Here is a 56350-nt window from a genome sequence, read left to right on the forward strand (position 1 = left end):
CTCGCTGGTCCGCGCATGGGCGGGCGGCACCGTTCAAGTGCAACGACGAAATGCTCGACGACAAGTTCGCGGCGACGGGGGTTGTCCTCTTCGGCGGCAATGGGGTCGCGCTGAACCTCGGGCAGAAGGCGGAAGCGAAAGGTCTGACGGTCATGCGGGTTGCTGGCCCGGCTAAGAGGACTGCGCAGGATTGAAGAGAGGGGGTCGCGCTTGGCGCGGCCCTTTCGTCATGTCTTATGGCGCGTGCGCTCGGTTACGCAAGATCGACAGGCTGCGACGTCCAGCACCGTCATCCCTCTACCCGGTCCACCAGAGTGCGGCCCATCCGCATCGGTACGGGCTGGGGATGGTGCGCACCTCACGCACATCGTCAGCAGCGCAAGACCCGAGGGGTCGAGACGTCGCACATGAGGCTGAAGACCTGCACGTCCCTCGGGGCGTGTTTCGGAACATCGCATCCACGCGGGCGGGCTCCGTCAGCACCCCTGCCAGGCTCGGCGGGACGCGGACGCGGATGGTGGCGGCTACGTGATGGCAAGGGTCATCCGGATCACTCCTTTTTGCTCATAGATGTGGATCGCACGGGGTCGGCCCGTTCGTGCCCTTCGCTGACGCTTCGGCAAGCACAAATACGGCTTCCACGGCGGAGCCGCGGACCCTCCGCATTTGCCCTTGCGACCGGGCCTCTTGCCCCCGTGCCGGGTGATCCCCATCGCAACAAGAGTAACCCAAATGACCAACCACTACGTCGCCACCGTCCCCGTCAAGTTCACCGATACCGATGGCCAGGAGCGCACCCGTTTTCAGCGCGTGGGTGCGATGTTCCGCAACACCCGCAACGGGGGTGGATCGGAGTTCTTCAGCCTCAAGCTCGACTTCTCGGTCGCGGTCTCGGAGCTGGTGATGTTCCCGCCGAGCGCAAAGGACCCCCAGGACTAAATCCTGTGACGAGGATGGGCCGCCCCAGGACGATCTTGGGGCGGCCCGATCCCTGTTCCAGGGATGCCGGTCCCTACGCGTTCAACGGACGCACTCCGCCCGGAATGATCAGGCCGCGACAGACCGTCCAGCCAGCCTCAAGGGGCCATCCCCAAAAACCTATCGGCCAAGGCCTCCCGGTTTTTGCGGCAGAGATTTGGCAAGCCAAATTTGGCCCTGCTTGACCCTGCCTGTCCGCCCTGTCGGTGGGGTTTGCGCCCGCCCGTGTTTCCGTCCGAACACATGCGTGTTCGGCCAGACCCTCGGGCGGTGCTGGTGGACGGGACCCATTGGACAGGTTGGGGCGCCCGGTGGTGAGGGCGGCAGAGCCGCGTCCCTGCGGGCAGCGGGGGAAGCGGACACCAAGGCTGCCTGAGCCTGAATGCGACGTAAGTATATAATTGACAGCTTGGTATATTATTGTAAGGTAGAGGCAGCCTTGGTGGAAGGTGGCAGGAAATAGGGGGTCTTTCTTCCGCATGTCCCGAACAAAACGCCTGACAGAGATCGAGAAGATGCAGATCGTCCGCGAGGCCGCGGAGGGTGTGTCGACGTCCGAGCTGGCTGAGCGTTTCGAGGTCACATCGCGGGCCGTGCGCTACGTCCTGAAAGCTGATGCCGAGCGCCAGGCCGATGCCGCGATCCCGGTCTCAGCAGTCAGTGTGAAGGTCACGGCTGCGGAGCTGGCGGCGCTCGACGAGGTGTTGGCGAAGGCGGGGATCGAGAGCCGGGCCGAGGGGTTGCGGCGGCTCATTCAGGCGGCGGGTGGCGTGTTTGTCCCGGACGCGCAGATGGCGGCTGAGATGGCGCGCTATCGCGCCTCGCTGCACGAGGTCGGCAATGGGGTCGCGCAGATCGCCAAGCAGATGACGCAGGCCAACCGGCGGGGGCAGGGGGCAGGGGGCAGCACGAGTGCCGAGTTCACTGAATTGCGCCTTGCACAGATGCGCGGGCTGGCGCGGTTCATTCTGGATTCCGCTGACGAGATCGACCTGCTGCTGCGGCGTCGGCGCGACGTCATGCAGCTGGAGGCCACGGCCGCGCTGAGGGAGTTTGCCCATGCGGCTGAATGATGCTGTCCATGCCGTCACGGGCGAGGTCTTTCGGGATGGCTGGAGCCGCGTCCGGGGCTCGATGCAAGGGCTGCACGTGGCCAAGCAGACCCAGCTTGTGCGCGCGGCAGCAGGGCATCGGCCGGCGGTCTTCAAGGCAATCCGAAGCGGGGGCACGCACACGAAATCGCAGCTCGCAAACCAGCTCGATTACCTCACGACCAAGTCCACCCATATCGTGGACAGTAGCGGGTTCCTGGATGGCAAAGCGAAGCTCGAGGCGGGTGACATCAAGGACCTGACCGAGCGCTTTGCCAAGCGGTGGGATGCGGGCTTCAAACCCAAGCTCGGGCAGACCACCCACATGCTCATGTCCTTCCCCATCGGCACGCGTGGGGAGGATGTGCGCGACATCGCGACCGATGTGGCCGAGCGGTTCTTCCAGACCGATGCGGGGCATTTCGACTACATCATCGCGGTGCATGAGGACCGCGATCACCCGCATGCGCATCTGGTGCTGAACCGCCGCTCGCAGGAAGGCGAGTTCTTCTTTCTGGGGCGCAACCATCGCTTCAACTATGACGATTTCCGCCTCGCCATGGTCGAGGAGGCGGAAAAGTATGGTGTGCGTCTCGAAGCCACGCGGCGGGTGGATCGCGGGGTTGTGCATTACCCAGCCCGGACCAGCGAGGTCTATGCGGCGAAAGACGAGGGTCGCGCGCCCCGCGAGCGGGAGCGTGTGGGGGCTGACCTGACCCGGACGCTGGCGGAGATCGCCAATACCAGAACTGTCTACCACTCACTTGCCGCGGAAGCTTCGCGCGAGGCCCGCGAGGATATTGCCGCGGCCCTCTTCCGCGCGGGCGAGGTGCTCGCGCATGGCGGACAGGTGGACCGAACAGGAGATGTGTATATGGCCGAGGATCAAAGCTTCGAGGATCTGAGAAGCCTCTATGCGGAAAAGCTCGCGCGGGTGCAGGGCATGATCGCCGAGAAGTCTGACGCGGAACGTCCCGTGCTGGAAGAACGCCTCATCGAGATCCAGACGCAGGTCCAGCACATGCAGCCGCTCGGATTGCGTTCGAGCACGCTGTCAGAGACCCCCTCGGAGGGCGGGATTTATTCCGAAGCCAATATCGACGCCAGCCAGTGCGAGCGACTGGCCGAGCCCGACCTGAGATCGCGCATTGACGCGGCACTACGGGGCACGGGGATCAGCACATCGGAAGTGGTGGCCCGGATCGAGACGGGTGCCTCAAATGCAGCGCTCGAGCATCAATGGATCGCCAATGATCTCTCCAAAGTGGCTGAGGCGCGCGAACTGAACCTTGAACGCCGCGCCGATCTGGAACAGGCGCGTGACATTCTCAACGATGTGCATGTTGCGCTTGGCACGCTCTTGGAACGGGAAAACGTGCTGCGGCGGGATGGGGTCATGGAAGCGGAAGCGGTCAGCGAGCGGTTCCATTATCATGAGGGCGCGGTGCGGGCGATGGAAGGGACACCCCGTCAGGAGATGCGTGCAGAGGGCCTGACCGCGCAGCAGATCGAGGACCGGGACTGGGAGGTGGTCTCGCGGGCGGAGCGTCGGATCGAGACGGAGCAGCGTGCGTATCTCGAGGCACACCCGGACTTGCTCGCACGTCCCGGCGATGTGATCGACCGGTCTGAGCCCTACAGGGAGACCATCACCGATGCGGCCCGCGCCAGCCAGATCGCCCGCGATGTCGACCGGATCATGGAGGGACGCGACCTCCGCACGCCTGTTGCAGATGCTGTCGCCGATGACTTGCGCGCGCGCTATCCGGACATGCCGTCCCACCTCGCCCGTGGGCTCGGGGCGACCTATGCCGCCGTCGCCCGGATACGCGACACGGAGGCCATCAAGCAGGTCCGCCGGGAAACCGAGATGCGCGACGGGCTCGGGTCTGGCACGCGTGACGAACGTCTAGCGACCCGCGATGAAACTGCGCCGCAGTCTGACCGTGCCGACCGCCTTGCAGACGAGATTGCGCGTGTCCTAGACCATGAGCGGGCGGGGGAGTTGTCCGCGCCCTTCGAGACCGAGGCGGAGCGGGACGCCTTCCGCGACGAGATCGCGCGGGTGCTGGATGACCGTCAACTTGAGAGGCTCACATCCGGCGATGCCGATGCGCTGGAGAAGGTTCTCGAGGACCGTCTCGACCGGCTCTATGTCGCCAAGGTCTACCTGCAATCGAATGCAGCGACGGCCAATTCCGAGGCTCTGCGCCAGGTGGTCGATGATCTTGCAGACACTGAGTATGAAAAACACCGCGCGACAGACGTGGATGGAGAGACTGAGCGGGGTCAGGTCCATTGAGCGCGCCCATGGGAAAGGCACGAATCACGACCGGTGTCTTGTTGGTAACGCTGGTGACCGCCGCCATGGGCTATACCATCGCCTCGGCGGTGCTGATCTACCAGGATCTCGGCTTTGGGGCCGAGATCGACTTTGCCTATATCGCGCAGAACTATCTTGCGATCCTGGACCGCCGCCCGGAGGACGCGCAACTTATTCACCTGATCATCGGCAGCTTCGCCGCCGCCGGCCTGATGCTGAGCCTCGCCCTCTCGGGGTCCGCGCTTACACGGTTTGGCCAGACCCATTGGCAGACCGCGCGCGAGATGAAGGCCAATGGCTTCTTCGGGGCGCCGGGCACCGGGTTCATCCTCGGCAAGCTGGGGCCGCCGGGCTCCCGCGCCAACTACATCTGCTCCAAGGTCTTCCCGCATGCGCTGATCGTGGCCCCCACGGGCCGCGGCAAGACCACGGGCTTCGTCATTCCGAACCTGCTGACCTGGCAAGGCTCCGCCGTGACGCTCGATGTGAAGGGCGAGTGCTTCGAGGCCACGGCCCGGCACCGCGCGGCCCAGGGCGACAAGGTCTATCGCTTCGCCCCCACCGATTGGGAGGGCAAGCGCACGCATCGCTACAACCCGCTCCTGCGCATCTTTGAGCTGAAAGATCCCGCGCGCCAGCAGATGGAACTGCAGCTCCTGGCGACGCTGTTCCTGCAGAGCGACAATGACCGGGTCCAGGGCCTCCTCAAGGGCGGGATCGATCTCTTCGTGGCGGCAGGCCTGTTGGCCTCCCAGCGCAAGCGCCCGACCTTGGGCGAGATCTACCGCATCGCGGCCTCGGGCGGGAACAAGCAGAAGGAGTATTTCGCGCGCGGCCACGAGGTAGACAACAGGGCCGCCAAGCTTATCTTCACCCGGCTGGCGTCCACCAACAATGACACGCTGACCTCTTATGTTTCGCTCCTGATGACCTCGGGGCTCGACCAATGGCAGAACCCGGCCATCGATGAGGCGACGTCCGTGTCGGATTTTGATTTCCGCACGATCCGCAAGAAGCCCTTCTCGGTCTATCTCGTCGTCCAGCCGCTGATGGTAAAGCCACTCGCACCGCTAATCCGGCTGTTCTTCTCCGATCTCCTCTCCGCCATGCAGGAAAAGGATCCCGGGCCAGACGAGCCGTGGCCAGTGATGATCATGCTCGACGAGTTCAATCGCCTAGGAAAAATGCCCATCGTGGTCGAGAGCATCGAGACCCTGCGCACCTATCGCGGTCACCTTGCCGTTGTCACCCAAACCATCCCCGCCCTCGATGAAATCTACGGCGAGAACACCCGCCGCGCCCTGCAGGGCAACGCGGGCGTGAAACTCTATCTCACGCCTTCGGATGAGAAGACCGTTGAGGAGCTGAGTAAGGCGGTTGGCAAGACCACGAAGACCGTCGTCACGCGCTCTCAGTCCATCGGCAAAAACCCCTTTGAAGGCCGCAGCCAATCCACACGGACTGAAGAAAGCTCCTTGCTCCCTGAAGACGAGGCGCGCCGCCTACCGCTCGACGAGATCGTCATGGTCATCGATGCCCAGATGCCGGTCCGCGCGAAGCGGATCCAATATTTTGACGATCGGCTGTTCAAGGCGATCCACGCGGCACAGACGGGCGAGTTGCCGTTTCCGGAGCCGGGGGGAGGTGGATCGCAGGGCAATCTGCCGCTGAGTGTGCGCGCCATGCCGATGACGCCGCCTTCGGACGGAGCAGGCGGACCCGACGCCGACGTTGAGGCCGCACGCCAGGCTGCTGATGGCCAATCGTCAGGGCAAACCGATGTCACCCCAAAGAAGACTGCGCCTGTCGTTCAAGCCGTAATCGCCGAGGAACAGCGACAGATGGAAATGGATTTTGGGGGCCAGGTTGCGGATGCCGAGACAGTGGGCGTGGATGATGAGGCGCAGATGCGCTCTGCAGTCGATGGCTTGAACGACATGGAAGCGATGCTGCAGGAGGAGGGTGGCAAAAAGCCAATTCACCGGTAGGGCGGTGGGCATGGTCTGACGGTCATAGAGGGCGGAAAGCGGTCTTCCGCTGTGCCGCATCGGAGGCCTAATACGTCAACTGAAACTGGACTTAGATGATCTTGCTCGGTTTTCTCTACAAATGTGTCCGTCGTCATATAAAGTTGGACATCAGAAAATTCGTTTATAATGTCAAAGTCGATGCCGACATAGTACAAACTGCTGAGAACACGGTTGAGGTGTTCTTTCAGGGAGCCAAGCACTCCTATGAGAAAATAGTAACCAGCGAGAACTAGAGCTATTCTGCGGTCAGAAAATTTGTAAGTTCCTGTACAATCAACTCCCGATCATTATCCAGAGTAGCCACGTGATAAGAATTTTCGAGCCAGCAAAAGGTGATGGAACGAGAGGCAACTGCACCTTCGATCCGTTTGCCGTTCTCAGGACTGACGACATGATCCGTACGCGATTGTAGGATCAACAAAGGTTTGTCGAGCAGTGGCAACATTTGCCCTGTTGCAGTCACCAAAACATACCGCTCTTGGGTAACGGCATTTGGAATGCGGTCATAGCAGGTCTCTTTGTAGCCGGGGTTTTTAATGTCCGAACCAATACCGGGTTGAAAATCGCCGGTGCAGCCATCAAAAAACGCCTTCATCTGCTGCGGTGAATAAAGGCCCGTTGACCCATTGATTGTGGCAACTCTATCAACAAGATCACCGCGCCGGATCGACAGGTTCAACGCGATCGTCCCGCCCAACGACAACCCTGCGACGCAAACGGTCGTGCACCGTGCGCTCAGCGCCTCCAACGCGTCCTCTGCAGATTTCAACCAATCGCGAAAACCGGTTTGGGCAAAATCCTCTGGCGTCGTCCCATGCCCGGCAAGCAAGGGGGCCATCACCGTGGCACCGGACCGCGCGTGCAAACGGTGGCCCACATAGCGCACACTTTGCGGCGTGCTGGTAAAGCCATGCAGCAACAAGACACCGCAACTGGATCCTTCAAGAAGAAAAGGTGCTGTGCTGTCGTTTTCCATATGGCTTTCAATCCTGTCATTCGTCCGTTTGGTTCGAAATCAAGTTTTGCAGGCCGAAAAACAAATAGAGATATACGATCAGCCGATCACGGTTGGCGATCAGTCACGCGTGCCGGCGATGCATATTGCGCGCGAAACATACGCAATAGGGACGTATCTGCCGCAGCGCTCCAGGCGATCGCAATCGAAAGTTCGGCATCGAGCTCCTCAAGCGGCATAATCCGCAGTGCACGAGGCATCGACGACTCTGCTGTGATCGGATGGAAAGTATATCCACGCCCATCCGCGACGCGTTGCAGGATCACGTGAATATCCCATGCCTCGTCCTCGATGACTGGCGTGAACCCCGTTTTTTCAAATGCATCATCCAATAGCGCGCGATACGCCCGCCAATTTTCGCGAACCCCCATGATAAACGGCGCGGTGCGCAGTGCGTCCAGTGTCTTGTCAGCGGTGTCATGCGGCGCGACCAACCCGATGGGCGAGGTCCAGGCAACACGCTGCGAAATGACCGGATCACGCACAGTGTCATGCGCCATCAAAAAACCCAGATCAATGGCACCGGTCTTGATGTTGCGCATCATGGTGTCGGTCGACATGACGTGCATTTCCACTTGAACGCCGGGATAAAGCGCCTGAAATGTTTCAAGCCCATCTGACAACTGAGTGGACGTGGCCAAGGCCGAGTAGCCAACAATGATATGCCCCCTATCGCCCACCCCATTGCGCCGCGACCCGCGAATTGTGCGTTCAAACTGGGCCACAATCTGACGCGCATCATCTAAGAACCGCTTGCCGTTTTCACTGATCTCAACGGTTTTGGTGCCTCGAACAAAGATCTCAAACCCCAGGTCTTCTTCGGTATCGCGCACGGTTTTCGAAATAGCGGGCTGGGCGATGTTGAGCATTTCCGCCGCGGCCCGAAAGCCCCCCGCATCCGCAACGGCCAGCGCATAGCGCAGATGCCGGATTCCAAGGCTTGATGGTTTGTTCTGCATGAATTGCCCCTCTCTGGCAGGAACCGATAACGAAATGCGATCAACCGATCAAGCAATGGTATTTGCCTGTAGCTGCTGGGCAAGAAAAGAAAGAAGCCGGAGACATGTGCATGCAATTCGCGTGGCATGAAGGGGGGAAAGATGGAAACGGCATTTCGACGCTTTACGCAAACACTGATGTACATAGGCGGCGCGGGTCTGCTTTTTATGATGCTGCATGTGACGCTGGATGTCGTATTAAAGGTCGCGTTCAATGCCCCCATCCAGGGCACGGTCGAGATTTCATCCTATTACTACATGGTTGGTATCGTCATGCTTCCCATGGCGCTTGTCGAATTAGAGGATGACCAAATCAGCGTTGATTTGTTGTTCAACCTCTTCCCGGCACCGCTTCAGAAAGTTTGTCTGCTGCTTACGCTGATGGCGACAGCCGCCGTTCTGGCTGTGATTGCATGGCGCACAGGGCAGGACGCCATCCGCGCCTTTCGTGTGGGCGAGGTGGTAATGGGCAGCCGAGAGATCATCGTCTGGCCCGCCCGTTGTATGCTGCCCCTTGGTTTCACGCTGGCTGCGATAGCCGCTTTACTGCGCGTGATCATGGTAATTCAAGGAAAAACCGTGACGCGAAACACCACTGACGAGGCCGCGGGATGAGTGCACTTATGATTGGTTGGGCCGGTGTTGCCGCCCTGTTCGCGCTGCTTTCGATCCGCACGCCGATTGGTGTGGCACTGATGATTGTCTCAATTATTGGCATCACCGTAATGACAAATCTGACGGCGGCTTTTGGTATTATCAGCGCGTTGCCCTTCAGCTTTATCGGGGATTGGTCGCTGACGGCCATTCCGATGTTTCTCTTGATGGGTTTTATCGCCGCCAGTACCGGCCTGACGGCGGGCGCTTTTGATCTGTTGCGGATGCTGTTAGCGCGGGTGCCAGGTGGGTTGGCCTCGGCCAGTGTCGGGGCATGCGGTCTTTTCGCTGCTGCCTCGGGCTCGAGCATCGCCACGACCGCTGCCATGTCGCGCATCGCTGTGCCCGAAATGCTGCGGGCAAACTATCACCCTTCATTGGCTACAGGAGTGGTGGCCGCATCCGGCACATTGGGCTCACTCATCCCGCCGTCCATCCTTATGGTGCTCTACGGGATTTTTACTGAGCAATCTATAGGCCAGCTTTTTATTGCGGGACTGATCCCAGGTGTTCTTTCCGCGCTGGTCTATATGGGTATGATCACGATGCGCTGCACGCTGAAACCATCGCTTGCACCGCCGGTAAAAAACCCTTTCGCATGGCCGAAATTCTGGACGCTTCTGCTATCCGTCTGGCCATTCCCGGTGCTGATCTTTGGTGTATTGGGGGGCATATTCGGCGGCTTTTTCACACCGACCGAAGCAGGCAGTGTCGGGGCGTTTTTGGCCCTGTCCATCGCCGCCTTCCGCCGCAGCCTGACACGCCAAGCCCTGGGCACAGCCATCCGCCAAACAGTGATCGCCACGTCGTCGATCTTCTTTCTTTCGATCGGTGCCATCATGTTCACCCGTTTCATGGGCCTGTCGGGTGTGCCGCGTGCGTTGGCTGACGGCATGCTGGCGGTGTCGGACAACCAGATCATCATCATCGTGATGATCGCGGTGCTGTTCGTCATCCTTGGCATGGTGATCGATTCAATCGGTTTGATGCTGCTGACCCTGCCCGTGCTGCTGCCGGTACTGGAAGCAGCGGATGTAAACCTGATCTGGTTCGGCATCATCACCATCAAACTGCTGGAGATCGGTCTGGTTACACCACCCGTGGGTCTGAACCTTTATGTCCTGCATGGCGCGCTGGCCGGGCGGGTAAAGCTTAGGGACATCATGTCCGGCACAACATGGTTCATCGCCATGGATCTATTGACCCTAATTCTGCTGATCGCTTTTCCCGCGATCAGCCTGTTCCTGCCGTCATTCATGACCAACTGACAAAATTTCAACTGGAGGAGACGACCATGAAAATATTTAAAACTCTCAGCGCGACGTTGCTTGGGCTGGCCATTGCCGCGCCTGCGGCAGCCGAAGAGTATAACGCAAACCATTTCTTCGCCGAGCGGCATTCGATGGTGCGCGGCCCCTATGTGGACTTTGCCAAACGTGTGGCCGAACGCACCAATGGCGAGGTGACGTTCCGTGTGTTTTCCGCAGGCTCCTTGCTGCCGCCGGCTTCGTCCTTGCAGGGGGTGCGTGACGGTGTGGCACAGGTCAGCTATCATGCTGGCACCTACACCCCGGCCGAGTTGCCGATTGCCAACCTGATCGGCAACATGGCGTTCTACAATACCGATCCGATGGTCATGGCCTTTGCATCGACCGAATTCGGCCTGACAAATCCTGCCGCCCTCGCAGAATGGGCTGACAATGGCGTAGTGTTCGGCGGTGGCTATTCAACGTCGCAGTATTTCATGATGTGCAACACAGACGTTGAAACCCTAGCAGATGTAAAAGGCAAGCGGATGCGCATGGCCGGTGGCGCTTGGTCCCGCTTTGCCGAATTTGTCGGTGCCGTTCCGGTTTCGATCCCGTCAAGCGAGATGTACACTGGGCTTGACACAGGGTCGCTGGATTGCGCGGTTGCGGCTGCGGATGCCCTCGACAGCTTTAGTCTCAAGGACGTCGTCACCTCGATGAATACTCTCGCCATCGGCAACTACTACGCAGGGTTTGAATGGGGCTATAACGCAGGGTTTTGGCAGGGGCTGACCGCCGAACAGCGCCGCGTTCTGTTCGATGAAATGGCTTATGAGCTGGCGCAGCACCGCGTCGCGTTTGACGCCGATGTTGCCACAGCCGTCGCTTCGGCAAAAGACGCCGGCATGACTGTTCTGGACCCTGACGCGGCCTTGCAGCAAGCGCTGGCCGATTTTGTCATCGCCGACGAAGCTGCGCTGATTGAAAACGCAACATCGCGCGGTGTGGAAAATCCCGATCAAGTTCTGACAGCCTTCAAAGCGGTCATCGACCGCTGGGAAGCGTTGCTGAAAGATGTTGATCGCACCGACACTGAAACACTCGCCGCTTTGGCGCGCAGCGAAATCTATGATCGGCTCGATGCTGATACCTACGGCGTCAACTAATCGCCAAATTACTAAGGGGGCCATCGGCCCCCTTTTCAATATTACGGAAGGGAGGGACAGAACATGAAAACGAACTGGCGATTATTCGCTTTGGGTCTGGTGTTGTTATTTGTCGGATCAATCGCGGCTCACTTGGTGCAAACGACAAACGGGGTCACCATTAAGGACGTCCGTTTTGTCGGTGCCAATGGCAATCTGCAAAGCGGACTACTCTACGTGCCCGAAGGCGTCACAGCCGAAGCAAAAGCGCCGGCCATCTTGGCGGTACATGGCTATATCAACACGCGCGAGGTCCAATCCGGCTTTGCCATTGAATATTCGCGTCGCGGTTATGTAGTTCTGTCTATCGACCAAACTGGTCATGGCTACTCCGAGGGGGCCGCATTTTCGGCCGGTTTTGGAGGACCCGCAGCGCTGCAATATCTGCGCAGTCTCGATATTGTTGATGTCGATAACATCGGCATGGAAGGCCACTCAATGGGCGGCTGGACGGTGTTGGCGGCGGCAGCCACCTATCCCGATGATTACAAATCCATCGTCCTCGAAGGATCCAGCGTCGGCGCGCCCTTTGCAGCCGAAGGCACCGCAGACTGGCCACGCAACGTGTCGGTCGTGTTTTCTGCATACGACGAATTTTCAAGCCTCATGTGGGGCGTGGATAAGGCCGATGATGTAGAAAAAAGCCCAAAATTGATGGCGTTTTTCAGTTCTGAAACGCCCGTCGAGGAAGGCAAGATCTATGGCGACCTAGCCACGGGCAACGCGCGCATCCTGTGGCAGCCACCTGTGACACACCCCGGTGATCACCTGTCACGAGCGGCTATTGGGCATTCGGTGGATTGGTTTGCGCAAACACTGAACGGCGCACGCCCGTTGCCTGCCGACAACCAAATCTGGTTCTACAAAGAGTTTGCCACGCTAATCGGATTGTTAGGCTTCGTGGTGCTGATCTTGGGCACGTTGAACGGATTACTGTCCCTGCCCTGGCTGCGCGACCTGAAAGCGACACCAGTAGATGCTGCGCATACGACGCGCGGTGCAAAGTGGTGGGGAATATTTCTGTTCAGCGCGCTGTTCCCGGTGGCGAATTATTATCCGCTCTTCAACTTCGCTGAAACTTTGTTTCCGGCCTCAGCATTGCTACCGCAGACCATCACGTCACAGGCTGCGTTTTGGGCCGTCATCAACGGTGCCGTCGCAGGGCTTGTCGGGCTCGTGATCCGCACGCAGCCGGTCGTCTTCCCGATCAACATCGCCCGGTCACTGGTGCTGGCGGGGGCTGCGGTATTTGTGGGCTACCTTTCGGCTGTAATTGTCGATTTCTTCCTCAAGGTTGATTTTCGCTTCTGGTTCGTTGGTGTCAAATTGCTGACCGCTGAACGATTTGTGACTGCGCTGGTCTATCTCGTGCCCTTTACAATCTACTTCGTTCTGGCGATGCGCGCTTTGCATGGGGGTCTGTCTGTTGCGGGGCAAAGCCTGCGCGCAACCTACACCTTGAATGCGCTGGCGCTGATGGGTGGGTTTCTAGTGTTCTTAATCTTGCAATACGCCGCGCTGTTTTCCAACGGCATACTGCTGACACCATCCGAGCCATTGAACACCATCGTCATGTTTCAGTTTGTGCCACTGCTGCTGACCGCGGCGATTATCAGCACGTTCCTCTATCAAAGAACCGCAAGCTATCTGCCCGGTGCCTTCGTGAACGCGCTGCTGGTCACATGGTTCGTGGTTGCAGGGCAAGCCACACAATACGCTGCTGGATAACGACCAGTGAGCCCGTCGCACAAGCTTTGCCGCGCGACGGGCTCAATTAAAGCGCCTCAAGGCCTACGCCAGTATTGTTTCTCGGGCCAGTTCCGATGGCATCCCCCACTAGGTTCCTCGCACCATTCAGTTACGCCTAAAAGAGATTGAGATTCTTCGGAAAGACGCAGATCAATTTGACAAGATTACGATTGGTAGCCACTAGAAAGTTCGTAGTCATGGTCGTATTATTGCCAACGCAATGGTACGCAACTCTCTGCAACACCTGCAAGGAACTCGTTAATGGAATACTGGAATATTACTATCAAAGCGCCAACGGCAGACACAACCGCCCCCAGGCTATCCGAGCAATCGATCGCGGAAGTTCAAAAGGCGTTGGCAGGGCAACAACTTCTCAATAATGAGGTGTGCGTCATTCTGTACGGTCAATCTCAGAGAAGCATTAGTGGCCTCCAACCGAGATAAGCGGGTTACGGCAGGGTTGGACTACGCGAGAAGACCGATACGGATCTCGCCCCCCTAGTCAGCGCGACATACAGGTGCTCTTTCGACATCGCGTTACCTGGTCGATCCGCATCCAAGATTACAACGTGATCAGCCTCCAGTCCTTTCAGGAGAAGAGTTGAGCCTACAGCTTTTGGCGGAATTACCCTACCTGCGTGACGGCGTTGTTCGCGAAGACCGGCGATAGCTGCTGAAAGACTACCGCCCGGGGCCGTCATTGCGATTTGGAGTGCCTGGACCATTATGTTGAAGGCACTTTGTCGATAGACTCGTCTGTCACGGTCGCCTGCCATCGCTTTCAGAAATTGCACGGCCTCGAGGTATCCGCCCCCTTGAACCAGTGAGATGGCAGCAACCTCAGGGGCGTTTGGAGGTGTGCGATTACGATTTCCTAGGATCGACTGAACGCGCCCATTGAGTTTATCGCCATACACGTTCGTCATGACCTTGATAAGGAATCCAATGCAGGCATCCAGGAGTTCTTGACCTGATTTTCCGTCCATTTGGTTTGCATCGCCTACGACATCACGGAGATCTACTGGCTCGACAACTCCAACTCCCTTTGCGCGGCTCGCGAAATTGTGTCGCGAGGCCGCTTGCATGGAGTCGCCAATTATCAGGATCGTCTCATGAGGGTTGGTTTTGGCTACATCGTATTGCAAAGCTATCTGGGCTGCTGCGTTGGCGTTTTGATCCGCGCCGAGAGGATGCCACGCGACGCGCGAGGGAAGAGTGCGAAGATCAATCGTGTGTCCAGCTTCCAATGCCCCGCGACTGGCAAGAAGCCATGCTCCAAGATCGTTGGCGCCAGCGTTGTTCCAGCGCCAGGGGATGTCCAACCGCCCGAGTTCAGGAAAGGTTGGGACCACTTGTGTCGTCCAGTCCGGAAGCGGGTCGCCACCAAACCCAAAGATTGCTTGCATCGGATCACCGAACACAACCGTTGGAATTGCGTTCGCGAGGCCAGAAGTGATCAGGTGTTGGCTCACCGAACAGTCTTGGTACTCATCGACCAAGACCCGCGAATACGTTGCGGCAATCTCTGAATTGATGGCCCCAGATGCACATAACCCACCAACCGCGTTTTGCACTGCGGTGTAGTTGGGCGCATTTTCCGGATCATGCAGGTATCCTGCTCGCTCCGGAAACATGGAGATAATTGTCAGTGCCCAGCCCGCAATCGTATTGAGCCTGTAGTTGGACGCTGGCACGCCATCTCGATGCAACCTCTGCCTTAGCGCGGCAACGCCAGCGGTGGTGTGGGTAAGGACCAGGACCGGCTTACCTTCTGCCTGAACAATGGTCTTTGCGATCAACTCGGTCTTGCCGCATCCTGCGGGAGCTATGACATGCCCGCGTTGCGCCTGAAGTATGTCGGGTACGCCAACCACCTGAGTTTACACACCGACAGGGGAATTCGCTGGCTGCGCTGTCGGCGATGTGCTGATCCATTGCCAAAGCGAATTCAGGGGTGCCGCGAAAATTGCATCTGTATTTTGCCAAGCCGGGGCAATGACTTCCCTCAACGCCCGTTCAGCAGGCTCAATGTCTTTGAACCATTTGCCATCGCCAGCGCATTGCCCCAACACAGGTCGCATTACATCGACAAAGTGATCTCGGCATTGCTGTAGATTGTATTGACCGTTGCTCGCGTGACGGATTTTTCCATCAATGGAGTCTTCAGATCGCCATGCGCAGGCAATTGAAAGAAGCCCTGGTATCTGCGCCGCGGGCACTGATGCGAAGATTGCAGCTTCGGTGGAATACCCATCTTGCCACCGGAACACAGAAATGCCGTAGGCTGCCAATTCCGCATATCTCGCGGCATCGTAGGCGACATCGGAGTCCATGAACAAAGCGGTTCGATAACCCATACGCGCAAAGATTTTAGCACGTTCCGTCATAGTTGAGCCGCCACCATCGGCCCAGTGGCAACCGTTTGCTAGCAAACTCCTCTGATCAAGGCTTTGCCGCCACAAATCCAACCCTCGGATTACGCCAATCTCTGTCTTCCCCTCACAAACAATGACACTCGGTGCGAGAAAGGCGTCTGCGCACGCCCTCAGCGTCTTCTGAGCGTCTTCAGATTCCCCAAGTGGGAACACAGCATTGGAAGTCGTCTTTGTTGCAGGCTGAATGAGTTCACCGTTATTAACCACGGCGGGTGTAGTGGTGCGCGTCGCCCGCACTGCATGTAACTGAATTGACGATAGCTCACGCAATACAACTGGCGAGTGTGTTGTCAAAAAGACTTGCTGCGAAGCATCGTTTGATTTTGCACCGAGCGAATCAAGCAAGCGTATAATCCGGTAGGGTTCCAAGCCAAACTCTGCTTCGTCAATGATCGAGATACTTGATTGACCTGCGACCTTTTGAAGTCCTGCGACGAGCAAGCGCATGGAACCGGAACCAAGATTCTTGAGCGGAACCTGATCTTCGTCGTGAAGGGCAATTGCACCCCCTGAAAACGTTACCCCTTTTACGTCCAATAGGGCATTCACCTGCTCAACGGGGATTCCCATGTTGTTGGCGATGGTTCTGGAGGTCGCAAGCACTTCATCGACGCCATCACATCCCTGCTCTGCAAAAGCCTGCCGGGCTTGTCTGGATGCAGCCGCCAAAGCGGCTGACGCCTGTGTCTTGTCGGAAGAGAGCTTCCCGAGCACGGATCGCGGGCCCAGAGCCATATGGTGTGATGCCACGGTGCCGAGCCGTGTTGGCGCAACTAGCTGCCGATGCTTCCATTGAAGGTTCCGCTCACGGCCCTCGGCTGATGGGACTTCAGAAAACAGCAACCATTGCGGCTCCAAATCGTTCCTTACAATCAACCGAACAGTCAACACCGTTTCCAGCGCTGCGGATGTCTCGTTGTGAATAGCCCCGGTCTGCGGGTCCCAACCTCGCAGAAAGTGGCCGTATGCCTCTAGGTTTAGCAACTCATCGGGAAGAGCTCCCAGTGTCACATCGATCACAATTGGCTCACCAACCAGGCATCTGTGGAAGTCAGCATCGGTAAAGACAATGCTCTGTCTAGTCCCCAAGGTGAGTTCTATTGCATCGAGAATGGTCGATTTTCCGCCGTCTCCCGGCCCAATCAAGCAATTGATGCCTGGGTTCGGCCACCACTTTAGTGCCTTGATGCCTCGAAAATTGGAGATCGAAATTTCTCGGATGACAGTCATAATTCACCTCTAACATACTGGGACAGTAGCATGTTTACCTCTTGCCCTAAAGTTGTGTTTGGATGCCCTTTTGCAAGCGATTCAGTCCATAGGAATGAAGCGGTTGTTGGATAGTCGGGGTCGAAGGGCCGCTTCGTACCGCCGAGCAGAAGTTTGGCAGTTTTTTGGGAATGCAGCCGCAGCGAAAGTCCGGAATGACGAGCCGCAGTGCAGCGGCGAGAGATTTCTCCCGAGGTCCGGTAATGGGATGTACCGGCTGCTTCACCCAGCAGGTTAGGCTTTGCCTACTTCTGCACACAGGAGAAGTAGCATGGCGAAGGACTCAATTGATGAGCTGATGTCGATTGGCATCGATATTGGCAAAGACACATTCCACATCGTGGCATTCGACCCCGACGGGCAATTGGTGATGCGCAAGCAGATCAAACGATTGGCGCTTGTTGCGACGTTTGAGAAGCTGCCCCGTTGCGTGGTCGGCATGGAGGCGTGCCTCAGCGCTCATTTTGTCAGCCGAACGCTCCGCAAGATGGGCTTCGAACCGCGGATCATTCCCGCGATCTACGTGAAGCCGTTCACCAAAGGACAGAAGAATGACTACAACGACGCGGAGGCGATAGCTGAAGCAGCATTGCGACCCAATCTGCCGGTTGTCCCCGAGAAGAGCCAAGAACAGCTCGACTTGCAGGCGCTACATCGCGTTCGGTCACGGCTCGTGTCGCGACGCACGGCGACGATCAACCAGATCCGCGCATTCCTGATCGAACAGGGCATTACGGTTCGCAAAGGTTTGCGGGCTCTGAAGAACTCATTCGAGACGATCCTGGAAGAGCGAAAGGATGAGATATCGCCGCGCATGCGGACCATCCTGATTGGGCTTTACGGTGATTGGCTCTGGCTTGATGATCGGATCGAAACCGTCTCCAAAGAGATTGAGTTGATCAGTCGAACCGAAGAGAACTGCGTAAATGTCATGACTATTCCCGGCATTGGCCCGATGATTTCGACGGCGATGGTTGCTGCCATTGGCACGGGGGAGGCGTTTGGCCGAGGCCGCGACTTCGCCGCTTGGGTTGGGCTTGTGCCTCGACAGTTCAGCACAGGCGGGCGAACGGTCCTTGGGCGCATCACCAAACGGGGCAGTCGATACTTGCGGATGCTCTTCGTTCAGGCCGCAAAAGTCATTCTGATGCGCACAAATAGATGGCCAGACTTCAGCTTTGGGGATTGGCTCGCCAAAGCGGCGGAACGGATGAATCGCAACAAACTGGCCGTCGCTCTGGCCAACAAGCTGGCGCGCATGGCTTGGAGTATCTTGCGGAATAAGACGGCGTTCGACGCCAACAGAGACGAGATTGCCATCGGCGTCTAATACACCGAGGCAATCCAAAGGAGTTCGCGACTGAAAGAAAGCATGGAACGGAACGATTACGCCCCCAGAGTCTGACGGCCCAAACGGTCATCATGGACCTTGCCGGTAATGAGATCACGGCGCGTGCGTAACCCCAACAAGGCCACGACCCGCGTGTCGATCAGTAGGCCGGATACATATGAGCGACTTCCGAGAACATGCGAGAAATCATTTGCGAACAGCAGCCGGTACATACATTTGGGCCGTCACCGTCGGCCAAGTCGACCCAGTCTCGCCAGCTGCGCCAGCATTTTTGACCCCGAGTCTGCGGATCCTGTGCCTCCTGCGGAACCCGTCTGCCCCATGCCTTGCCTCACGGGCATCTGCTGCACGCCGAAGAACTGCCGCGCCCTGAGGGCTGCGTATTCTGCGCCACTTGCGCCTCCGATCAGGTAGCGATTGTAGGCCTGCTGGCTGCCCACGGCGGCGCGGGCAAAGCTGTAGCCGCCGCCGAGACCACCGGAGAGGGCGGGCATCATAATATTTCCGGAGATCGCGCGGACGATGAAGGGCGTGGCAATGATGAAGCCCTTGGCCATGAGCACCATCATGAAGAAGGGAATGAGCGCGCCGATGTTTGAGGCTCCCTCCGGGTCGCCGAGTTCGCCGATGAGGGCAGAGGAGACGCCCGTGATTGTCGCGAACACACCGGCCACGACTATGGGGTAGAGCGCGAAGGAGACCAGCGCCGACAGCCAGCGCGCGAAGTAGTCCTTGGTGACCTCGAAGAGGGTCAGGAAAATCATCACCGGTGCGATCCCGATCAGAAGTGCGATCATCAGGCGGGATGCCACGAGGATAAAGGCGGCCAAACCGCCCAGGATCGAGAGCAAGAGGACCCCGACAATGTCGAGCATGGCGCCGGCCATCCAGTTCAGCTCAGACCCGGCGGCGTTGAGATAGTCCCCTAGTTCCGCGATCAGCCGGTCAAACTCTTCGGCGAAAGTTCCAGAAGGGCCAGGAGTTCCACCACCGACCGAAGCCACGAGCGCCCCCGCAATGCTGTCGATCCCGGCCAGGATAGCGGAAGAGAGGGCGTTGAACTGCACCCAGTTGGTCGCGAATATTCCGATCAACCCGATCTTGACCGCGAGCCAGAAGGCCGTGCGCCCGTCCATCGCTTTGTACTGGTAGATCATGTTCAGGAAGACGAGGATCACCACGAGCGTTGTTCCCAGGACGAGAAGCGTGCCGACCGTTGCCGCGACCGACCCGAACTGGGTTTCTGCGGCGGTGTCGAGATAGCCCTGGGAGGTTTCAACGAAGTAGGTGACGACACTCATCGCGGGGCTGCCTTACCAATTACCTGCTGCGTCGCAGATTGCCTGGGCGGCAGGGCGCGCGGCGTTGGCGCGGCGGTTGTAGGCGTCCGAGGATTGCAGCATATCCCACCGTTCGTTGTTCGCGTAGCTCTCCCAAAACACGGCCTCGGCCGCGTCCCAGGACGGGAACCGGGTCGCGCAGTCGCAGTTGCCGATCTCGACGACCCGCTCGAGATTCTGGGCGCGATAGATGTCCTGAACCAGAACCCGCTGATAGGCTTGGCGCAGGGGGATCTCCTGCATCCAGACGGGCTCGGCGGGCCGGTCCGGACAGACGTCAAAGCTGCGATCGAGGGTTGGCACTAGGTTGCGCTCGGCAACGGCGAAGGTTGGCGTCAGGCTTAGGGCCAGCGCGGCCAAGGCGAGGTGCTGCGCCTGCCTCATGCCGTGGCTCCAGCGGGTGTAATTTCGCGCTTCAGGAAAACGGTATGCCCGATATTGGCGAATTCCAAAGTGCTGATCGACACCACCTCCCACCCGTCTGCGCCCTTCTCGTTCAGGCTGGCCTGCATGTCGGAGAGGCTGGTCTTGCGGGTCATGGGAAAGGACAGGATATTGTATTCAAACGTCTTCATGGGGAAATTCCAATCTCAGTTGCGCCGGGGAGGTAGAATTCGGTGATGCCGCGTTTGCCGTCATGGCGGCCGGCCTGGATGATCACGTCGATGGAGTTCTCGATGTACTGGATCATGTCGGCATAGGTCATCGGGATTTCGGTCTTGAGTGCCGCGATCGCGAGGCGCTGCACGGCGAGTTGCGGGGTTTCGGCGTGCAGCGTGGTCATCGAGCCGCCATGGCCGGTGTTGATGGCTTCCAGAAAGGTCATGGCCTCCTTGCCGCGCACCTCGCCCAGGATGATCCGGTCGGGGCGCATGCGCAGCGTGGCGGTGAGAAGCACATCGGCAGTCTGGAATTCTGCGTCGCGATTGGCGATGAGGGTCACGGCATTGGGCTGGGTCGGCAGAAGCTCGGCGGCTTCTTCGATGGTGACGATGCGTTCCTCGGCCGGTACGTGAGAGAGGATCTTGCGCGCGGCCACGGTCTTGCCGGTGGAGGTGCCGCCCGAGACGATCATGTTGAGTTTGTTCTCGACGCAGAAGGCGAGCGCATCATCGATCAAACCCGCGGCCACCACGGCGCGCAAGGCGCGCTTCTTTTCAACGCGCAGGTCTGCGAGCTTGAGTTCTTTGCCATAGAGAAAGTCGAGCGCGATAGGGCCGGTGACATTGATCGGGCACGACTGGGGCGGGTTTGTCGCGTGGCATGTCGCCATGCAGCGCCCTGATCTGGTGACGCGCCTTGGCATCGTCAACATCCCGCATCCTTGGGCTGTCGCGCGCGAACTGGTTGTGAACCCAGCCCAGACCGAGGCAAGCGCCTATGCGCGGCTTTTCCAGACACCGGGGGCACACACCATGATCCCGCGTGAGCAAGTCAGTGCATGGGTGAGCGACCCTGCGTTCAAGCCCCGGCATGAGGCTGCCATGGACCGTTCCAACCTTGATGCGATGCTGAACTATTACCGCGTTCTGTTTCCAAGCGAACCTTACGCCGAATACCCTGACGCGCCGCCGATGATCACGATGCCGACGCTGGTTATCTATGGCAAGAACGACCCCTACCTGCTGGCAGACGGGCTGAACGGGTTGTGGAACTATGTCAGCGGCGATCTGACGATCAACACATGGACAGATACCGGACACTTTGCGCAGCACGAGCAGCCAGAGCGCCTGACGCAGCGCTTGGTTGAGTGGTTGGCGCGCCCTGAGACGCAAGCGTAGGAGCTTCACATGCGCAGTTTTCCAGATTTATCTTCAGTTGATATCAATGCCGCAACGGACGGGCTTCTTACCCAAATGTTTGTGGTCCGAAATTCTGAACCAAAACCATGGGAGCAGACACTCTCTGATCCGGCGCAAAGCACCGAGCTTTCTGACGGGTCTTGGGCGCATGTCTGGGGCGAGGAGGGCAGGCCCGTCTTGTTGGCTCATGGCTATGAGGGCCGCTACAGCCAGTTTGCGCCAGTGATCACGCGGCTTGGCGCGGCTGGCTTCAAGGCAATCGCGCTGGAAATGCCGGGCCACGGACGCGCGGGTGCGCTTCGTGCTGATCCGCTGTTGTCATCGCAGGCCGTTCAGGCTGCCAGCGCAAAATTCGGACCGTTTCATGCCATGATCGGGCACAGCCAGGGTGGGAACGCTGTTATGCATGCGGCGGCGAATGGGGTCGCGTCAGACAGGCTTGTTCTGATTGCCCCGCTTGTCTCGGTTGAGGCACGCTTGCGGCTGGTTTGTGCGCTGGTCAAGCTTTCCGCCGAAGGCACCGAGCTGTTTTTGCAAAAAATGTCCGAGCTGGTTGGGGTGCACCCATCCGATTTTGAAGGCGCCACTTTGCAGGCCTCCTTGCCGCAGCCAGCCCTTATTGTCCATGACACAGGCGATAGGGAAATCCCGTTTGCCGAGGCGAAAGAACTGGCCGCTGCGTGGCCCTCGGCGCGTCTTTTGACCACGAATGACTTGGGGCATAAGCGGCTGTTGGCCGACGCAAAAACCGTTGAGGCGGTATGCGAGTTTGTAACCCACACCTGAACAACGGCACCTTAGAATTGATAAACTATGCCTGCTCCGGTTCGGGGCAGGCGTACTCGGATACTTCAATCAGGTTCTGGTCAGGGTCTCGCAAGTACACTGATCTGATCGGGCCAGTTGCCCCCGTCCGTGGAACGATACCTTCTTCAATGGCAACCCCGCACACCTCAAGGTGGCCAACAAACTCTTCGAGCGGTATCGCCGATATCAAGCAAAAATCCCCGCTGCCGGCTGTGGGAGAATGCGCCTTGGGTTCGAACTCTCTCCCGCTCTGGTGCAGGTTGATTTTTTGCGCTCCAAAAGAGAGCGCTTTGCGGCCGCCGGCAAACTCAGTCACCGTCATCCCCAACACCCTAGCGTAGAACTCACATGTCGCTTCGATAGAGGCGACAGTTAGAACAAAGTGATCCATCCGATCAATAGTCATTGGTCACGTTCCTTTTAGTGCCCGGTGCGCAGACTTTTTGCACCTCTGCAATCACACGCTCGCTATGGGCTGCAGAGGTGCAAAAAACCTAACCGATTGCGGTAAACACGTACCCGGCTCCTCGCTTAGAGACATATCCAGCACCTGGAAACGCGAGATGCGTTGCCGAGAACGCGATCTCATCAGCGGCCAGCTTATCAAACAGGTCCTTGCGTGTCTTGACAGAAAGATCGGGGATTGCATCAAATGCCGAATATGCTTCAGGATGTTGGAACTGCAGATCTTGCGAGATAACAGCATCCCCCAGCAAGAAGAACTGCAGACCACCCGAGGAAACTCGCACCACCATATGGCCAGGTGTGTGGCCCGGGGCAGGTTCAACAGAAACACCGGCCCCCAGATCATACGCCCCTTGGTGAAACGTAACGCGTTCTTTGATTGCTGTTGCAATGGACTGGATGCCCATGATCATCGACCGATTTGGCTCAGGTGCCGCAGACAACAGTTCTTCACTGGTCCAGAATCCCCACTCGCCATTTGAAACGTGGAATTGGGCGTTCGGATAGGCAATCTGCCCACCGACCAGCAATCCGCCGATATGATCTGGATGCATGTGGGTCACGATGACATCGGTGATTTCTCGTGCCGTGGTGCCTGCCTCATGCAGCCGTTCATTCAAATTCCCAACACCCGGAGCCGCGTCACCCATGAAACTGCCAGAACCCGCATCAACCAGAATGTTGCGCGCGCCGCTGCGAATGATCCAGACGTTCGCACCAAGCCGGAGGTTGTCGCCAAGTCCTGCCAGAACCTCTGTGTCGACATTCGTGTACGCGCCTGTTGGAAAGTCAATGTATCCGTCTGAAACAGTGGTGACCTTGATTTCGCCAACTTGGGCGGACTGAACTGTCCTCGTTGCCGCAAACACAGGCGAAGCGCCTGCGGCAAACATTAAGCCTCCAGCGCCAAATCCAAGGGAAAATGAGCGGCGGGAAAAACTAATCTGTGTCATGTGGTGTTCTTTCATTTTGCGGGACGTTGGATGCCGAAGCACAGGTGCTCCGAATGGCGGCTTGCGGCCTGATTTCAGAAGGACTCAACATAGGGGCGCAGTTCGATCTCGTATGTCCATGCGCTATTATGTTGACGGGACAACTCTAGGTAAGTTCTGGCGATCTCATCGGGGTGCAGCGCCGTATCGGCGTTCGCATAGGGTTCGCCGCGTTCAGGCCGAAAGACCACACCGTCCAGTACAATATGGGCGACGTGGATGTTTTTGGGCGCCAGCTCGCGTGCAAGGCTTTGGCACAGTCCGCGCAGCGCAAATTTTCCCATCGCAAAAGGTGCCGATTGCGCGAACCCCTTCAACCCCGCCGATGCGCCGGTGAACAGCATTGTGCCGCTGCCCCTTGGGATCATCCGCCGCGCCGCAGCTTGGGCAACAACCAGTGCCCCCCAACCGTTCACCGACAAGGTTGCGCGCACAACATCCAGATCAAGTTCGGCAATGGGGCCGCGCGTATAGGCGCCCGCGTTGTAGATAACCAAGTCTGGTGGTCCCAAGTCGTCGTCAACTTGCGTGAATAGATTTTCTACGCTTTCGGCGTCAGAGGCATCACAGATGTACTGCTTTGCGCCAATCTCGGAACAGAGTTCTGACAAAGACCCTGAGCGCCGCGAAGCGAGCGCCACATCATAACCGTCCTGCGCGAATGCTTTGGCTAGCGAGGCCCCGAGACCGGGGCCTGCTCCAACGATCAGTGCCACCTTACCCATGGAACTGCTCCCAGGACACTGGCGAGATGGCCGACATTTTGGTAATTTCGACCGGGGCGCTTAACCAGTTTTCGTATTTCTTGAAGACACTTGCCGTGTAGTCCTGCGCATAGTGGAAATTCAGGGCGTCTTCATCTTCAAAGCACTCAAACAGATGCAAGGTGTTGCTCTTGTCCTTGCTGGTGAATGCCGCAAACACGTGGCAACCGGGTTCTTCCAGAGTAGGTGGAATGATCTGGTCCAAAGCGGCTTTGGCCTCTTCTAAATACTCGGGCTTGATCTGGATCACTGCGAACAGGAACAGTTTGGATTGCTCTCCAGTCATTTACACTTCCCCCATGTAAACAGGCTTCAACCCTTTGATCAGTTCGTCTTGGATCGGCAAGACCGCTTCGTTAACGGCAGTAACGCCCATATCGTGGCCAACTTGGGTACGGATCGGGCGCGGTGCGCTCATGTCCACAAGGTCCGCGATCCGGTTTGCGACGTTGCTGGCGTCTGTGCTGGCGTCCCCTTGGTCAAACATACCTTGGAACATTCCAAGAAGTCGGTCGCGACCTTGGGCCAAGTCTCCATAGTCCTGAACGCGCGCAGTATCGGCTGGTGCTGGGGCCGTTGTAACCAGGTCGGTTCCGTGACCGCTGGGCTCAACCAGAATTGACTCGATGCCGAGGGTTTCCAGCTCATAATGCAGTGATTCACAATAGCCTTCCATGGCCCACTTGCTGGCGCAGTACAGCCCAAAAAACGGCATTCCAAAGCGGCCCGCAGCAGAGCTTAGGCTGATGATCAAGCCCGCCTTTCTAGAGCGCATCGGCCCAAGAACAGCGCGGCTCATCCGCATGATGCCATATACGTTCACGTCAAACAGGTCTTGGGCCTGCTCAAGCGTATAGGCCTCGGTCAGGCCAACTGGCATTATGCCCGCGTTGTTGATCAGCACATCTATTGGGGTTTCCGCTTCGATTTTAGCGGCTGCTGCGTTGCACGCGTCTTCATCCGTTACATCCAGCTCGATAGGAAGAATGCGGCCGCTTGCTTCGCTCGCAAAGGCTAGCAACTCAGCTGCAGCTTCTTTGTTGCGCCCGTCCACATTGCGCATCCCCGCGTAAACAGTGTGACCCCGTAAGGCGAGTGACTTAGCCGTGCGCAGGCCAATCCCCCGGCTGGCACCAGTGATGAGAATTGTTTTTGAGATTGTCATTGTCGCTGTTCCTTGGTTTTGAAAACTGTCCGCATGAAAAGTGCTAACGGTTCGTCACTTCCGGTGGCTTTCATGCGCGTTAAGGCTCCGCTCCAGGCGTTCATCAGCCAGTCAGCGGCTTGCGCCGGAGTAAGATGCTCCAGCCGGATTTCGGATAGTTCAACATTGTCCAAGCACTTGGCCAACACGGCAGTCATGCCCTGCCAATGCGTGTCCAACGCGGCCTGAAATGCAGGTCGTTCGTCGGCAAGCTCGGTCGAGAGGTTGCACATCAGGCATCCCTGCGCGAACTGACGTTTCCCCATGTCCGCGCGTGCTTGCTCAAAGAATAGGCGCACGCGGTCAATATGGGGGAGCGATGGATCCTCTAGGCAGGCACGCGCCGCCGCGATCTGCGCCTCGTTGTAGCGATCAGCCACCGCTATCCCGAACGCTTCTTTGGATGTGAAGTGGTGATAAAAAGATCCCTTTGGGACTCCTGAATTTGATAAGATATCATTGATCCCGCATTCGGAAAAACTCGCTTTTCGAAAGGCATGCTCACCCGCATCCAAGAGCCTCTCACGATTTATCATGTGTGTGTTCTTATCTCTTGGGCGTGCCAACTTAGATATCTCCGGCTGATTTCATGTTTTTAATAGACCAGTCTCTTATTAACTAAAAGAGCCCCCTCCTTCACACTATTGTTATCACCTTTCTGGAAGCGGGTTTCGTTAAATCTCCTGCTGGCAACGCAATGCAAAGCGTTCAATATTGGGATAGATATCGCAAATTGATTGATTCCAGGGAAGCAAGCGTAAACCTGACTCTAACAGGTTGCTGAAGAAGTCGGTCATGAGGGATGCTGTTCCTGCCGCCTCGGCTTGGAGACGTTTCTTTGCCGCGGATCCTGTCGAGGTCACCATGAACGGTCTGGGCGATGCCGCCCACGGTTTTGGCCCAGCCGAAGGGTTCCTTGATTTTCTTTCTGCGCTGCTGCGACAGGGCGTAGCCCGGATGCTGCGTGGTGCGCCCGTCGATGGCGGAGTAGCGGGCCCTCTGTGCGACGTGCGGTGTCACCACCATCCGCCTGAGCGCGGCGACGAAGTCGGCGCTGTTGTATCCCTTGTCTGCTCCTAGTGTAAGGTGCCGGGTTGAGCCAGGGGAGTGTCGATTGATCATCTCGAGCGCGGCCTTGCGTTCCCCATGACCATCGGCGTAGGTCAGATCTGCCTGCACGACCAACCCATTGCGGTTCTCCATCAGCTTATGCCCCATGAAGCACAGTGTCGCCGCGGCGCCAGGCGCTTTCTTGTACAGGCGGGCATCAGGATCCGTCGCGGTGGTGTGGGGCGCCTTGGAGCGCTTCTGGCCCCGGAAGTTCACTTCGGCGTTGCGGGTCTGACGGGGCGGGTCGGGCATCGGCTGGTGGCGGTAGCCTGCCGGGATCGCCGCCATCACCTTGCGCGAAATGTCTGTGGTGAGTAGTCGGTCGCGGTTCTTGGTGAACACGGTTGCCACCTACACGGGATCGTCGACCCTGAGGCCGACAAACCAGCGGAACATCAGGTTGTAGTCCATCTGCTCCATCAACTGCCGCTCCGACCGAATCGAGTATAACATTTGCAGAAGGCTGGCGCGGATCAGCCGCCCTGGCGCGATGGAGGGGCGACCGAAGTCGGTGTAGAGCGCGTGGAACTCGGCATCGAGGCTCACCAGTGCATCATTGACGATCCGACGGAACAACATAGCTGTACAGCGACCCGTTCGCCTGGTCCGTCCCGCGCATCCCCACCTCCTGCCGCCGCTATCGTGCTGAAGGTGAATCATGTTCTCGAAACCGCGTCGAGCCCGGTCTTTTTCAGCGGCCTGGTAAGCGAGCATTTGTTCAACTCTGCTGGTTTTGAACGCGAGACCGCTCAAGGACGACCGCAACGGCGATTCCCAATGCGGCTAGCAGAGTTCCTGACAACGGCGGGGCTCCGCGTCCTGCGATGTCCAGCGCGTAGGCGCCCACAGCTATGCCCAATCCTTGACCCAAATAGATCATGGAGCTGTTGATCGACAGAACTAATGTCGCTGCAGATCCCGCTGAAACAGCCAGTCGGGTCTGCACGATCGCGGCAATCGCAAACTGGGCCAAAGGGCCTAAGAGGATGCTCAGAGCCATAAGTCCCAAACCAGCTGAACCCGCCAATCCAGAATAAAGCGGACCGACCAATATCCCAAGAGAGGCAACCATGACGCCAAACAAGAGCGTAAGACTGTAGGGTGATCGACCGCTTTCCAATCGCGCGCCGAATCTTAAGCCGATCAGGCCGCTCACACCGGCGAGCAACTGCATTGCTGCGATGCCGCGGCCATCAAAGCCGGTCAATGTAGTGATTGTTGGGCCGATAAGCCCAACCAGACAGAACATTGATGTAAACGTCAGGAACGTGATCAACAAATAGACTTTTGCCTCTCCGCTTATCGAGGCAGGTGATGTGCTAGCGGAAACCTGCGCCACCTCACCCAATCCTGGTACCTTGACCCAGACAAACCCGAGTGCGAAAGCACAAACTGCTGCGGTCAACGCGAAGCTTGCCGCCCAGCCGAACTCCGCTCCCACCAACGACCCGGCCGGAACCCCAAACATCAGTGAGAAAGGGACACCAGCATATACAGCTGCCACCGCCCGAGCACGCAGTTCTGGAGTGTTAGCTTGGGTCGCTAGAGTAACTGCCAATGGAAAGGCCAAGGCGCCAAGCCCGCCTGAAAGCGCGCGCAGCCAAAACAGCGTCCGATAGTCCAAGGCAAATGCAGAAGCCAAATTCGACACCGTAAGGACTAGCAATGTGCTCAACAACAAGTGTTTGCGGTTAAGGCTGCTGGTAAACTTGGCAAGCAGCGGTCCGCAGAGCGCGCAAACAATAGCAAAAGCCGATTGCAACGTGGCAACGGTGGACACTGAAACACCGAGGTCACGGGCCATCGGGTCCAAAAGCCCAGAGAAGACGAAGGCACCCATGGTAAAACAGAACGGACATAACATCAGGGCAAATAGCATCATGATCTTGCTTCAACCGGTTTGATGAAACATGTGGTCGTGCCAGTCGCGAGCAGATTACCCTCGGCATCGGTTACACGGCCATATGCAGTTGCCGTCCGGTTGGCACGGTTTTCAAGCTGGGCCTTGCAAACCACCTGTCCGGTGTCGGCGCGGATCGGGCGAATGAACTTCACTTCCGTCCCCAAGGAGCTGAACAACTCCCCCGGCAACAGGCTGCTTTGAACAGCACAGCCTAACGCCGAATCCAAAAGCGCCATCGTCCAACCACCGTGAATGATCCCCATCGGGTTCAAAAACGCTTCGGACGGAATACCGAGAAAAGTGCAGTGCCCCTCACTGACTTCATGTATCCATTGTTTGGTGGTTTGTACGATGGGTGGCGCTGGTAACTCTTTGGCGACAATGTTGCGCATTACTTCTAGCCCGCTCAGATGCGTGATATCCTGTGGACGGGCCAAACCATAGGCGAGCTCCGGCAAGGGCACTTCGACTGAGACCGTATTCATGTTTTTTTCCGTCCATTCAACTTTTGTGACTGATTTCGATTGCAATGGCGGTCGCTTCCCCACCTCCAATACAAAGTGCAGCGATGCCCTTCGACAAACCTCTGTTTCTCAAGGCGTGAACCAATGTCACAATGATCCGAGCACCAGTGGCACCAATTGGATGGCCAAGCGCACAGGCCCCGCCGTTAACGTTCAAATTCTCGCGTGGGATTCCAATGTCTTTGGCCGCCGCCATCGCGACAACGGCGAAGGCCTCGTTGACCTCGAACAGATCGACATCCCCTGCCGCCCATCCGACGCGGGCCAAGAGGGTCTCGATCGCGGGGATTGGGGCCGTTGTGTACCAACTGGGATCTTGGCTGTGAGTGGAATGGCCGGCTATCGTGGCCAAAATTGGCATGCTTTCGGCTTCCGCGGTGCTTCGCCGACAGAGAACCAACGCCGCTGCGCCATCCGCATTTGCCGAAGAACTGGCCGCTGTGATAGTTCCGTTCCCTGCAAACGCGGGCTTTAACTTTGGGATTTTTTCTGGTGAAACCATCGCTGGGCGTTCGTCTTTGTCCACGGTGATCGGTCCGGCACGGCCGGGAACCTCTATGGGACTGATTTCTGCGTCAAAGGCCTCGCCCTGACTTGCCGCACGCGCACGTTGCAATGTTTCGATTGCAAAAGTATCCTGAGCATCGCGCGTTAGGTGGTATTTAGATGCGGCAGCCTCGCCGAACAGTCCCATGGGTTTTCCAGGCTCATAGGCATCTTCCAACCCGTCCCACATCATATGGTCGAGCACCTGTTCATGACCCGCTTTATGCCCATACCGCATTTTAGACAGCATAAACGGGGCATTGGACATGGATTCCATACCACCGGCAACGACAATACGCGCACTTCCCGCAACGAGAAGGTCATGGGCCAGCATCACCGATTTCATTCCTGATCCGCAGACCTTGTTTACCGTTGTCGCCCCGACAGAGTCCGGCAATCCCGCCCCTCGGCAGGCCTGCCGCGCCGGAGCCTGCCCGACGCCACCTGGCAACACGCATCCGATTAAGGCTTCGGACACATGTTCAGGCGAGAGTTTGGCATCCCCAAGGGCGGCAGAAATCGCCGTAGAGCCAAGCTCAGGAGCGCTCAAGGAGCTGAGTGCTCCCAAGAACGCCCCGAGCGGCGTGCGCCGGGCCGCACAGATGACGATGGGATCGGGAAGGTTTTTTTGCATGTTTCAATCCTGAGCAAATTTCTATATAGATTATGGTGGTAATCTAAAATGTCAACGCTTAGATTTAGCTCTAAATCTAAATGTGAAACGGGAGCCTATCTAATGCGAGTCAACAAAGAGACGGCCCAGAAAAACCGGGCCTCCGTTGTCAAAGCGGCCGCACAGCTGTTCCGTGAACATGGATTTGACGGGATTGGCATATCATCTTTGATGAAGGAGGCTGGTTTGACCAACGGCGCATTTTACAAGCAATTCGACAGCAAAGATTCCCTCGCCTTGGAGGCGACGGAATTTGCGCTCGAACAAAACAGAGAAGCTTGGCGCGACGTTTTGGAGAAAGCTGACGGCACTGCTTTGGAGGCCTTCAGGGAATGGTATTTGTCAAACGAGCACATCAGGCATCGCGGCCATGGCTGCGCGTTTTCAACACTTGCAACTGAGGCCCCGAGACGCGGTGTGGACACGCAGGATGAGTTTGCCAATGCAATCGAAAAATCTCTCGATTTGTTAAGCAACTTCGACCCTATGACGCGTGCAGAATCTTTAAAGATGATTTGCACCCTTGTCGGTGCCTTGACCTTGGCCCGAGCCGTTGGCGACAATCCACTGAAATCGGAAATCGTTGCGGCAGTGACCGACAAGAAGCCAAATTAACCGAGCGGGATTTTCGCGGACCCGCTTCTGTTATAAATCTACCTTGCCTAGCACATATGATTGCGCCGCTTATCGCATAAGGAAAGCAGTGGTTGTCGCTTTTGTGATTTCGACCACTCACCGCTTCGATGCCAGTCAGAGATTACTAACTTTGGCAAGCCGGTCCGCCAATGTCGCCGCAAAGACGGATTTGCGGTGGGAAATACCAACCCTGCGTGTTCCGGTATCGGTGCCCGTCAAAGGGCGTAGGGTAATGTCATCACGGGCGCGGCCATGCGAGAGCGGCACAAAAGCGACGCCAAGGCCCGCCGCCACCAGATCAAGCAATTGCGCGTCATTCATTGCTTCAGCCGCGAAGGACCGGGTTGCATCCAACTCCATGTGATCGGCATTTGGGCAATAGGGTCGGTGGATCAGCGGTTGATCGCGAAGGTCATTCAACCGGATCTCGGGCAGTTGGGCGAGCGGATGGAAGCGCCCGAATGCCACGCGGAAAGGCTCCTCAGCCATAGGGATGAAATCATGCCCGGCGGGCACGCAACTGTCCGACAAAAACCCAAGATCGCAATCTTTAGGGTCCTCAGTAAATCCAAACATCAAATTGGGTGAGCGCTGGCGCAATGCATTCAAGCCAGCCGCAACCCCCTCTAGCAGCATATCAGGGGCGCTATGAATGCGAACCAATTGGTGCGGCTCTTTCTGCATACGCAGATCAAGACTGGCCAAATGCGCGACACTGTCCACCGTGTCATGATAAAGCCGGGTCGCAAGGGGAGTTGGCGTTAATCCGGATTTTGACCGCTGAAACAAAACCGCCCCCAAGCGGTTCTCCAGCTTTTGTATCGCCGCCGACACTGTGGGTTGGCTGACATCATTCACCCGCGCCGCTTGGCTGAAGGTCTTTGTTTCAAAGGCACTGGTGAAGTAGCGCAATGTGGTTAGCTCAATCATATGCTTTACCTATACCAACTATAGAAAGCATAGCAATTACCTTTGATCCGTAGGGGTGTCATATCTGGGGTGCCAAAACATAAAATGGAGCATCCCAATGACCCCCACAGCAGTAAAATCCGAAGACACAGTGATCGGACAAGTGATCGCAAAATTCACCGTCGGCGACCCCTCGCTTTTTGAGCACATGGCAGAAGACATTGATTTTCGCATCGACCATTTCCGCGACGATACAAATGTCAGCTGGCAACAAGCCACCTCCCGCCCTGCTTTGATGGCCCTTTTTGGGCGCCTTGCTGAAGAGGTTTTCCCGAAGGGCACAAAAGCACTTGACGTGAGTACATCTGCATTGGGTCAGGGGTGGTATTTAACCCGCTTCCATCAGCAGTTTTTCTATGGAGTGCGCCAATGTGATGTCACCTCACTGACGTATATTATTTCCCATGAGGCCGACGGCCTTCTAGACTATTTCCGGGAAACAGTCACAACCGTTGATAACATATAGCCGGCGTTGAAACACGGGCAAAGCGCTGAAACGCGCTTTGCCTCGACTAGTCGACGTAATGAGTTAGCTGTGTGATCGGATTTGGCATAATTTTCTTCCCCTGGTCTGTAGGATCAGTGCAAAGGTCCCAACACAGGTTCAGAGTCAGTTCTGGATGAAATGGTCTTGAGGCTGCGTCGGTCCGCACCTCCAGGAGATGCGCATACCATTTCGCTTTTTGGTTCGGGTGGAGTGCGTTGGCTAGTTAAGAAACAGTGATGATGCGGCCCCTTTTCCCCGGAGCATATGACTACTCCTTCCAAAACCGGTCGCTCGGTGCGTCATGGCGAGGCAACAGCGAAGACAAACCCACAATAGACTCTTAATTTCGGACGGGTTTAGTGCTGACTAGGTGGTGCATCTGCATCTTCGTATGCGATGCCATCGATCTTCGACCCGCTTCATGGGCATGTCCCAGACCCGTTAAGCCGTACACGCCATTGTGCGGGGAACGGTTGGTTTATCAAAATACTTGAATAGATTATAACTATAATCTAAATGTAGAATATTCACCAACAGGAGTTGTCCAGATGCCAACGAAAATGTCCGACGCGATGACCGCTGAAACCACGCCCATCTATAAGAAATGGCGACTAGACCCGAGTGCGATAGCGCTCGCCCCTTTGGCGCGGCTGCAATCAACCGTGTGGGGATTGGTGGCTGCCACCACGGTTCTGGTGATGGGCCAACAAAGTCACGCAGACGCATTGAGCACTTTTGAAGACAGTGTCACACACCATTCCGTGTCGACCTCGGGTGTTCGGATTCACTATGCCGAAAAGGGTGAAGGAGACACAGTTCTCTTTCTGCATGGTTTTCCCGACCATTGGTTAACGTGGTGGCGTCAGATGGAGGCTCTTTCCAAAGATCACCACGTCGTCGCAATGGATATGCGTGGCTTTAATCTAAGCGACCAACCGATAGATCCAGAGGACTACTTGATTGAAAAACTGATCACCGATGTTGAGGCCGTCGTGAAGGACATCGGAAATGGCCCTGTTACTTTGGTTGGTCATGACTGGGGTGGTTTCGTTGCGTGGAATGTTGCAATGCAGCGGCCCGATTTGATATCGCGCGCGGGGATCGTAAACATTCCACACCCATGGGCGATGGCGGATGCTCTTGCAACCAACCCCGCGCAAGAGGCAGCCAGTCAATATGTTGATTTCTTCCGTGGCCCAAACGCACTCTCGGGGATCGCACGTGATCAAATTAGCGCATGGGTTTCCGATCCCTTGTATCTGGAACGGCACAACGCGGCGATGGATAGATCCAATTTGGATGCGATGCTAAACTATTATCGTACCCTATACCCGCAACGGCCCTACAAAGCCTTTAACACGGAACCGCCCCAAATCACCGTACCCACACTGATTGCTTTTGGGCAGCAGGACCCGTTCTTGTTGGTTTCCGGCCTAAGTAACACATGGAATTATGTTTCTGCTCCACTGACAATCTCAGTCTGGCCGGACGCGGGTCACTTTGCCCAGCATGACCAACCCGAACGGCTTAACCAGCTCTTAAAGGATTGGATCTCCTCCAACTGACTGGCGCCTGGAGCTTAATTCAAAAAGACAAGGATACGGAAGCAATGACCAAGAAGAATGTTCTAATTACTGGCGCAACCGGCGTAACGGGCGGGCATGCACTGAAACACTTGATCAGGGGAGACCTCCATGTTCGAGCTCTTGTCCGCCGCAAGGACGATCGCGCCAAAGCTCTAGAACAGATGGGTGTTGAGATTTGCACCGGTGACATATCAAATTCTGCAGATGTTGGCGCAGCATTGTCCGACGTTGACAGAGCCTACTTCGTTTATCCCATTAGACCTGGCCTGGTTTCCGCCGCAGAGAAATTTGCGGAAGCGGCGCAAGCCGCAGGCGTTCAATACATCGTAAACATGTCGCAGATTTCAGCGCGCCAAGATGCAACCAGCCAAGCTGCACTTGCGCATTGGTTGGCAGAGCGAGTTCTGGATCGTTCTGGTATTGCCGTCACACATTTGCGTCCCACGTTTTTTGCTGAATGGATGACACGAACGGCCCCAATGCTTGCTCGCGGAGATACGATCTACTTGCCGTTTGGCGGAGGATTTCACGCACCGATCACGGGCGCGGACCAAGGTCGTGTTATTGCCGCACTACTTGCGTCACCGGATCTGCACAGTGGCAAAACCTATACGCTTGTAGGGCGCAAAGAAATGGCACCTGAAGAGATGGTTACTGAATTGGGGAAGGTCCTCGGAAGGGATCTTAGTTTTCAGCAGATATCCGCCACTGATTTCTGCGTTCCGATCAAACAACAGATCCAAACGATGCACCCCGACGCCTCCGATGCAGATTTGATCGGACAACTGACTGAAATCGACTTTCTCGCGCAACATCTGACAGAAGTGGCCAAGGATTACGCCAAAGGCATGTTTGGCGGGGTCAATACAACCGTTGAGGACGTAACGGGTGTGCCAGCGCAATCTTTGGAAGCTTTCTATCGGGAGAATTTGGACATGTTCCGACGCCCCTAGGCCCGAAACCCATCTAGTGGTGTGCTGAGACATGCACTAAGCTGGCGGAGCTTTCTGTTAACAGGCGCAGCAATTCCAACAACACTGCCGCCGCGGCTGTTCCGAAGTCAGTGGGGGCTGCTCCGGCTGGGGCGGTATCGTATCATAGAGCATTCCCTACCTTCGCTGCGCGCTGCATGAACTGGTAGGGAGCGAACTTTTTTGCCGTTGCCATTTATGGATTTTTTGTCCGCTTTATGCTCAGCTCGAATTTAGGTCACGAAAGCCAAAATGATGTTTGAAGTCGAACCAACAGAAGAGAGCGAAGACTTTTGCGACTGCTGCGGTAGTCAATCTCGATCTGTTTGGGGCTACGTCCATGAAACCGATGGAGCTACGGTCGCAAGTTACTTCCTTCATTGGACAGTAGGTAAGTCCCTTGAAGACCATCCCGCAAATTTTGATTTGATCTACGGCGCTTGGGGCGATGGAGCTACCAAGAATGATCGATGTGAGCTACTCCCCATCTCTTGGACAGGATCTGGCGTAATTTAAGCTACTCGTTGCACCTGCTGATCGGGTTGGTTGATATCATTTCTCTGCCAGTATACCAGCGCCGGTGGCTTGCCGCCGAGGGCTGAGTGCGGGCGCTGGTGGTTGTAGAAGGTCATCCATTTCCGGATGGCCGCCTTTGTTTCAGAACCGGTCTCCCAGGCATGTAGGTAAACGCACTCGTATTTCAGGGTGCGCCATAGCCTCTCGATGAAGATGTTGTCGAGGAACCGACCTTTTCCATCCATCGAGATGCGCACGCCGGATCGCCGCAACCGATCGGTCCAGACGAAGGATGTGAACTGAGATCCTTGGTCGGTATTCATGATCTCGGGCGGGCCGAACTTGTGGATGGCCTCGTTCAACGCTTCGACGCAGAAGTCGGCCTCCAGGGTGTTCGAGATCCGCCAGGACAGAACCTTTCGGGTGTGCCAGTCCATGATCGCCACGAGGTAGAGGAACCCGCGGCGCATCGGCAGATAAGTGATGTCCGAGCACCAGACCCGGTTCGGGCGATCCACCCGCAGACCTCGTAACAGGTAGGGATAGGTCTTGTGTCCCTTCGTCGGCCTGCTTGTGTTGGGCTTTTGGTAAATCGGCATGAGCCCCATCAGGCGCATCAGCCGCCGTATCCGCTTCTCGTTCACCAGGTGGCCGTCGTTGCGCAGGTGCCAGGTCATCTGTCGAACGCCGAAGAACGGCGTCTCCAGGAACTGCTCATCAATCCGCCGCATCAGGCCGAGGTTCTGCTCGGTTTCGCCCTTCGGTTCATAGTAATAGGATGAACGCGCGATCGACAGCAGCTTGCACTGCTGGCCAATGGACAGATCCGGGTGGTCAGGCTCGATCATGCCGCGCCTCACTTCCCGCCCCAAGGCTTCAGCTTTCGTTCCAAAAAAGAGTTGGCCACTGCCAGCTCCCCGATCTTGGCGTGGAGCTCCTTCACCTGCTCTTCATCAATTGTAGCCTTCTTGCTGCTCCCGCGCTCGAACACGCCGGACGCGCCTTCGAGCAGGGCTCGCTTCCATTGGTGGATCATCGTCGGATGCACACCGAACCGGCTTGCCAGCTCGGCGGCCGTCTCCTCGCCCTTCAGGGCTTCCAGCGCGACTTTCGCCTTGAACTCGGGCGCGTGCTGTTTGCGTTTCGACATCTCTGATCTCCTTCTCGTCGAAGATCAGCAGACTGCAAATCGTAGCTTATGTCAGTGTCCGAATTTCGGGGGGGAGCTCAATGTGCAATTTCCCTAGTTCACTTTGAGACTGAAGGCGTCCCCGGAATTTCAGTGATTAATGCAAACGACCGCCCAATCGCATCTAGCGAACTTGTTGGTTCTGCTATGAGCCGCGAAGACATTATAGGCACGCCTCTGGCTAAGCAGGTATTCGAAATATTCGATTCAGTCATTCAGCAGGACAATCGTCTATGCTGACATTGGCTGCGTCGCAGATCAGAGAAACGTTGGGCTGAGCGCAGCCATTTGACGGATCAGCGAGTACGACTGCTATGAAACGAAAAACGGCACTGCCATTGGTCAAAGCACTTAGATGTCGATCCGTTCAGCGATACTCAAAGGCACAAAACCTGAAAATTGTGCAGCAAAGTGATTGTGCGCTTCGGCGACTAGTTCTGAGAGTTCCATATGTCCTACTCGCTCGGTCAATTTCAGTTCGAAACACCTATGGTGTTGGCCAGTTCAGGCTTGAAACGCTGCAACGCTATACTGGTTAATGATGCGGTACTCTTGCGACAAGTTCGATGGCCCTATCCCAGCTGATACCAAACTTGTGGTCGCGATAGAGAATGTGTTTTGAAGGGTGCAGGTTAATGATCGGGCGGAGGCCACAAGGCTGGCCGATCAGCTCGCAACTCAGCCGATGGTTCTTCCCGCTCTGGTCCAAACAGTGATATCCGGGCATTGTCACCGTTATCTGGCCTCGGGTCACAACACCGGTTCGATCGGACCCACGGGTATCCTCATATGCATTCAGTTCTTCCTCCGTTTGGGTGACCCACAGGCCCCAGCTCAACGGCTCTTTGACGCCTTGAACCGGAATGTCGAGTAACCCTTTCACGAAGAATTGGCGATCATCGATCGCGCAGATATCGGCGTCTAGCCAAACCCGTTCGAGACGTTCGTCTTCTGGGATGTCCATGACTTCGATCGGCATATCATATCCGAAAGCTGGGGTCCCTTTGCACGGAATATCGCAGCAGACACAGGTATATTCAAATACACGCTCAGAAGAAGTCATCTTGTACCCTTCAGGCCGATAGGTTGTAAGGGTTGGAAACCATCATTCACCTCTTAAGATTGCCAACCGGTTGACTGGCGCATCTACCGCAAGAAAGTCGGGTATAGTGTTCGGGGTGCGCTTTGGTCTGCGCAGAAAAGCGACGGGCCACTCTGTAACGCGTTTCTCTTTGATGTGCCTGTACTCCCCTTCGCGGAGCTCTTCGATGTATTCTTGTTGCAGTATAAGTGCCAAAGGGTCGTTTGCACCGTTTGTTGCCTCAGCAAAGGCCTTTGCCTCAAGAAATGTCACAAAGGCATAGTAGTAGTCGCAGCCGTCCTCGATATCTGCCGCGCCGTTCCGAGGATAGCACCAAACCCGGTATTCCAGGACCTCATCCCAAACGTAGCCGCCGCCGGCCTGTGACGAAGCCGGGTGTTTCCCCACGTTTTCCGGAATCACGGCATCGGGATATATGAAGTCTAGGGATGCCATTGCTTTCCTATCTCTCCTGCTAACGAAGGCTGAAACATTGGTAGTAGTCAGATATTTGTTAGCAGCTAAGTTCCATGATCACTCTCAAGAAATCGAAATTTGTTTTCACGCGTTCGTTATCAAAGGCGTTTAAAGTGTGGCGAACATTGCGTTTTGTACCGCCACACGATGCTCAAGCCAGTCAGTTCGAGAGATGCTGGCCGCCATATGGGTTGTCGATCACCATAAGCCACTTGCCATCAGGCTGCTTGCGTAGAACGGCAACTGACAGCCCTCCGATTTCCATAGCGGCCCCATCAGGTGTTGTCCCTTTCATTTGCCAAGGGCTGATGTGAACACCAATATCTCCTGCAACAATGACCTGATGTTCCCCATAGGTGAAGCTAGGGTTCATTGATGCAAACTCGGTAAATCCCTGCCGGATAGCGGCTTCATCACTTAGGCCAACGCCGGGCTCGAACATGATCATTGCATCGGGTTCATAGGTGTCCATGACGCCGTCGATATCGGCCTTGGCAAACGAGGATGTCATCGTCTCAATGACGTTCAGGACGGCGGCTTGTTCTTTATTCATAGGGGCTCTTTCTTCTGCAAGTGCGGGGGATGAAAATGCTGTGCCTGCGGTGCAGGCACACAGCGCGAACGCTAAAAACTGACTTCGGGGTAGCCGAAATTGCATGTTTAGTCCTTTCAGTGGTGGGATTTGGTCAATCGACCGGTGGATACCGCATGTTCCGTGAGTTTAGGGCGGCGTGGGGATATCATCAGGGGCAGCTGGATTGCCCGCCTGGATGGTTAAAATCTGCTCAAGCTTCTCTGTGAAATTTCTTGGGTTCTTGAAGTCTGGAACAAGTCTTTGGGCGCAAAGCCCTTGTAGCCCGTCTTCGACCCGCGCCACTTCTTGAATGACGTCGTCGTAGCTTGGGCCGGATGTTCCGTTACGGATCAGTTTGGCCTCAGGCCCCACCCGTCCCATCTCCAGAGCACTTGGTAGCCTGCGAGGGCAGCTACAAGCGGCTGTTTTCGGCGCCACGACGCCACATTTTTGTGCCGTAAATGCCTCTACTTTCGCAGATGCACGCGAAAGCCGCTTGCGATAGGTCGCGGCTGGTAGATCCAGAATTTTGATCGCTTCGGATTGGTCCAGCTCAAACACCCTGCCAAGCACATATGCAATGCGGTGGTTGATATCGAGACAGAGCAACATTGCCATCGTGCAAGCGACTCGCAACTCGTTGTACATGATTGGGTCAGTCGGATCAGTTGCCTTGTGATCCTGCAAACTATTTTCCAGATCTTCGCCAAACTCATCGAAAGTCAGTCCGAATTCCCGTGCCCGAATTTTCTTCGCGGTCAACAGATAGTTGACCGCAATTCGGTACACCCAGGTTGAAAAGCGACTGTCCTCCCGAAACTGACTGAGTTTGGTGATTACCAGAACCAGAATTTCCTGCGTGGCATCTTCGGCAGCCGCGAAATCGGCCAGCATCCGAATGGACAGCCTGAAAATAGTGTCCTGAATATGTGACACAACTTCGCTCAAAGCCGCTTTATCACCGCCTTGCGCAAGCTTCACAGTCTCATGAATGTTCCGTTCCATGCTCACTCTCAATTCGTTCGTCTACAGAGTTAGACAATTCTGAAGGTGAATGTGTGACCGGTTTTTTCTCAATTGCATCAAAAATTCAGTGCAGAAAGCCGCCGAGACGGCACCAATAAGCTCGGGGTCGATCTCGAAATTCATAGAGTTAGGGTACCACGCGATTGCTTGGGGGAGTGGGCGAAACTTGGGGGGCTGTGTATGATGGTGGTTCATTGAGAGGGGGACTGCCATGGAAGTGCGGATTATTGTTGAGACGATCTTTGAGAACGGAACCACAAAGAGGCATCGTCTCGGTCGTTTGTCCCGCCCGTTTCGACGCACGCAGCCTGAGGGGTTCGGATTGTTGCTCGAAGATGCGAAGTCGATCTTGGGGCAATTGCAGAATGTGATCCTGCTCGACCAAATCGAGGAAATTTTCGAAGCCAGCAGAATTTGTCCCGACTGCGACGGGGTCCGGGCCATACATGATTATCGGTCGCGGGTACTCGAAACGTTCTTCGGCAGGTTCCAGGTCAAGGCGCCGCGCATTCGCCGCTGCGTCTGCAATACAAAATCCGATGTTGTGTTGGGCGGACCGCTTTCGCCTCTCGCTCACTTTTTTTCGGATAGATCGACCCCGGAACTGCGACACCTTCAGGCCGAATTTGGGGCGCGTCATTCCTTCCGAGAAGCAGCGCGTATGCCGAAAACCTTCCTGCCTTGTGCGAAACAGGTGAATACATCGGTCCGGAAACGTCTCGGCAAAGTGGCCAAGGACATCGACGACATCCAGCAGACTGAGCCTTTGGGTGCGGCAGCCCTCGAAGATGCCTCTGCGTTGACGGTTTTCCTGGACGGCGCGCAAATCCGGTGCAAGCCGGAATACCTGAAGCGACACCTTGATGTTGTAGTGGGCAAGATCGTAGGCCACAACAAGTGCCGCCGCTTCGGCCTTGTTCAACAGGCGGTGTTGTCACCTGCCAGCCAGCTTCGCCAGGACTTGTGCGCTCTCGGTTGGGATCACAGACAAACCGTCACGGTGATATCGGACGGGGAACCCGCCCTGCCAAAACTCGTGCGTGATGCCGTCGGTGGAAGGGTTCGCCACATCCTCGACTGGTGGCATATCTCGATGCGCATTCAGCACGTCGAGAACGCCGTAAAGGGCCTGCTGCAGATCAGGGGCTTCTCTGGCATTCCAGTGCTGTTCAAACGTCCGGCCGAGACGCTGCGATGGTACCTGTGGCATGGAAAAGCACTTACGGCGACAACCAGTCTGCAATGGTTGATGGTCGACTGCGCGCGGCTGGCCACAGATGACCGCGTGGCGACTGAAGCAGCCCGCCGGGTTCAGGCCCGGTGCCGCGACCTTTATTCATACATTGCGAGTAACATGGACAATCTGATCGATTATGGTCAGCGGTACCGCAGCAGGGGTCTTCCGATCTATTCGTCCCGGGCAGAGGGATGCGTGGACGACATCGGCAATACCCGCATGGGAAAGCGCCGCCGCATGAGATGGTCACCAAGGGGAGCCCACCGGTGGCCGTTGTCCGTGCCGCCGTACTCTACGGTCGTCTAACAGGCGCTTACCAAAGGGCAGCAGCATAACCCCCTAGTTTTGCCCACTCTCCTGGCACCGACCACTGACCATCGCGCGCGCAAGGGCCTGAACAATGCGATCGAAGGGTCGCACCGGCCGGCACGTAAGCGAGAGAAGATCTTCGGCAAATTCAAATCCCACCAGCAGGCACAGAGGTTTTTGGCCGCACATGACCAGATCAACTTGCTCTTCCGTCCCCGCCGCTATCAACTGAACGCAACTTCATACCGCCACGCCCGCTCCAATGCTTTCAGCCTCTGGGCAGTCTACACCGCGGAATTGGTAGCATGATCCTGCCTATGCCAAGCTTCGCAAGCTGATGTCAACAACTTGACAATACCCTGGAGACCCCCTCGACTACATCTTACAGAATTCGGCTACATCTCTGCTAAAGACGACAGTAGCGGCAGGGAAATAGGTTCTTCACCAGTAACAGCTCAAACGAAAGGGCCAGGCTTATGAACAACCTATCAACCATTATCGCTGCCGGAGGAATTCTCATGACCACCACACTCGCGTTTGCCGATGAAACCGGCGCGGTGCGCTACGATGCCAGCAATATCATTGCATCACTTGAAGACAACGATCCGTCGAAACACGAAGACCTGACCATTGAAGATGGACGGCTCAAGGTCGTCGGTGATGGCGAAGGTATCGGGTGGTTTTCTGATAGCCAAGGACCACTTCTTTACAAGGATGTGACCGGCGACTTCATGATCGAAACCGAAGTCTCTATGCATCGCAAAGATGGTGAAGCGGGGCTGCCGGAAGGCAATTTCTCTTCCGCCGGTCTGCTTGTCCGTGCGCCGGGCGGTACCCAAGGCAATGAAAACTGGCTCATGTTCAACATCGGTTTTCAGGACCGCTTCTACGGGCGCGAACTGAAGGTCACGCGGCCAATGGACATCCCCAAGGAAGAAAACCCCACCTACGATATAGGTTTCCACTCGCTTTCAACACTGTACCTCTTGCCCGAAGAGAAAACGGAGCCGATGAAACTGCGCATCGCCCGTATCGGAGATGAGCTTCGCAGCTACTATTTCACCGATGGCGAGTGGCATGAACAAAAACCGCAACAAGGGATGGAAGTTTTCGGCAACGGGATCAACGAGGTCGTGAGCGAGTTTGGCAATGGTCACTTCCGCCCCAACGGGATGAATCTTCCTGACACCGTTCAGGCTGGCATCTTGGTCAACGCAGGCATCGACGGAGCCAGCTTTGCTCCGAAACGTGACGGCTATGCCTTGTTCTCATATGTGGAGATCACCCCGATCTCCATCTTCGACGAAGCATTGAACTAAGAAATGCAAAAAATGATAGTGTAGAGCGGTATGACAAATCACACCGAAATCCAGCATGTAGCTACAATCTCGGAGTTGCACCGCAATCTGGAATTGGCAAAGCCGCTGCATCCGCTTGTCAGCCTGATCAGGTTGGATGATCTGGACTTTAGCGAATATGAGGAACTGGTTCGATTTTCATATGGTTTCTACACAGTTTCACTGAAACGCGGACTTCGGAACAAGGTGCACTACGGGCACCGCAGCTACGATTTTGACGAGGGCGTTCTTGCCCTCGTCAAACCGCATCAGGTGATGGCGATGCAGGCTCATCCTGCCGACGACATAACCGGCTGGATGCTTGTTTTTCATCCCGACTTTTTGTCCGGGTACCCGCTATCGGAAAAAATCGGTAAGTATGGTTTCTTTTCATATGAGGTGGATGAAGCACTGCACTTATCTGATAGTGAGGAACAATTGCTGCTGACCCTTATGCAGCAACTCCATGAGGAGTATTCTGATCGGATCGACGCCTTTAGTCAGGATGTCATGATTTCCCAGCTCGACCTGCTGCTTAGTCACGTCAACCGCTTCTACAACCGACAATTTTTGACCCGTAGGAAAAGCAATGCCGATGTATTGTCGAAGTTGGATGCCTTTCTGGAAGACTATTTCGACAGCGGCAAAGCATATTCAGAAGGTTTTCCAGCTGTGGGTCAATTGGCGAAATACCTGTCGGTCTCGCCAAGCTACCAAAATGGTTTGCTCACTTCGCTCACCGGTTTATCTGCGCGCGATTACATCCAGCGAATGGTTGTAAGGAAGGCCAAACTTAGCCTGTCTCTGACAACCAAGTCCGTCAGTGAAATCGGATATGAGCTGGGTTTCCAGCACTCACAATCGTTCAACAAGTTTTTCAAGAAACACACCAACTTGTCGCCGGGCGAGTATCGGAAATCAATCAATTAGACCGGGAAACTTGATCGGTTACAGGTCATAGACTTTGATCCATACCCGATCAAAGTCGCCATTCATGTACAGTGCAGCAGTATACAAATTTGGCTCGCTACCACCGTTCTCTGCGGCATGGCCAGACTGGTGTTAGGAGGGTATTGTCAAGTTGTTGACATCAGCTTGCGAAGCTTGGCATAGGCAGGATCATACTACCAATTTCGCGGTGTAATCTGCACAAAGGCTGAAAGCGTTGGAGCGGGCGTGGCGGTATGAAGTTGCGTACAATTGATAGCGGCGGGGACGGATGAAGAGGTCCGTCCAATCAGTGTTTCCGTTTCAGGTTTATCGAAGATCATTGTGGGTCTTTCCAGACGGAACGCCCTTGTGGGATTATGGACGTCATCCAAGGGCCTTTGCGTGTGAACATTGCGCCCCAGCTAACCAGCGTGGGAGAATAGTGCGATGCATTCGGCCATTTTCTTAGCTAGCCAGGCCTAAGTTGCGTAGCGACTCAATTGCAACAGCTTCATCCTGATCAGATGACGCCCCTGAAATCCCAATCGACCCAAGTGTGACACCGGCCTTTCGGGTCAGCTCGCCACCGGGCTGGGGTGCAAAACCTTGGGTGCTAACCGTGGAAATCGACGTTGCGAACCGATCAGGCAGGACACCTTGTTCAAACAGAGCGTACAGCTGCCGTGTGCTCATACCCATGCCAATTGCTGCATTGGCCTTGGCAAGAGCAATCGGATGGCGTAGCGACCCTGCCCCGTCCTGAGTTGCGGCGAATTTGATCAGCCCGCCTGCGTCAAGAATGACGATAGCCAGAGGAGGCAATTGGTGCTGATCTGCCTGTGACAATGCTGCTTCACCCAGAGCCTTCGCAATCTCAAACTGCATATTGGACCTCCCACGCGGCCATCCCGATGGATCCATAGCTGTAGGATCTATGCAGATTGGACATCCTGCTTTCTGGCTGCACATCGCATATCCCAGCGATCACGATCAGAGGCAGAAAATGCTCGGTTGTGGGGTGGGACGCCCGCCCGATGTCTAGAGTTTGAAACTGGAATAGCTCCGGCCAGTTTCGTTCAACAAGAACGGTTTCAAGCCAGTCATCAAAGGCCGTGGCCCAATCTGGCGCAGAGGTTCCCTCACGTGCGATATGGCGCAGATTATGCACGGTTGCACCCGAACCGATGACCATGATGTCCAGCGCCGCCAGCTTTGCTAGGGCGCGCCCAATCTCAAACAGGCTCTGCGGACTGCTCTGTCTGGGCAGGGACAGCTGCACAATGGGAACCTCTGCCTTGGGGAGCATCAGCATCAAAGGGATCCAGGCCCCGTGATCAAGTCCGCGGTTTTCGTTGTCTGTTACCATGATACCGTCTACGTTGAGCGCGTTCTTTGTTGTTTTTGCAAGCCAGGGGTCACTCTTTGCGGGGTAGCGCAATGCGTGAAGCGCTGACCCAAACCCACCAAAGTCATGGATGGTCTCCAAGTGATTGGCTGTGGTTATCTGCAAACCAGAGGATTCCCAATGTGCCGAGATGATCACAATGCCCTTGGGAGCGGGCCGGTTGGCGAGAATGCCGCCCAAGAACTGAGCTGCAGGAATGTCAGACAGGGCAAGATCCGGTGCGCCGTGGGGCAGAAAAAAGGCGGGCTGCATAGTTAAAACCCCAGCTCTGACAGGTCCGGCCCTGCTGGGACAATGCCGCTTGGGTTCAGCGATTTGATCGAATAGTATCCCGCCTTGATGTGATCTATCCGGACGGTGTCACGAATGCCGGGAATGTCCAGCGTGGTCTTGAGAAACCGCTGTAAGTTCGGGTAGTCGGCAATGCGACGACGATTGGTTTTGAACAAGCCCACATAAGCCGCATCAAAACGGATCAGGGTAACATAGGCCCGAAGATCAGATTCGGTGATAGCGTCACCCAACAAAAACCGCCGCCCGTCTGACAAAAGGTCTTCCAGCTTGTCCAGCATTGCAAAAATCTGATCGTTTGCTTCTTCATAGGCAAATTGAGTGCTGGCAAATCCCGCTTTGTAAACACCATTGTTCAAGTTATCATAAAGCTGGATATTCAGTGCATCGATATCAGCCCGCATGGCCTCGGGGTATAGATCAACACCGGTACTTGAAAACTTGGAGAATCCCGAGTTCAAGATCCTCAGGATGTCCGCACTTTCATTGTTGACGATACGGTTTGAATGTTTGTCCCAGAGCACGGGAACTGTCGCCCGGCCAGACACATGGGGGTCACTATGGGTATAAAACCCATGCATATGTGTTGTACCGATCAACTCGTCATTTGGGTTTGAACCAGGAAAATCCCCGAACTTCCAGCCCTGATCCGAAAGGCGAGGATCAACGACCGAAATTGAAATCACCTCTTCCAGACCTTTCAGAGCGCGAGCCATCAAAGTGCGCGAGGCCCAAGGGCAAATGTAGGCTACAATCAGATGATACCGGCCAGCAGCTGCAGGAAGCGCGTTTTGCCCTTCGGGCCCTGGCGTGCCATCGGGAGTGATCCAGCCCCGGAAAACCGAATCCTGCCGGACAAACCGTCCCTTGGCATCAGCGGCCTGTACCGGTTGCCATTCTGCATCCCATTTTCCATCGACTAGCATCGCATATCTCCATCTTCATGTGTTTGCATAAGATAGGGGAAGGCATGCCGTGTGATAATCTGGCAAAAAAGGGCAATACAATCAACGACACGTTGATAGTAGAGTTAGCGCAGAGCAGATCGCATGAAATCAACAAAGACTCGAACCTTTGTCGAAAGATGGCGGTTTTCCAGATAGACCGCAAACAGGCCAAGGCTCTCAGGCCAGAACGGCTTGAGTACAGGCATCAGCCTGCCAGCCTCTAGATCGTCGGCCACGACATATTCCGGGCTAAGCAAAATGCCAGCATCTTTCAGCGCAAATCGACGGGCAGCGCTTGCGCTGTTGGCACGCAGTCTTCCTTTAACGTCTATCCGTTCCGGTCCATCAGGCCCGGCAAATCGCCAACCAGTTCCAAATCGATAATTGCTGTCGATGATACAGTCATGAGAAAGCAGGTCACTGGGCTTTTCGGGGTTGCCCTGTGTCATGATGTACTGCGGGCTGGCGGAATAGGTCAGCCGTGTTTCGGAAATCCTGGTCGCGACAAAGCTGGAATCCTCAAGATCCCCAATGCGGATGGCAACATCGATCCCTTCGTCCATCAGATTGGCGTATCGGTCGGACAGGCGCAGGTCGATCTGAACCTGGGGAAAGGTCAGAGCAAAATCAGCAATAGCGTCCGCCAGATAGAGTTCGCCATAAGTTGCGGGCGCGGCGACCGTCAACTTGCCCTGCGGCGCGCGATGATCGTTGCGCACCGCGGCTGTCAATTCGTTGAAATCCTCCAAAAGCTGAGTGCACTTGTCGAGGAAGGCCGCCCCCGTTTCCGTCAGCCGTACATTGCGCGTCGAGCGAATAAACATCTGCGCGCCCAGCTGGTCTTCCAGGGTTCGCACATATTTGCTGACCAGTTGTGGCGAGGTACCAAGCCGATTTGCGGCGCTCGTAAACGATTTGGTTTCAGCAACGGCAACATAGGCATTCATCATGTCAATACGATCCATGACTATCAACGTACCAGTGATAATCATTAAACAGAACCCTGTCTTTTTTACAAAAGGGTGAAGAAGTATCTGATTAGCAACCACGGTCTAGTCGCGTTCAGAGGTCTGCCTGATGATTGCAAAACTGATACTCCTGCCTTTAGTCCTCGGCCTCGCGGTTTCCGCCGTGTCGCATTTTTCGTCACGTGCGATGTTCCAAAGCGTGCTGATTGCGAGTGGCCTGGTGCTGGTGGCAATCCTTCAGCTAGGAATGCCTCCGTTCCCGCCGATCTCTTCAAAGCACAAGATTATCCATTTGCTGCTGCTGAACTGCGTCACCGCTCCGATGATCCCCAAAACTCAGACCCCCACCCGCCTGTTCGGGACAGCGGCCATCATCGCAACCGCGTTTCTTTGGCTCAATTGGCGCCGGTTTTCCGTCGGAATGCCACTGGAGCCAATTGTCCTGTCTGCCTTAACTCTTGCCGCTGTGCTGGCCGGGGTCGCACGCGCAGATCGCGTGGAAGACCATCCCTACCTCTGGCCAGTTGCCCTGTTCGTAACCATGCTCGCAACGGGTCTGGTCGGATTGCTGAGTGGCTATCTCGGCCTTGGGCAACTGGCACTTGGCTTTACTGCATTCCTGGGGGGGATCTTACTGGTTCTCTATACAGGTATGCTGGTTGCCCGGCCCAAGCATGCCTTCAGCGTTCCTGCCGTATTCTCTTGGATTTCGCTCACAACGCTAGGCTTGCTGGGCACTAGCCTCGCAAGCTTCGCAACCAACTTGCATCCTTTTGCCTATGTCCTGCTGCTTTTGACGCTCATGTCGCCAGTCGTCGCAAGACGGGTTCCGAAGATGCAGTCCTTGATGTTGCCACCAATCATCTTTGGCACCATCGCAGCAGTTCCCGCTGGTAGCGCCGTTCTTGTTGCTTTCCTTCACTTTTAAACCTTCCCATCAACTTCGTTCAGGAGACTAAAATGACCATTCTCTCAAAAACTGCGCTTGCCGCCACGATGGTTTTTGCAAGCACAATGGCCAATGCCGCCGATCTTTATTCCGTGCATGAAGACCACACCTGGGTGACCTTCAGCGTAAGTCATGCGGGTTGGGCCAATGCGCGCGGTATGTTTCGCAATGTCACCGGTGAGATAAATTTCGACAAAGAGGATGTTGCGAACAGCTCTGTCGCGGTGACGCTTGATGCAGCAAGCCTTGATACCAATTCAGAACAGCGCGACCGGGATATGGCTGGTCCAGATTTTCTGAATTCTGTCGAATTTCCACAGATCACTTTTGAAAGCACCCGCATCGAGAAAACAGGTGACAAGATGGGGGTCGTCTATGGCGATATGACGATGGTCGGCGTCACCCGCGAAATCGCACTTGATGTCATTTGGAACGCAGAGTTCCCGCTGCCCTGGGATCAATCGACGGTAAAAACCGGTTTCTCTGCAACCGGTCAGATTGATGGGACCGACTTCGGCCTGAACAGCCTCGTTGATTTTGGCTTGGGTCCGGTGATTGACATCGCGATTGACCTCGAAGCCATTCGCCAAGACTAAATTCGACCATTTGATGTGCGGCACGGCCAGCCCGTGCCGCACCATTTTCTATCTCGTAGCGGCACCAGCAGATTAATCGTCGGCTGAATACTCCACAATCGATGGAGGTTGCGTCGTTCTGGGCCCGCGATATGATTCAGTTATGGAATTTCGACAGCTTAGATATTTTGTGGCAGTTGCCGAGGAGGGGAATATTGGACGCGCGGCCCAGCGGCTCAATGTCTCCCAACCCCCCGTAAGTCGGCAAATCCTTGCCCTGGAACAGGAACTCGGCACGCAATTGTTGCGCAGGACACCGTTTGGCGTGACTTTGACCGATGCGGGCAGTGTGTTTTTCCGAGATGCGCAGGTTGTTCTCGCAAACTCTCGAAATGCCGTTGACCGCGCGCAGGCGGTGGATCGCGGTGAAATTGGGCGACTGGATATTGGTTTCATGGGGGCAACAGTCTATGCAGCAGTCCCTTCCGCAATCAAAACCCTGAAGAAGCAGAACCCCAGTATCTCGCTATCCCTGACGCAAATGAATAAAACCGAGCAGATCAACGCAATCCGTGAAGGCCGGATACATGTTGGGTTTGGCCGGTATTTTGCAGAAACTGCAGGGATCACTGTCCGACATCTATCTGCCGAAAAGATGGTTGCTGCTGTACCGCTAAGCCACCCCTTAGCAACGCAAGATACGGTTCGTTTGTTGGAATTGGCAGGCTCCCCTATTGTAGGATATCCGTCAGTAGACCGACCCAACCTGACAGACGAAATCATCTCGATTTTTCGGTCAGCGAACCATGAAATTGAAATGGTGGATGTTGTCGGAGATTCCAACGCAGCACTGTGCATGGTGGCCAGCGGCGATGTTTGCACTCTTGTTCCGATGTCTGTGACAATCGTGGATTTTCCGGATGTTAACTACATTCCAATCGAAGACGACCACACCAAGATCAAAACCAGCTTCATTCACTCGTCAGAATATGTTGCGCCTGTGTTGCGTGTTTTTCTTGATAGCCTCGGTTTTCAGTAAGATAAGGTCATTCCAATTTGGTATCGAGAGCAGCCTCAATTGGTATTGGACCGCATGAGCGCCTTAACGTTAGTTTTCTGCCTAAGGTTCGCTGACAGGAGGAGGTAACATGTCTGACAGAGTGAAAGAAGTTGTCCCGGATTTAATCTACGCTATCCGCTCAACCCTGAAAAAGCACGGGGTCACGTTCGAGGAATACGGGGCCGCGATGCAGTACCTGATCCGAGTGCAGGAAACCGGCGAAGTTCCTCTGTTTGTTGACGCTTTTTTCAACGCCACCATTGTCGAGATCGACAATGTGACCCGCGAGGGAACGCAAGCGGATATTCAAGGGCCGTACTATCTCAACTCAGAAGCATACCAGATTATTTCGGAACGCCTTCCACATCGTCCAATAGATGAAAACGCGCAGGACATGGTCATTCGCGGTCAGATCACAGATACTGACGGCAACCCCCTCGCTGGTGCAGAGCTGGATATCTGGCATTCAACTCCGGATGGTCTGTATTCAGGCGTTCATGACGGCATTGATGCCAAATACTGCCGCGGGCGGGTTATCACAGATGCTCAAGGGCGCTACAGTGTCAAATCGAAACTGCCGGTGCCATATCAAATTCCGAACCAGGGCCCCACTGGCGAACTTCTAGAGCAGCACCTTGGTCGCCATTCCTGGAGACCGGCCCATATTCACTTCTGGGCGCGTGCTGACGGGCGGCGTGATCTCATAAACCAAGCCTACTTTGAAAATGGTGAGTGGGTTGGTGATGACTGTTGCGAAACTGATCACCTTGATCTGGTGGTTCCTGAACTCATCGAAAACGGTGCGCGGGTCATGGAAGTGAACTTTGCGCTCGATCCAGCACTGGCCATCGCCGCGGAATAAGCCGCGCCAAGGATGGGATTTTCGAAATCACGCAAAGAGTTGTCACTGTTGATTTGACGGTGGCAACAAACACCCCCGCAAGCTCTCCGTACAGAGGCCCTGCGCCTGAAAGCTGCGCTTGATTGGCAGGCCGCCTCGGGAAAATGTGAACAAAAGGCATTGAAATGTCCAAATCTATTCAAAGCATCAACGGTCAGAAAATACGGTTTGGCGCGGGAATCCGGGATCAGGTAAGCCAAGAGATGGAGGCATCAGGTCTTGGAAAAGCGCTGGTTCTGTCCACAGAATTTCAAGCGGAAATGGCTGAGGGCGTCGCAAAATCAATGGGCGCAAAAACCGGTGGGATCTTTTCTGGCGCGACAATGCACACGCCGGTCGAGGTAACCGAACAGGCCATGGAGGCTGTCGCTGCCAGCGGCGCGGATTGCGTAGTTGCCGTTGGGGGAGGGTCGACAACGGGCTTGGGCAAGGCAATTGCCCTGCGCACCGACCTGCCACAAATCGTCATTCCAACGACCTACGCTGGCAGCGAAGCAACGTCGATTTTGGGACAGACCGAGAACGGCGTGAAGACCACTCGGAAGGCACCAGGAATTCTGCCCGAGATTGTCCTCTACGACCCAGAGCTGGTCGCAAGCCTGCCCGTACCGCTGACGATGACCAGCGGCCTAAATGCAATCGCGCATTCAGCCGAAGGCTTGTATGCGAAAGAACGCCGTGATGAGATCAGTAGACTTGCCCGTGAGGGTATTCGAGCCATGGCAAAGGGCCTGCCAATTCTGAAAGGTGACCCCGGAAATCTTAAAGCACGCGAAGAGACATTGTATGGGGCCTGGGCCTGTGGCACCGTTCTGGGAGAGGTCGGCATGGCGCTGCACCACAAGATTTGCCACACGCTTGGCGGCACACTTAATCTGCCTCACTCTGAAACCCACGCTATAATTTTGCCGCACGCGATTGCCTACAACGAAGTGGAAGTGCCTGATCTACTTGCTCCGATAGTGGCCATTCTGGGCGGTGATACCCCAAGCCAGGCACTTTGGCATTTTTCCCAAAAACTGGGTGCGCCGCGGTCATTGCTAGAGCTAGGCGTTTCTGAAAAGGATATTGACCGGATCATCGAGGTTTCGCTCGTTAATGCCTATTGGAACCCCAGAGAGATCAGCCGAAATGGGCTGCGTGTTTTGCTGATGAACGCGCTGGCAGGTAATCCGCCATCCTCTTCCAAAGAGGCGGCATAGATATGTCAGAGTTTTGTATCGAAAGCCTGACGGTTACTCGGATAAATGTGCCGCTCATCAAACCCATCTCGATGGCCTTTGGAGCGGTGTCCACCGCACATATCCTATTGGTTCGGATACGCGACAGCGATGGCGTTAAAGGGGTTGGCGAAGCGACGCTGCTGGGCGGTCCGCACTGGAACGAAGAAAGTGCTGAAAGCGCTTTGGCGATCATCGAAACGTATCTTGCCCCCGCCATCAAAGGCGTGAAGTTTTCTGGTATTGAGGCCCTATCAAACAGGTTGGTTTCCCTTGTCCGGCGCAATTCACTTGCGCGAAGTGCTGTTGAAAAAGCAGCGTTTGACTTAATTGGGCGTCGATTGGGTGTTCCCATATCGGATCTCTTGGGGGGAAGATGTCGGCAGGAGATACCTGTTGCCTGGACCCTGTCCAATGGTGGTGCCGAGCGAGAGATCAGTGATGGCGAAGAAGCCATCGAAAAACGTGCACATGCTTGTTTTAAGCTGAAATTTGGTCATGCTGACCCCTCTGATGACATTGCGCGCGCCAGTAAAATCATTGATCACTTCAGCGGGCGGGCAAGGGTTATCGCCGACGTTAACCAGGGGTGGGACGAAGTGACAGCGGCCCGCGCATTTCCAGCCTTGCAAGAGGCTGGGTTGCTGGCCATTGAGCAACCTCTCCCCGCCGAAAACCTTGAGGGAATTGCAAGGTTGCGGCACGGCTTGGGCTTTGATGTTATTGCGGACGAGGCGGCGACGGGGCCTGAAGCTACATTTAAATTGGCCGCGGCACTGGCCGCGTCCGCAGTGTCGCTCAAGCCCAGCCGGGACGGTGGCTTATTGGCGACAAAACGAACGGCGGCAATTGCAGATGCCGCTGGCATGAAGCTCTATGGCGGCGGCATGATCGAGACCTCTGTGGGAACTGCCGCAAGCGCGCATGTCTACGCGACGGTTCCTAAACTCACTTTCGGGTGCGAGCTTTTTGGACCGCTGAAGCTGGTAGAAGACATCGTTCAAGACTCCGTCAAGATCAAGGGTGGTGCTCTCAAGGTGCCGGAGAGCCCGGGGCTGGGTGTGGAAATCGACGAAGAAAAGATCGCGCGCCTTGTCACGGGAGAGCCAATAACACGGGTCTACTTAGCGCCTTTTGACCAAAGCGAAAATCGGGTTTGACAGGCCATCTCGCTAATGCGGAAACGGTAATCTCGTAAGCGCAGCAACGTCTCTCTAGCAAGCAAATTGGTTAACGCGATGACAATTGGCCCTCTTCCCAAAATGAAACAGGCACAAATCGGCCTGATGACCGTGAATGCTCTCGTTGACTCCGTCGGGCTTACTCGAACCCCTGAGGAATTGTTCAAAAACCCTCCAAGAGATCTGTTTGAACGCGAGCAGTCTTGGCTTGTGCCCGATTATGGCGACGCCGCCACCCAGCGACTTGTTCTGGCCTATCAGTCCTTTCTGGTAACTTTGGGGGATACGCAGATTTTGGTGGATTGTGCAGTTGGTGAGGACGGGAATTTTCCGGTCCGGCCGGACTGGCATCGTGCCAAGTCCAATTGGCTCAATCACCTTGGCCAATGCGGGCTTGCGCCAGAAGATATCGACGCGGTGGTCCTGACACATCTCCATATGGATCACACGGGGTGGCTGACGCGGTTGGACTGTGATGAATGGCGCCCCACGTTCCCCAACGCCGTGCATATGACAACCCAAAGAGAGTTGGATTACTGGACCTCATCCGAGGCCGCATTCGACTATATGTCGACTTCCATCGAGGACAGTATCAGACCTGTTCTTGATGCAGGGCTTTTGAAATGTATCGTGCCCGAAACCGAGGTCGCCGAGGGGTTGTTCACAGTTGATTTGGCTGGGCACTCTCCTGGTATGATTGGTTTAGAGTATCGCAAAAACGGGCGTGTAATTGCGTCCTTTAGCGCAGATTTGATGCACCACCCTCTTCAAGTTGCCGAACCGGATGTATGTACGGCTTTCTGCTTCGATCCGCTTCAGGCTGCAAGTATAAGACATAAAAAACTGGCCGAATATGCCGATCAACAAACTATTGTTTTTTGCGGTCACTTTCCGGGTCAATCTGCCGGAAGAATCGAAGATTATGAACTCGGGTTTCGGTTTGTACCTCTCGATTAGCACAAGCGATCAACAGCACGGAAAGCAGCTGGCATTGGTTGCATTCCCACGCAGAACTTCAGGAGATAGCAATGACAAAACCCTGCATCATTTGCGTCGCCATCACTGGCTCCCTGCCAACGAAGAAAAACAATCCAGCGGTCCCGATTACGATCGCGGAGCAAATTGAAAGTACACAAGAGGCTTTTGAGGCTGGTGCGACAATTGCGCATTGTCATGTGCGCAATGACGACCAAACTCCCAGCTCAGATCCCGAAGCATTTGCGCGTTTGCTTGAAGGATTGCGCACGCATTGCCCTGGTATGATCGTTCAGTTTTCGACGGGTGGGCGCTCTGGTTCAGGAAAGGAGCGAGGCGAAATGTTGCGTCTGGCGCCGGACATGGCTTCCCTCGCGGTTGGTTCTAATAACTTCCCTTCCCGGGTGTATGAAAATGCGCCGGAATTGGTGGATTGGCTGGCTGAGGAAATGCGCAGATACCATGTGAAACCCGAGATTGAGGCTTTTGACCTGAGCCACATCTATCAAGCTGCAGCCATGAACCAAGATGGGCGCATCCTTGGTAAACTATACGTGCAATTCGTGATGGGCGTAGCAAATGCCATGCCCGCTGATCGAGACGTCTTTGATTATTACGTGAAAACGGTACGGCGCATTGCGCCCAACGCAGAATGGTGCGCCGCAGGTATCGGCCAACACCAGCTACGCCTTAACGAATGGAGCGTGATCAACGGCGGGCATGCCCGAACCGGTCTGGAAGACAACGTTCGTTTGGATCGGGATACGCTGGCGGCCTCCAACGCGCAGCTTGTTGGTTTGGTCGTCGATATTTGCAATAGAAATGAACGTCCCGTGGCAAATTGGCAGCAAGCCCGACAGATTCTGGATCTTCGAGCACCAACTTTGTAGTGGTCAGTCCAACAATAGATATGAGAATTCGCATCTCCGCTTTCGTCCAAATCGGACTTTCGATGGGATCTGACGAAGGGTAAGGAAGACCCGTATGTTGTCAGTTTAAGCCAGTTGAAGTGAACAACCGGTGTACTAATGTAGCCCCCGCTTGCGGATCTAAACGTACTATTTCGCCCCCAGACGTAAGCGACCCCTACGGTGGCAATTGTTTCCGGGCGTCGCATCTGGCTTCGGTAGATGGGCCAGTACTTTTGAGTAACCTATCAAGGTAAGCTACTCTCCAATGTTTGGACAGGTTTCAGCGTAAGTTAAGTCACTTTTTGCCCCTGCTGATCGGGTTTGGTTTTTTCGTTTCTCAGCCAATAGACCACGGCTGGCGGTTTGCCACCAAGGGCGGAGTGGGGGCGCTTTCGGTTGTAGAACTCCACCCACTTGCCGACCCCAGTCTTGGCCTCTGATCCGGTGTCCCAGGCGTGCAAATAGACGCATTCGTATTTCAGGCTCCGCCAGAGTCGTTCGATGAAGATGTTGTCGAGGGACCGCCCCTTGCCGTCCATCGAGATGCGCATGCCGGAGCGGCGCAATCTGTCCGTCCAAGCGAGTGACGTGAACTGCGATCCCTGGTCGTTGTTCATGATCTCGGGCGGACCGAACCTGGCGATGGCCTCGCTCAATGCCTCGACGCAGAAGTCGGCCTCCAGCGTGTTCGAGATGCGCCAGGCCAGAACCTTGCGGGTGTGCCAGTCCATGATGGCGACCAGATACAGGAACCCTCGCCGCATTGGCAGATAGGTGATGTCCGCCGCCCAGACCTGATTGGGTCGATCCACTGGCAGACCGCGCAGAAGATAGGGATAGGTCTTGTGACCCCAAGCTGCCTTGCTGGCTCATGGGCTTCTGGTAGATCGGCATCAAGCCCATGAGCCGCATCAGCCGCCGGATGCGTTCCTCATTAGCCAGATGACCCTCGTTGCGCAGATGCCACGTCATCTGACGGACACCGAAGAACGGCGTTTCCAGGAACTGCTTGTCGATCTGACGCATCAGCATCAGGTTCATCGCCGTCTCGCCCTTGGGCGTGTAGTAGAACGACGACCGCGAAATCGACAAAAGCTGACATTGCTTGCCGATGGACAGCTCGGGATTGCTCGGTTCGATCATGCCGCGCCTTACGTTACGCCC

General features: G+C 55.8%; 51 protein-coding genes and 6 pseudogenes (1 of these 57 cut by a window edge). 28 read left to right on the forward strand and 29 right to left on the reverse strand.

Annotated features, from left to right (window positions below; genetic code table 11):
• The 5 genes and pseudogenes from TRIHO_RS04485 to TRIHO_RS04505 form a co-directional block, all read left to right on the forward strand.
• Window positions 1-194: pseudogene (locus TRIHO_RS04485) on the forward strand (DUF2493 domain-containing protein); the annotation flags it as partial.
• Window positions 195-732: 538 nt separating this feature from the next.
• A complete protein-coding gene (locus tag TRIHO_RS04490) occupies window positions 733-939 on the forward strand; it encodes a hypothetical protein (RefSeq protein WP_068240779.1) in 207 nt (68 codons plus the stop codon).
• 518 nt (window positions 940-1457) lie between these two features.
• Window positions 1458-2051 carry a transposase gene (locus TRIHO_RS04495; RefSeq protein ID WP_068240781.1) on the forward strand — a complete coding sequence of 198 codons (594 nt, stop codon included), beginning with the start codon at window positions 1458-1460 and terminating at the stop codon, window positions 2049-2051.
• Window positions 2038-4371 carry a relaxase/mobilization nuclease domain-containing protein gene (locus TRIHO_RS04500; RefSeq protein ID WP_068240782.1) on the forward strand — a complete coding sequence of 778 codons (2334 nt, stop codon included), beginning with the start codon at window positions 2038-2040 and terminating at the stop codon, window positions 4369-4371. The genes TRIHO_RS04495 and TRIHO_RS04500 overlap by 14 nt, the downstream gene beginning before the upstream one ends.
• Window positions 4372-4379: 8 nt before the next feature.
• Entirely contained in the window at window positions 4380-6380 is a 2001-nt protein-coding gene (locus TRIHO_RS04505; protein WP_068240783.1) for a type IV secretory system conjugative DNA transfer family protein, read from the forward strand.
• Between the two features lie 277 nt (window positions 6381-6657).
• On the opposite strand, the gene TRIHO_RS04515 is transcribed toward TRIHO_RS04505, so the two are convergent.
• On the reverse strand, window positions 6658-7398 hold the full coding sequence (locus TRIHO_RS04515) for an alpha/beta hydrolase (protein ID WP_025042432.1): 741 nt from the start codon (window positions 7396-7398) through the stop codon (window positions 6658-6660).
• Between the two features lie 86 nt (window positions 7399-7484).
• Window positions 7485-8396 carry a LysR family transcriptional regulator gene (locus tag TRIHO_RS04520; protein WP_025042433.1) on the reverse strand — a complete coding sequence of 304 codons (912 nt, stop codon included), beginning with the start codon at window positions 8394-8396 and terminating at the stop codon, window positions 7485-7487.
• A gap of 141 nt (window positions 8397-8537) precedes the next feature.
• Between TRIHO_RS04520 and TRIHO_RS04525 the strand changes: the two genes are divergently transcribed.
• From TRIHO_RS04525 to TRIHO_RS04540, 4 genes are all read left to right on the forward strand, one after another.
• Window positions 8538-9050 (forward strand): TRAP transporter small permease subunit, encoded by a 513-nt coding sequence (locus tag TRIHO_RS04525; protein WP_025042434.1) that lies wholly within the window; start codon window positions 8538-8540, stop codon window positions 9048-9050.
• Window positions 9047-10357, forward strand: coding sequence for a TRAP transporter large permease (locus TRIHO_RS04530; RefSeq protein ID WP_025042435.1), 1311 nt, complete (start codon window positions 9047-9049; stop codon window positions 10355-10357). Before TRIHO_RS04525 ends, TRIHO_RS04530 begins: the two co-directional genes overlap by 4 nt.
• A gap of 26 nt (window positions 10358-10383) precedes the next feature.
• Window positions 10384-11505 carry a C4-dicarboxylate TRAP transporter substrate-binding protein gene (locus TRIHO_RS04535; protein WP_025042436.1) on the forward strand — a complete coding sequence of 374 codons (1122 nt, stop codon included), beginning with the start codon at window positions 10384-10386 and terminating at the stop codon, window positions 11503-11505.
• 63 nt (window positions 11506-11568) lie between these two features.
• The gene (locus TRIHO_RS04540) at window positions 11569-13272 is read left to right on the forward strand and encodes an alpha/beta hydrolase family protein (protein WP_025042437.1); all 1704 of its coding nucleotides are present in this window, start codon (window positions 11569-11571) and stop codon (window positions 13270-13272) included.
• A gap of 470 nt (window positions 13273-13742) precedes the next feature.
• Here TRIHO_RS04540 and TRIHO_RS04550 read toward each other — a convergent pair whose 3' ends face one another.
• On the reverse strand, window positions 13743-15167 hold the full coding sequence (locus tag TRIHO_RS04550) for a UvrD-helicase domain-containing protein (protein ID WP_025042439.1): 1425 nt from the start codon (window positions 15165-15167) through the stop codon (window positions 13743-13745).
• Between the two features lie 6 nt (window positions 15168-15173).
• Window positions 15174-16958, reverse strand: coding sequence for an ATP-dependent nuclease (locus TRIHO_RS04555; protein ID WP_068240786.1), 1785 nt, complete (start codon window positions 16956-16958; stop codon window positions 15174-15176).
• Between the two features lie 310 nt (window positions 16959-17268).
• Between TRIHO_RS04555 and TRIHO_RS04560 the strand changes: the two genes are divergently transcribed.
• The gene (locus tag TRIHO_RS04560) at window positions 17269-18327 is read left to right on the forward strand and encodes an IS110 family RNA-guided transposase (protein WP_025042441.1); all 1059 of its coding nucleotides are present in this window, start codon (window positions 17269-17271) and stop codon (window positions 18325-18327) included.
• Window positions 18328-18572: 245 nt separating this feature from the next.
• On the opposite strand, the gene TRIHO_RS04565 is transcribed toward TRIHO_RS04560, so the two are convergent.
• The 4 genes and pseudogenes from TRIHO_RS04565 to TRIHO_RS04580 all read right to left on the reverse strand — a co-directional run.
• Entirely contained in the window at window positions 18573-19649 is a 1077-nt protein-coding gene (locus TRIHO_RS04565) for a type IV secretion system protein (protein ID WP_068240788.1), read from the reverse strand.
• A gap of 12 nt (window positions 19650-19661) precedes the next feature.
• Window positions 19662-20072 carry a hypothetical protein gene (locus tag TRIHO_RS04570; RefSeq protein ID WP_068240789.1) on the reverse strand — a complete coding sequence of 137 codons (411 nt, stop codon included), beginning with the start codon at window positions 20070-20072 and terminating at the stop codon, window positions 19662-19664.
• Entirely contained in the window at window positions 20069-20263 is a 195-nt protein-coding gene (locus tag TRIHO_RS04575) for a DUF4177 domain-containing protein (protein ID WP_068240791.1), read from the reverse strand. The genes TRIHO_RS04570 and TRIHO_RS04575 overlap by 4 nt, the downstream gene beginning before the upstream one ends.
• A pseudogene (locus tag TRIHO_RS04580) lies at window positions 20260-20901 on the reverse strand (CpaF/VirB11 family protein); the annotation flags it as partial. The pseudogene TRIHO_RS04580 and the gene TRIHO_RS04575, both read right to left, overlap by 4 nt.
• 58 nt (window positions 20902-20959) lie before the next feature.
• On the opposite strand from TRIHO_RS04580, the gene TRIHO_RS04585 reads away from it, so the two are divergent.
• A complete protein-coding gene (locus tag TRIHO_RS04585; protein WP_068240793.1) occupies window positions 20960-21469 on the forward strand; it encodes an alpha/beta fold hydrolase in 510 nt (169 codons plus the stop codon).
• 9 nt (window positions 21470-21478) lie between these two features.
• On the forward strand, window positions 21479-22276 hold the full coding sequence (locus tag TRIHO_RS04590; RefSeq protein WP_068240795.1) for an alpha/beta fold hydrolase: 798 nt from the start codon (window positions 21479-21481) through the stop codon (window positions 22274-22276).
• A gap of 25 nt (window positions 22277-22301) precedes the next feature.
• Here the strand turns inward: TRIHO_RS04590 and TRIHO_RS04595 are convergent, their stop codons facing one another.
• The 10 genes and pseudogenes from TRIHO_RS04595 to TRIHO_RS04645 form a co-directional block, all read right to left on the reverse strand.
• Window positions 22302-22703, reverse strand: a complete 402-nt coding sequence (locus tag TRIHO_RS04595; protein ID WP_068240797.1) for a VOC family protein — start codon at window positions 22701-22703, stop codon at window positions 22302-22304.
• Between the two features lie 88 nt (window positions 22704-22791).
• Window positions 22792-23715, reverse strand: a complete 924-nt coding sequence (locus tag TRIHO_RS04600) for an MBL fold metallo-hydrolase (RefSeq protein ID WP_165595883.1) — start codon at window positions 23713-23715, stop codon at window positions 22792-22794.
• Between the two features lie 74 nt (window positions 23716-23789).
• Window positions 23790-24479, reverse strand: coding sequence for an SDR family NAD(P)-dependent oxidoreductase (locus TRIHO_RS04605; protein ID WP_068240799.1), 690 nt, complete (start codon window positions 24477-24479; stop codon window positions 23790-23792).
• On the reverse strand, window positions 24472-24804 hold the full coding sequence (locus tag TRIHO_RS04610; RefSeq protein ID WP_068240800.1) for a putative quinol monooxygenase: 333 nt from the start codon (window positions 24802-24804) through the stop codon (window positions 24472-24474). Before TRIHO_RS04610 ends, TRIHO_RS04605 begins: the two co-directional genes overlap by 8 nt.
• The gene (locus tag TRIHO_RS04615) at window positions 24805-25683 is read right to left on the reverse strand and encodes an SDR family oxidoreductase (protein WP_068240801.1); all 879 of its coding nucleotides are present in this window, start codon (window positions 25681-25683) and stop codon (window positions 24805-24807) included.
• Window positions 25680-26258: a TetR/AcrR family transcriptional regulator gene (locus tag TRIHO_RS04620; RefSeq protein WP_232367715.1), complete on the reverse strand. Its 579-nt coding sequence runs from the start codon at window positions 26256-26258 to the stop codon at window positions 25680-25682. Before TRIHO_RS04620 ends, TRIHO_RS04615 begins: the two co-directional genes overlap by 4 nt.
• 172 nt (window positions 26259-26430) lie before the next feature.
• Window positions 26431-27451: pseudogene (locus TRIHO_RS23130) on the reverse strand (IS5 family transposase).
• A 99-nt stretch (window positions 27452-27550) separates the two neighbouring features.
• Window positions 27551-28714, reverse strand: a complete 1164-nt coding sequence (locus TRIHO_RS04635) for an MFS transporter (protein WP_068240805.1) — start codon at window positions 28712-28714, stop codon at window positions 27551-27553.
• Complete coding sequence (locus tag TRIHO_RS04640; protein WP_068240807.1) at window positions 28711-29220, reverse strand: PaaI family thioesterase; 510 nt, start codon at window positions 29218-29220, stop codon at window positions 28711-28713. The genes TRIHO_RS04635 and TRIHO_RS04640 overlap by 4 nt, the downstream gene beginning before the upstream one ends.
• 16 nt (window positions 29221-29236) lie before the next feature.
• On the reverse strand, window positions 29237-30439 hold the full coding sequence (locus tag TRIHO_RS04645) for an acetyl-CoA C-acyltransferase (RefSeq protein ID WP_068240809.1): 1203 nt from the start codon (window positions 30437-30439) through the stop codon (window positions 29237-29239).
• Window positions 30440-30541: 102 nt separating this feature from the next.
• Between TRIHO_RS04645 and TRIHO_RS04650 the strand changes: the two genes are divergently transcribed.
• Window positions 30542-31093: a TetR/AcrR family transcriptional regulator gene (locus TRIHO_RS04650; protein WP_068240810.1), complete on the forward strand. Its 552-nt coding sequence runs from the start codon at window positions 30542-30544 to the stop codon at window positions 31091-31093.
• A 135-nt stretch (window positions 31094-31228) separates the two neighbouring features.
• On the opposite strand, the gene TRIHO_RS04655 is transcribed toward TRIHO_RS04650, so the two are convergent.
• Complete coding sequence (locus TRIHO_RS04655) at window positions 31229-32044, reverse strand: LysR family transcriptional regulator (protein WP_068240811.1); 816 nt, start codon at window positions 32042-32044, stop codon at window positions 31229-31231.
• 97 nt (window positions 32045-32141) lie between these two features.
• Here TRIHO_RS04655 and TRIHO_RS04660 point away from each other — a divergent pair, with 97 nt between their 5' ends.
• The 3 genes from TRIHO_RS04660 to TRIHO_RS04670 all read left to right on the forward strand — a co-directional run bounded on the left by TRIHO_RS04660 (window position 32142) and on the right by TRIHO_RS04670 (window position 35109).
• A complete protein-coding gene (locus tag TRIHO_RS04660) occupies window positions 32142-32549 on the forward strand; it encodes a hypothetical protein (protein WP_068240812.1) in 408 nt (135 codons plus the stop codon).
• Between the two features lie 569 nt (window positions 32550-33118).
• On the forward strand, window positions 33119-34135 hold the full coding sequence (locus tag TRIHO_RS04665; protein WP_082705022.1) for an alpha/beta fold hydrolase: 1017 nt from the start codon (window positions 33119-33121) through the stop codon (window positions 34133-34135).
• A 44-nt stretch (window positions 34136-34179) separates the two neighbouring features.
• The gene (locus tag TRIHO_RS04670) at window positions 34180-35109 is read left to right on the forward strand and encodes an NmrA family NAD(P)-binding protein (protein ID WP_068240815.1); all 930 of its coding nucleotides are present in this window, start codon (window positions 34180-34182) and stop codon (window positions 35107-35109) included.
• 530 nt (window positions 35110-35639) lie between these two features.
• Here the strand turns inward: TRIHO_RS04670 and TRIHO_RS04675 are convergent.
• The 5 genes from TRIHO_RS04675 to TRIHO_RS04700 all read right to left on the reverse strand — a co-directional run bounded on the left by TRIHO_RS04675 (window position 35640) and on the right by TRIHO_RS04700 (window position 39969).
• Window positions 35640-36793, reverse strand: a protein-coding gene (locus tag TRIHO_RS04675) for an IS3 family transposase (protein WP_232367716.1) whose coding sequence is annotated in 2 segments (ribosomal slippage) — window positions 35640-36541 and window positions 36541-36793 — 1155 coding nt in all. Because the reading frame shifts where the segments join, the coding sequence is not laid out codon by codon here.
• A gap of 574 nt (window positions 36794-37367) precedes the next feature.
• Window positions 37368-37895, reverse strand: a complete 528-nt coding sequence (locus tag TRIHO_RS04685) for a DUF2199 domain-containing protein (RefSeq protein ID WP_082705023.1) — start codon at window positions 37893-37895, stop codon at window positions 37368-37370.
• A gap of 42 nt (window positions 37896-37937) precedes the next feature.
• Window positions 37938-38369 carry a GCN5 family acetyltransferase gene (locus tag TRIHO_RS04690; protein WP_068240820.1) on the reverse strand — a complete coding sequence of 144 codons (432 nt, stop codon included), beginning with the start codon at window positions 38367-38369 and terminating at the stop codon, window positions 37938-37940.
• Window positions 38370-38550: 181 nt separating this feature from the next.
• Window positions 38551-38943, reverse strand: a complete 393-nt coding sequence (locus tag TRIHO_RS04695; RefSeq protein ID WP_068240822.1) for a YybH family protein — start codon at window positions 38941-38943, stop codon at window positions 38551-38553.
• A gap of 168 nt (window positions 38944-39111) precedes the next feature.
• Window positions 39112-39969, reverse strand: a complete 858-nt coding sequence (locus TRIHO_RS04700; RefSeq protein WP_068240824.1) for an RNA polymerase sigma factor — start codon at window positions 39967-39969, stop codon at window positions 39112-39114.
• 232 nt (window positions 39970-40201) lie between these two features.
• On the opposite strand from TRIHO_RS04700, the pseudogene TRIHO_RS04705 reads away from it, so the two are divergent.
• The 4 genes and pseudogenes from TRIHO_RS04705 to TRIHO_RS04720 all read left to right on the forward strand — a co-directional run bounded on the left by TRIHO_RS04705 (window position 40202) and on the right by TRIHO_RS04720 (window position 43803).
• Window positions 40202-41562 (forward strand): annotated as a pseudogene (locus TRIHO_RS04705) (ISKra4 family transposase).
• Window positions 41563-41584: 22 nt separating this feature from the next.
• Window positions 41585-41845, forward strand: a pseudogene (locus TRIHO_RS04710) (DDE-type integrase/transposase/recombinase); the annotation flags it as partial.
• A 209-nt stretch (window positions 41846-42054) separates the two neighbouring features.
• On the forward strand, window positions 42055-42855 hold the full coding sequence (locus TRIHO_RS04715) for a DUF1349 domain-containing protein (RefSeq protein WP_068240825.1): 801 nt from the start codon (window positions 42055-42057) through the stop codon (window positions 42853-42855).
• Between the two features lie 30 nt (window positions 42856-42885).
• Entirely contained in the window at window positions 42886-43803 is a 918-nt protein-coding gene (locus TRIHO_RS04720) for a helix-turn-helix domain-containing protein (protein WP_068240826.1), read from the forward strand.
• Window positions 43804-44268: 465 nt separating this feature from the next.
• Here TRIHO_RS04720 and TRIHO_RS04725 read toward each other — a convergent pair whose 3' ends face one another.
• The 4 genes from TRIHO_RS04725 to TRIHO_RS04740 all read right to left on the reverse strand — a co-directional run bounded on the left by TRIHO_RS04725 (window position 44269) and on the right by TRIHO_RS04740 (window position 47396).
• Complete coding sequence (locus tag TRIHO_RS04725; RefSeq protein WP_068240828.1) at window positions 44269-44688, reverse strand: GlcG/HbpS family heme-binding protein; 420 nt, start codon at window positions 44686-44688, stop codon at window positions 44269-44271.
• Entirely contained in the window at window positions 44678-45460 is a 783-nt protein-coding gene (locus TRIHO_RS04730; protein WP_068240830.1) for a dioxygenase family protein, read from the reverse strand. Before TRIHO_RS04730 ends, TRIHO_RS04725 begins: the two co-directional genes overlap by 11 nt.
• Before the next feature lie 2 nt (window positions 45461-45462).
• Window positions 45463-46425 carry a glutathione S-transferase family protein gene (locus TRIHO_RS04735; protein WP_068240832.1) on the reverse strand — a complete coding sequence of 321 codons (963 nt, stop codon included), beginning with the start codon at window positions 46423-46425 and terminating at the stop codon, window positions 45463-45465.
• 104 nt (window positions 46426-46529) lie between these two features.
• Entirely contained in the window at window positions 46530-47396 is an 867-nt protein-coding gene (locus tag TRIHO_RS04740) for a LysR family transcriptional regulator (protein ID WP_165595884.1), read from the reverse strand.
• Between the two features lie 127 nt (window positions 47397-47523).
• On the opposite strand from TRIHO_RS04740, the gene TRIHO_RS04745 reads away from it, so the two are divergent.
• The 8 genes from TRIHO_RS04745 (at window position 47524) to TRIHO_RS04780 (ending at window position 55165) form a co-directional block, all read left to right on the forward strand.
• Complete coding sequence (locus TRIHO_RS04745) at window positions 47524-48342, forward strand: hypothetical protein (RefSeq protein ID WP_068240836.1); 819 nt, start codon at window positions 47524-47526, stop codon at window positions 48340-48342.
• An 86-nt stretch (window positions 48343-48428) separates the two neighbouring features.
• Window positions 48429-48959 carry a YceI family protein gene (locus TRIHO_RS04750; protein WP_207498628.1) on the forward strand — a complete coding sequence of 177 codons (531 nt, stop codon included), beginning with the start codon at window positions 48429-48431 and terminating at the stop codon, window positions 48957-48959.
• 142 nt (window positions 48960-49101) lie between these two features.
• Window positions 49102-49977 carry a LysR family transcriptional regulator gene (locus tag TRIHO_RS04755; protein WP_068240838.1) on the forward strand — a complete coding sequence of 292 codons (876 nt, stop codon included), beginning with the start codon at window positions 49102-49104 and terminating at the stop codon, window positions 49975-49977.
• A gap of 109 nt (window positions 49978-50086) precedes the next feature.
• On the forward strand, window positions 50087-50860 hold the full coding sequence (locus tag TRIHO_RS04760; protein ID WP_068240839.1) for a dioxygenase family protein: 774 nt from the start codon (window positions 50087-50089) through the stop codon (window positions 50858-50860).
• A gap of 164 nt (window positions 50861-51024) precedes the next feature.
• Entirely contained in the window at window positions 51025-52101 is a 1077-nt protein-coding gene (locus TRIHO_RS04765) for a maleylacetate reductase (protein ID WP_068240840.1), read from the forward strand.
• A 2-nt stretch (window positions 52102-52103) separates the two neighbouring features.
• The gene (locus TRIHO_RS04770) at window positions 52104-53279 is read left to right on the forward strand and encodes a muconate/chloromuconate family cycloisomerase (RefSeq protein ID WP_068240842.1); all 1176 of its coding nucleotides are present in this window, start codon (window positions 52104-52106) and stop codon (window positions 53277-53279) included.
• A 78-nt stretch (window positions 53280-53357) separates the two neighbouring features.
• Entirely contained in the window at window positions 53358-54257 is a 900-nt protein-coding gene (locus tag TRIHO_RS04775) for an MBL fold metallo-hydrolase (protein WP_082705026.1), read from the forward strand.
• A 71-nt stretch (window positions 54258-54328) separates the two neighbouring features.
• Window positions 54329-55165, forward strand: a complete 837-nt coding sequence (locus TRIHO_RS04780; RefSeq protein ID WP_068240845.1) for a BKACE family enzyme — start codon at window positions 54329-54331, stop codon at window positions 55163-55165.
• 311 nt (window positions 55166-55476) lie between these two features.
• Here TRIHO_RS04780 and TRIHO_RS04785 read toward each other — a convergent pair.
• A pseudogene (locus TRIHO_RS04785) lies at window positions 55477-56350 on the reverse strand (IS3 family transposase); it runs 233 nt beyond the window's last position.

This window comes from Tritonibacter horizontis, from assembly GCF_001518015.1.
Lineage (GTDB): Bacteria > Pseudomonadota > Alphaproteobacteria > Rhodobacterales > Rhodobacteraceae > Epibacterium > Epibacterium horizontis.

What these genes read in the sequence shown, in the direction of transcription:
- TRIHO_RS04490 (WP_068240779.1), top strand. Translation starts at nt 733, where the DNA reads ATGACCAACCACTACGTCGCCACCGTCCCCGTCAAGTTCACCGATACC.
- TRIHO_RS04495 (WP_068240781.1), top strand. Translation starts at nt 1,458, where the DNA reads ATGTCCCGAACAAAACGCCTGACAGAGATCGAGAAGATGCAGATCGTC.
- TRIHO_RS04500 (WP_068240782.1), top strand. Translation starts at nt 2,038, where the DNA reads ATGCGGCTGAATGATGCTGTCCATGCCGTCACGGGCGAGGTCTTTCGG.
- TRIHO_RS04505 (WP_068240783.1), top strand. Translation starts at nt 4,380, where the DNA reads ATGGGAAAGGCACGAATCACGACCGGTGTCTTGTTGGTAACGCTGGTG.
- TRIHO_RS04515 (WP_025042432.1), bottom strand. Translation starts at nt 7,398, where the DNA reads ATGGAAAACGACAGCACAGCACCTTTTCTTCTTGAAGGATCCAGTTGC.
- TRIHO_RS04520 (WP_025042433.1), bottom strand. Translation starts at nt 8,396, where the DNA reads ATGCAGAACAAACCATCAAGCCTTGGAATCCGGCATCTGCGCTATGCG.
- TRIHO_RS04525 (WP_025042434.1), top strand. Translation starts at nt 8,538, where the DNA reads ATGGAAACGGCATTTCGACGCTTTACGCAAACACTGATGTACATAGGC.
- TRIHO_RS04530 (WP_025042435.1), top strand. Translation starts at nt 9,047, where the DNA reads ATGAGTGCACTTATGATTGGTTGGGCCGGTGTTGCCGCCCTGTTCGCG.
- TRIHO_RS04535 (WP_025042436.1), top strand. Translation starts at nt 10,384, where the DNA reads ATGAAAATATTTAAAACTCTCAGCGCGACGTTGCTTGGGCTGGCCATT.
- TRIHO_RS04540 (WP_025042437.1), top strand. Translation starts at nt 11,569, where the DNA reads ATGAAAACGAACTGGCGATTATTCGCTTTGGGTCTGGTGTTGTTATTT.
- TRIHO_RS04555 (WP_068240786.1), bottom strand. Translation starts at nt 16,958, where the DNA reads ATGACTGTCATCCGAGAAATTTCGATCTCCAATTTTCGAGGCATCAAG.
- TRIHO_RS04560 (WP_025042441.1), top strand. Translation starts at nt 17,269, where the DNA reads ATGGCGAAGGACTCAATTGATGAGCTGATGTCGATTGGCATCGATATT.
- TRIHO_RS04565 (WP_068240788.1), bottom strand. Translation starts at nt 19,649, where the DNA reads ATGAGTGTCGTCACCTACTTCGTTGAAACCTCCCAGGGCTATCTCGAC.
- TRIHO_RS04570 (WP_068240789.1), bottom strand. Translation starts at nt 20,072, where the DNA reads ATGAGGCAGGCGCAGCACCTCGCCTTGGCCGCGCTGGCCCTAAGCCTG.
- TRIHO_RS04575 (WP_068240791.1), bottom strand. Translation starts at nt 20,263, where the DNA reads ATGAAGACGTTTGAATACAATATCCTGTCCTTTCCCATGACCCGCAAG.
- TRIHO_RS04585 (WP_068240793.1), top strand. Translation starts at nt 20,960, where the DNA reads ATGCAGCGCCCTGATCTGGTGACGCGCCTTGGCATCGTCAACATCCCG.
- TRIHO_RS04590 (WP_068240795.1), top strand. Translation starts at nt 21,479, where the DNA reads ATGCGCAGTTTTCCAGATTTATCTTCAGTTGATATCAATGCCGCAACG.
- TRIHO_RS04595 (WP_068240797.1), bottom strand. Translation starts at nt 22,703, where the DNA reads ATGACTATTGATCGGATGGATCACTTTGTTCTAACTGTCGCCTCTATC.
- TRIHO_RS04600 (WP_165595883.1), bottom strand. Translation starts at nt 23,715, where the DNA reads ATGACACAGATTAGTTTTTCCCGCCGCTCATTTTCCCTTGGATTTGGC.
- TRIHO_RS04605 (WP_068240799.1), bottom strand. Translation starts at nt 24,479, where the DNA reads ATGGGTAAGGTGGCACTGATCGTTGGAGCAGGCCCCGGTCTCGGGGCC.
- TRIHO_RS04610 (WP_068240800.1), bottom strand. Translation starts at nt 24,804, where the DNA reads ATGACTGGAGAGCAATCCAAACTGTTCCTGTTCGCAGTGATCCAGATC.
- TRIHO_RS04615 (WP_068240801.1), bottom strand. Translation starts at nt 25,683, where the DNA reads ATGACAATCTCAAAAACAATTCTCATCACTGGTGCCAGCCGGGGGATT.
- TRIHO_RS04620 (WP_232367715.1), bottom strand. Translation starts at nt 26,258, where the DNA reads ATGATAAATCGTGAGAGGCTCTTGGATGCGGGTGAGCATGCCTTTCGA.
- TRIHO_RS04635 (WP_068240805.1), bottom strand. Translation starts at nt 28,714, where the DNA reads ATGATGCTATTTGCCCTGATGTTATGTCCGTTCTGTTTTACCATGGGT.
- TRIHO_RS04640 (WP_068240807.1), bottom strand. Translation starts at nt 29,220, where the DNA reads ATGAATACGGTCTCAGTCGAAGTGCCCTTGCCGGAGCTCGCCTATGGT.
- TRIHO_RS04645 (WP_068240809.1), bottom strand. Translation starts at nt 30,439, where the DNA reads ATGCAAAAAAACCTTCCCGATCCCATCGTCATCTGTGCGGCCCGGCGC.
- TRIHO_RS04650 (WP_068240810.1), top strand. Translation starts at nt 30,542, where the DNA reads ATGCGAGTCAACAAAGAGACGGCCCAGAAAAACCGGGCCTCCGTTGTC.
- TRIHO_RS04655 (WP_068240811.1), bottom strand. Translation starts at nt 32,044, where the DNA reads ATGATTGAGCTAACCACATTGCGCTACTTCACCAGTGCCTTTGAAACA.
- TRIHO_RS04660 (WP_068240812.1), top strand. Translation starts at nt 32,142, where the DNA reads ATGACCCCCACAGCAGTAAAATCCGAAGACACAGTGATCGGACAAGTG.
- TRIHO_RS04665 (WP_082705022.1), top strand. Translation starts at nt 33,119, where the DNA reads ATGCCAACGAAAATGTCCGACGCGATGACCGCTGAAACCACGCCCATC.
- TRIHO_RS04670 (WP_068240815.1), top strand. Translation starts at nt 34,180, where the DNA reads ATGACCAAGAAGAATGTTCTAATTACTGGCGCAACCGGCGTAACGGGC.
- TRIHO_RS04685 (WP_082705023.1), bottom strand. Translation starts at nt 37,895, where the DNA reads ATGACTTCTTCTGAGCGTGTATTTGAATATACCTGTGTCTGCTGCGAT.
- TRIHO_RS04690 (WP_068240820.1), bottom strand. Translation starts at nt 38,369, where the DNA reads ATGGCATCCCTAGACTTCATATATCCCGATGCCGTGATTCCGGAAAAC.
- TRIHO_RS04695 (WP_068240822.1), bottom strand. Translation starts at nt 38,943, where the DNA reads ATGAATAAAGAACAAGCCGCCGTCCTGAACGTCATTGAGACGATGACA.
- TRIHO_RS04700 (WP_068240824.1), bottom strand. Translation starts at nt 39,969, where the DNA reads ATGGAACGGAACATTCATGAGACTGTGAAGCTTGCGCAAGGCGGTGAT.
- TRIHO_RS04715 (WP_068240825.1), top strand. Translation starts at nt 42,055, where the DNA reads ATGACCACCACACTCGCGTTTGCCGATGAAACCGGCGCGGTGCGCTAC.
- TRIHO_RS04720 (WP_068240826.1), top strand. Translation starts at nt 42,886, where the DNA reads ATGACAAATCACACCGAAATCCAGCATGTAGCTACAATCTCGGAGTTG.
- TRIHO_RS04725 (WP_068240828.1), bottom strand. Translation starts at nt 44,688, where the DNA reads ATGCAGTTTGAGATTGCGAAGGCTCTGGGTGAAGCAGCATTGTCACAG.
- TRIHO_RS04730 (WP_068240830.1), bottom strand. Translation starts at nt 45,460, where the DNA reads ATGCAGCCCGCCTTTTTTCTGCCCCACGGCGCACCGGATCTTGCCCTG.
- TRIHO_RS04735 (WP_068240832.1), bottom strand. Translation starts at nt 46,425, where the DNA reads ATGCTAGTCGATGGAAAATGGGATGCAGAATGGCAACCGGTACAGGCC.
- TRIHO_RS04740 (WP_165595884.1), bottom strand. Translation starts at nt 47,396, where the DNA reads ATGATGAATGCCTATGTTGCCGTTGCTGAAACCAAATCGTTTACGAGC.
- TRIHO_RS04745 (WP_068240836.1), top strand. Translation starts at nt 47,524, where the DNA reads ATGATTGCAAAACTGATACTCCTGCCTTTAGTCCTCGGCCTCGCGGTT.
- TRIHO_RS04750 (WP_207498628.1), top strand. Translation starts at nt 48,429, where the DNA reads ATGGCCAATGCCGCCGATCTTTATTCCGTGCATGAAGACCACACCTGG.
- TRIHO_RS04755 (WP_068240838.1), top strand. Translation starts at nt 49,102, where the DNA reads ATGGAATTTCGACAGCTTAGATATTTTGTGGCAGTTGCCGAGGAGGGG.
- TRIHO_RS04760 (WP_068240839.1), top strand. Translation starts at nt 50,087, where the DNA reads ATGTCTGACAGAGTGAAAGAAGTTGTCCCGGATTTAATCTACGCTATC.
- TRIHO_RS04765 (WP_068240840.1), top strand. Translation starts at nt 51,025, where the DNA reads ATGTCCAAATCTATTCAAAGCATCAACGGTCAGAAAATACGGTTTGGC.
- TRIHO_RS04770 (WP_068240842.1), top strand. Translation starts at nt 52,104, where the DNA reads ATGTCAGAGTTTTGTATCGAAAGCCTGACGGTTACTCGGATAAATGTG.
- TRIHO_RS04775 (WP_082705026.1), top strand. Translation starts at nt 53,358, where the DNA reads ATGACAATTGGCCCTCTTCCCAAAATGAAACAGGCACAAATCGGCCTG.
- TRIHO_RS04780 (WP_068240845.1), top strand. Translation starts at nt 54,329, where the DNA reads ATGACAAAACCCTGCATCATTTGCGTCGCCATCACTGGCTCCCTGCCA.